The organism is Pseudomonas sp. MWU12-2029 (genome assembly GCF_023242425.1).
Lineage (GTDB): Bacteria > Pseudomonadota > Gammaproteobacteria > Pseudomonadales > Pseudomonadaceae > Aquipseudomonas > Aquipseudomonas kribbensis.
Genome location: NZ_JALJDY010000005.1, coordinates 395,354 through 453,024, shown reverse-complemented (window position 1 = coordinate 453,024; position 57,671 = coordinate 395,354). Strand labels below are relative to the sequence as shown.

The window sequence follows — 57,671 nt, the reverse complement described above, 5'->3', positions numbered from 1 at the left end:
ACGGCTTCGTTGCCGGAGTAATAAAGGTAAAACTGGTCACTCGGGTAGGACGTCTTGTGCGGCGGCACGCTGGATTCGAATGCCACACCCTGGCGTTCGAGCCAGGCCAGTTGCTCGCAACTGCCTTCACAGAAATCGCGCAGGGTCTGTGGGCTCACGGCCTCGCCGACTTCCTGGCGCAGGTAGTTGAACATTGCGTCGTGGCTGTCGTCGTAACCGGCCTGGCGCTGATACGGCGTGCCGCCCCCGACATACACCACACCACCGCTGATGGCCGTAGCGCCGCCGCCGGCGAAGCGATCCAGTGCCAACACCGACAGCCCGCGACTGGCGGCTTCAATCGCCGCGCAGGCACCGGCGCCGCCAAAACCGACCACCAGCAAATCGCAGCGATCGTCCCAGTCCAACTGCTCGGCGCTGTTCACGCGCAATGGCGACAACTGTTGTTGAGCGTCCATGGCCCGGCCTCAGCCCGCAGCAGCAAAGGCAGATGCCGGGTTGGCGGTGGTGGTGTAGCTGCCGTCGAGGTAGACCAGCGGGGTGATGGTGTCGCTGGTGTGAATTTGCAGGATGCGCCCGATGAACACGGTATGGGTGCCATAGCTGAAGTGGCCGTCCTGACGGCAGAGAATCGCCGACTGGGCGTCACTCAGGTACGGAATGCCGCCGGGGCTGGTCAGCCAGTTGCCCTGGTCGAAACGTGCCTCGCCCTTGATCGAACCGCTGCAGCGATGGGCCAGACCTTGCTGTTCGACGCCGAGGATGTTCACGCAGAAGTCCGCGCCGGTGGCCAGCGCCGCGTGGGAAGAGGCGGTCTTGTTCACGCAGATCAGCAGCGACGGCGGCTCGGTGCTGAGGGAATCCACCGCCGTGGCGGCCATGGCGAAACGCTCGGAGCCGTTGCTGGTACTGATGATGGTGACTGACTTGGCCAGACGGCGCATGGCCTGGAGCATGTCGGCTTTCAGATTGTCGTCGTTCATCGCACTCGTCCTGTGGTTGTACTGGAGTGCGATGGATTTTTGCGCTGGCGTGCCTGCGCAGCATCGTCCGAGGGGACTAGGCCTTTGGGTGGGCTGCGTACGTGCTTCGGATCATCGCCGACATGGTCCGTTTGAGGGATGTCCGCCTCTTTTCACATTGTTTGAATGCCGCACAGGAGGCAGACACCGCAAGTGCGGCACGTGCCTCGCTGCACGCGCGCCCCGGCGGACGGGGTGAACAATGGAGAACAATAAAAATGCTCAACCAAGACCTGATTCGCCAGCGTCTGAGCCAGCGTGCCCGCGAGCTGGTACCGATTCTGCGTGAGCGCGCCCTCGACGCCGCGCAAGCCGGCCAGTTGCCGGAACAGACCCTGAAGGATTTTCAGGACGCGGGGTTCTTTCGCATCCTGCAGCCGGCACGCTGGGAAGGCTACGAGCTGGAGCCCAAGGATTTTTTTGAAGTACAGATGACCCTCGCCGAGGGCTGCATGTCTTCGGCCTGGGTGCTTGGCGTCGTGGCAATTCATAACTGGCAGATGGCGTTGTTCGACGACCGTGCGGCGCAGGATGTCTGGGGCGATGATTCCAGCGTGCTGATTTCTTCTTCCTATATGCCGGTGGGCAAGGTCGAACGGGTGGAGGGCGGTTTCAAACTCAGCGGGCGCTGGGGCTTTTCGTCCGGCAGCAAGCATTGCGAGTGGGCGTTTCTCGGGGCACTGGTTCCGGCGGAAGAGGCCGGTGGCGCGCCGGATTACCGGACGTTCCTGGTGCCGCGCAGTGACTACCAGATTCTCGATAACTGGAACGTCATGGGGCTGGAAGCCACCGGTTCTCACGACATCCTGGTCGAGAACGCTTTCGTTCCCGAGTACCGCACTCATCGGGCGTTCGACGGTTTCATGCAGAACAGTCCCGGGAATGCGGTGAACACCGCGCCGCTGTTTCGTCTGCCGTTCGGGCAGATTTTCGTGCGGGCCGTGTCGTCGTCGGCCATCGGCGCGCTGCAAGGCGCGGTGGATCAGTTTGTTGAACACAACCGTGCGCGGATCGGGGTTAACGACGGACGCAAGATGGTCCAGGACCCGGCCGCACAATCGGCGCTGGCCAACGCCATGGTCTGCGTCGACGAATGCAAGACCGTGCTCTATCGCAACTTCGCCTTGATGCTGGAGCGCGCACAAAAAGCCGAGCCGCTGAGCATGCCTGAGCGAGTGAAGATGCGTTACGACTCGGCATTGGTAGCCGACAAATGCGCCAAGGCAGTGGGCGAGCTGATGTTCAACAGCGGTGCCTCGACGATTTTCCGCAGCCATCCGATCAACCGTGCGTTCCGCGACATTCACACCGGTCGCGCCCACGTTGCCAACAGCCCGGCGAAGTATGGCTGGAACCTCGGCGCCGTGAGCATGGGCCAGGACAGCAACGACTTTTTCCTCTGAGCGCAGTGCGCTGAATCGGCTAGTCCGTTTGCAGGATTCCGGCGCCCGGGCTTTCCCTGAGCATGAGCGCCAAGGCGTCGCTCACCCGCGCCGGTTGCGCATCCAACAAGTACAAGGATCAACCATGAAATTTTCCCTGATTTACGAAGCCCAGACGGTGGATTCCAGCCGTGAGGGCGATCGCAAGATTTTCGAAGACACCGTCGAACAGGCCGTGCTGGCCGACAAACTGGGTTTCGATACGTTCTGGTGTGTGGAGCACACAGCGCTCAGCAACTACTCGCACATGTCCGCCCCGGAAACCATGCTGGCGTTCGTCGCCGGTAAAACCGAGCGGATCGGCATCGGCCACGGCGTGGTCTGCCTGCCGCCGGCGATGAACCACCCGGTCAAAGTCGCCGAACGAATCGCCACCCTCGACCTGCTGTCCAAGGGCCGCGTGCATTTCGGCGTCGGCAAGGGCGGCACCCAGCAGGAGGCCGGCACCTTCGGCTATGACCTGACGACGTTGCAGCCGCAGATCGACGAGATGATGTACCTGATCCCGAAAATGTTCGTGTTCGACGAAATCGAGCACCAGGGCGATTTTGTGCAGATCCCGAAACGGCCGATCCATCCCAAGCCTTATCAGGACCCGCATCCGCCGATGTACCTGGCCTGCACCAACACCGACTCGCTGAACAAGGCAGGCAGTCGCGGCATGGGCGCACTGGTGCTGGGTTTTGGCGGCCCGGAAGAAATCGCCAAGAAGGTCGAGGTCTATCACCAGGCCTGGGACAACCGTGACGTGAAACATCAGGTGGGCTTCCGTCCCAACCGCCACATCGCCGCGCTGTGCCCGGCGATCGTGCTGGAAAACAACGAAGAAGCGCGGCGCATCGGCATCCGTGGCCAGCGTTATTTCATGGAGTCGCTGGGTTACTGGTACGGCGGCGGCGAGCGTCCGGACCCGGAAAAGTGGAAGGACGACACCTTTGTCGATGGCAACGGGCAGAGCGTGATCAAGTCGCGGTTTGCCTCGGAAGAGGTCAGCGTCGATTTCTCCGACCCGACCATGGCGATGATGAACCCCAACCATGCTTACGGCACTGTTGAGGATTGCATTGGTTACGTGCAACGGCTGATCGATGCCGGCGCTGACGAAATCCTGTTCATCTGCCAGATGGGTACCGTGCCGCAGTGGGCGCAACTGGAGACGTTGAAGAACATTGGCGAGAAGGTGATTCCGCACTTCCGCAAAAAATAAGCGGACCGATGCCTGCTGTTGATCGCAATTAAGGTCTGGAACGGAATCCAGTCCCCATTTCCAACGGGTCCCCAAGGCCCGTTTTTTTATGCCTGCGTTCCGGGGCTGCGCTAGTCCCATTGGACGATGTTTCCCCCCTGCGAACCCGTTTGAATAGGCCTCGATACAGTCTCCCCGGCATTCGCCGTCGGGCGGCTCGGCCTGAGAACAACGAGGAGTGCATCCATGGATATCCGTGGTCTGGGTTACGTCACCCTGTTATCCAGCGATCTGGCGCAGTGGCGGCAGTACGCAAGTCAGGTGCTCGGCATGATGGTGGCCGGCAGCGATGACGATGAGCGTCTGTACCTGAAAATGGACGAGCGCCACCACCGGATTCTGGTGGAGAAAAGCACCGAGAACGGCTTCGGCGCCTGCGGTTGGGAAGTGTCGGGCAAAGCGGCGCTGGAGCAGGCCGTCAGCGCGCTGGAACGCGCCGATGTGCAAGTCACCCGTGGCACCGAGGCGCAGGCCCGGGACCGCAAAGTCCAGGAACTGGTGCACTTCAGCGATCCCGACGGCAACCGTCACGAACTGTTCTGGGGTCCGTTGCAGGACTTCGCGCGCTTCGTGTCGCCGGTCGGCGTGAAGGGATTTGTGACCAATGAACTGGGCATGGGCCATGTGGTGCTGCCGGCGCCGAGCTTCGATCGTTGCCGGGATTTCTACGAACAGGTGCTCGGTTTCGGCCTGTCGGACCTGATGAAAGTCCGCTTCACACCGGATCCGGCCGAGCCGCAAAAACGCATTCACTTCCTGCATTGCAACAACGGTCGTCACCACTCGCTGGCGATTTTCGAGTGCCCGATGCCCCACGGCTGCGTGCACATGATGGTCGAGGTCAACGCCCTGGATGAAGTGGGTCGGGCCCTCGACCGGGTGCAGGCCAACGGCGTGAAGATGTCCGCCACCCTCGGCCAGCACACCAACGACCAGATGATCTCGTTCTACATCAAGACCCCGTCCGGGTTTGACCTGGAATACGGCTGCGATGGTCTGGTGGTCGATTGGGAACAGCACACGCCGTTCGAAAGCACCGTGGTCAGTCACTGGGGCCATGACTTCAGTGTCGGTCGCCAATGAGGAATACGACGATGGACAAGCGAATGACCACGGCCGAGATGGTCGGCCAACTGCGTGACGGCATGACCATCGGCATCGGTGGCTGGGGCCCGCGGCGCAAACCCATGGCACTGGTGCGCGAGATCCTGCGTTCCGACCTCAAGGACCTGACCGTGGTCGCCTATGGCGGCGCGGATGTCGGCATGCTCTGCGCAGCCGGCAAGGTCCGCAAACTGGTATTTGCCTTCGTGTCGCTGGATTTCATCCCGCTGGAACCGTACTTCCGCAAGGCGCGTCAGGACGCAGCGCTGGAAGTGATGGAAATCGATGAAGGCATGCTCCTGCTTGGCCTGCGTGCCGCTGCGATGAAGGTGCCGTTCATACCGACGGCCGTGGGGTTGGGCACCGATGTGCTGCGGCACAACCCGCAGATCAAGTTGATCGACTCGCCTTATGCCGACAACAAGCAATGGGTCGCCATGCCGGCGCTCAAGCTCGATGCGGTGCTGATTCACGTTGACCGCGCCGATGTGCGCGGTGTGTGCCAGATCAGCGGTCCCGATCACTACATGGACGACTTGCTCGTGCGCGCCGCGACCCACAGTTACGTGACCTGTGACGAACTGGTCGACAGCGACTACTTCCATGCCGATCCGGCCCGGGCGCATCAGGTGTTCTGGGAACGCAACCTGACCACCGCCGTTGCCCACGTGCCGGGCGGTGCGCACCCGTCGTCCTGCGCGCCGCTGTACGGCTTCGATGTCGCGCATTTCAAGGCCTACAACGCGTCTGCCCAGGCGGCCGAGGGTTGGCAGGACTACGTCCGCGACTATGTCGACTGCACCCACGAACAGTATCTGGACAAGGTCGGCGGCCTGAACGCCATCCGCAAGCTTCCTTTGCCGGTCTACTAAGCGAGCCTAGACATGACGACTTCTGCAACGACTTACAGCCTCGCCGAGCTGATGATCTGCGCCGCTTCCGAAGCCTGGCGCGATGACGGCGAGGTGCTCGCCACCGGGATCGGGGTGATTCCGCGACTGGCGGCGTCATTGAGCATGCTGACCAGCAATCCGCAGCTGCTGATGACTGACTCCGAGGCCTACATGGTCGCCGAGCCGGTGCCGTTGGGCGCACGCAACGGCTATGAGCCTAAGCGCGACAGCTGGATGGGCTTTTCGCGGATTTTCGATAACGTCTGGAGCGGCAAGCGCCACGCTCTGGTCGGCCCGACGCAAATCGACCGCTTCGGTCAGGCGAACATTTCCTGCATCGGCGACTACGCCAAACCCAAGGCACAAATGCTCGGCGTGCGGGGCTTTCCCGGCAATTCGATCAGCCATGCCAACTCCTTCTGCGTGCCCAGCCACAACCGTCGGGTGTTCGTCGAAGGCGAGGTCGGTATGGTCGCCTCGGTCGGCTACAACCCGGCGCGCCTGGCCCGGGGCTGGTCGCTGGACGAGATCGATATCCGCCTGATCGTCACCGACCTGTGCGTGCTGGATTTTCTCGGCCCGCAACGACAAGTGCGCATCCGCTCGCTGCACCCCGGTGTGACAGTCGAGCAGGTGCAGGACAACACCGGGTTCGAGCTGCATGTGCCACAGGATTGCCCGACGACAGCGGCACCCACAGCCGAGCAGTTGCAACTGATCGGGCGACTGGACCCGCATAACCTGCGCGCCAGTCAGCTCAAAGACAACCCGCCGGGCCAGCGCTGAGTCGCACCGTTTCGGAGAAAAGTGATGGCTGAACATAACGATAATAACGCCGCCGACGTGGTGCTCTACGAGGTACGCGGGGAGGTGGCGCTGGTCACCATGAATCGCCCCGAGTACCACAATGCCCAGAACTCGCAGATGACCTACGCGCTGGACGCGGCGTTTCGCCGTGCCTGCGATGACGACGAGGTGAAAGTCATCGTGCTGCGCGGGGCCGGCAAGCACTTTTCCGCCGGGCATGACATTGGCACGCCGGGGCGGGACGTTCACAAGACGTTCGACCGCGCGAGTCTCTGGTACGACCACACCAACAAACCCGGCGGTGAGTTTCTTTACGCCCGGGAGCAGGAAGTCTATCTGGGCATGTGCCGGCGCTGGCGCGACATGCCCAAGCCGACCATCGCCATGGTGCAGGGCGCGTGCATTGCCGGCGGGCTGATGCTGGCGTGGGTCTGCGACCTGATTGTGGCCAGCGAGGATGCGTACTTTGCCGATCCGGTGGTGCGCATGGGCATTCCCGGGGTCGAGTATTTTGCCCATGTGCATGAACTGAACCCGCGTATCGCCAAGGAATTTCTGTTCCTCGGCGAACGCATGCCGGCGGCGCGCGCCTATCAGATGGGCATGCTCAATCGGGTGGTGACTCGCGAATCCCTCGAACAGGAAACCCTCGAGATCGCCGGGCGCATCGCCCAGATGCCGCGCCTGGGCCTGCAACTGAGCAAGCAGGCGGTCAACAACGCCGAAGACCTGATGGGCAAGCGCGCGACCATGGACATGGTCTTCGGCCTGCACCATTTCGCCCATGCACACAATGAACTGGTGTCCGGCGACCGGCTCGGCGGCTACGACGCCAGGGCCATGGCCAGTTCGCAACGCTCCACGGGTGGGGCGTGAATATGGCGATCTCTTTGAATACCCGGCTGACCGAGTTGCTCGGCTGCCGTTATCCGATCATCCAGACAGCGATGGGCTGGGTGGCTGACCCGAAACTGGTCGCCGCCACCAGCAATGCCGGCGCCTTCGGTTTTCTCGCCGGCGCGACCATTGAGCCGCAGCACATGGAGGCGGCGATCCTCGAAACCCGTCGCCTGACGGATCAGCCATTCGGGGTCAACTTCCATATGTACCAGCCCAACGCCGACGACATCGTCGAGTTGGTGCTGCGCCACAAGGTACGGGCGGTCAGCTATAGCCGTTCGCCCGGTAAGCAGATGATCCAGCGGCTGAAGAATGCCGGTGTGGTGTGCATTCCCACGGTCGGCGCGCTGAAGCATGCGCAGAAAGCCGTGGAAATGGGCGCCGATGCCGTGACCGTACAGGGCGGCGAGGGCGGGGGGCATACCGGTTCGGTGCCGACGTCGTTGCTGCTCGATCAAGTGGTCAACACGGTGTCGGTGCCGGTGGTGGCGGCCGGTGGCTTCAAGGACGGCAGGGGGCTGGTGTCGGCCCTGGCCTACGGCGCCGAAGGCATCGCCATGGGCACGCGGTTTCTGATGTGCGCCGAAAGCCCGGTGCCGGCGCAGACCCTGGCGCGTTATCTGGCTATCAAAGACCCGGCGGCGATCATCGTCAGCCGTGCCATCGACGGAATGCCGCAACGGATGATCCGCAACGAATTGCTCGACCGACTGGAAACCAGCGGCGTGTTCAAGCGCTGGGTATTGGCGGTGCGCAGCGGTCTGGCTTACCGCCGCCACAGCGGCATGAGTTTGACTCAGTTGCTTTCCAGCGCTCTGAAAATGCGCAGCAGCGGAGACCTGACTGCCGCGCAAAGCATCATGGCCGCCAACGCGCCGATGGTCATTCAGAAAGCCATGGTCGACGGATTGCCCGCCGAAGGTGTTTTGCCTTCGGGGCAGGTCGCGGCCTCCATCGACAGCCTGCCGAGCTGTGCCCAATTGATCGAACAGATCGTTCGTGACGCCGAATTGCGTCTGGACGAACTCTGCCGTCGCGTGTCGTGAAAGGAAAAAACATGCAGCCATTCAGCGTCAGTATCGATAACGGCATTGCCGAACTGGTGTTCAACCAGCCGCCGGTCAACGCCTTCAACTGCCGGACCTGGGCCGATATCGCCCGTGAAATCGAAGGCCTGGGCACCGACAACCGGGTGCGGGTCATCGTAATCCGGGCCGAAGGTCGCGGCTTCTGCGCCGGGGTCGACATCAAGGAACTGGCCGCCGACGGCAACCTGATCGTGGCGGTCAACAAGGGCAACTACGACAGCTTCAAGGCCATTCACCGCAACCCGAAACCGGTGATCGTGGCGGTGCATGGTTTTGTGCTCGGCGGTGGCATCGGTCTGTGCGGCGCTGCCGACATTGTCGTGGCCTCCGAGTGCGCGACTTTTGGCGTTCCGGAAGTTGACCGGGGCGCCATGGGCGGTGGCGCGCATTTGCAGCGGTTGTTCCCGGTGCAGAAGGTCCGGCACATGTACTTCACCGGCGAGCCGATCAACGCGACCGAAGCCTGGCGTCTCGGGGCGGTGGAACGTGTGGTCAAGCACGAAGACTTGCGTGACGCCGCGTTGCAGATCGCCCGCACCATCGCCGCCAAGAGCCCGGCCATGATCAGCCTTGCCAAAGAAGCGCTGAACGGGATTGAGGACGGCAATCTGGAAGACAAGTATCGCTGGGAGCAGGGCTTCACGCTTGAAGCCTATCGCTCACTGGATTCACAGGAAGCACGGGACTCGTTCATCGAGAAACGTGATGCCCGGTTCAACGGCTGAAGGTGCGCACATGGATCTGACTTATACCCCGGCCCAACAGGCCTTCCGTGCCGAAGCGCGCGCGTGGCTGACGGCCAACGTGCCTCGCGAACCGCTGCAATCATTCGACACCGAGCAAGGTTTTGCTCAACACCGAGACTGGGAAAACCGCCTCAATGACGGGCGCTGGGGCATGGTCACCTGGCCGGTGGAGCTGGGCGGGCGCGGTTGCGACTTGATCGAGTGGCTGATTTTCGAGGAAGAGTATTACCGCGCCGAGGCCCCTGCACGGGTCAACCAGAACGGCATTTTCCTGCTCGGCCCGACGTTGATGGAGTACGGCAGCGAAGCCCAGAAAGCGCGCTTTCTGCCGCGCATGGCCACCGGTGAGGATATCTGGGCCCAGGCCTGGTCCGAGCCGGGGGCGGGTTCCGACATGGCGGCGATCCGTTCGCGGGCCGAACGGGTCGGCGACCACTACGTCATCAACGGCCAGAAGACCTGGTCGACCCGCGCCGTATGGGCCGACTGGGTGTTCGGGATCTTCCGCACCGACCCTAACTCCCAGCGTCATCATGGCCTGACGTTCATTCTTCTGCCGCTGGATACGCCGGGGATCACGGTACGGCCGATTCCTCAGCTCAACGGCTTGCCGGGGTTCGCCGAGATCTTCTTCGACGACGTCAAGGTCCCGGTGGAAAACGCACTGGGCGGCGAGGGCATGGGCTGGCATGTGGCGATGTCCACCGCCGGTTTCGAGCGCGGTTTGTTGCTGCGTTCCCCCGCACGCTTTCAGGAAACGGCCCGGCGTCTGGTGCAGCTGTATCAAGCCAATCGCGAGCAGGCCGACCGCGACCCGGCGATTGGCGAGGCGGTAATGCGCGCCTGGCTGGACGCCGAGGCCTACACCCTCAACACCTACCGCACCGCGTCGCAACTGGTGCAGGGCGGCAAGATCGGGCCGGAATCCTCGACCAACAAAATCTTCTGGTCGGAACTCGATCAGCGCATGCACGACACCGCCATGAGCATTCTCGGCCTGCGTGGCGAGCTGCTGCCCGAAGCCCCGGCGGCGGGCGATGTCGGCCACTGGCTGGAAGGTTTTCTGTTTGCCCAGGCCGGGCCGATCTACGCCGGCACCAACGAGATCCAGCGCAACATCATTGCCGAACGCATGCTCGGCATGCCGCGAGCTTGAGGAAGAGACCATGGACTTTAATTTCAGCCGCGACCAACTGCTGTTCCAGGACAACGTCAGGCATTTTCTGATCAACGAGGTGACGCCGGAGCGCATTCGCGAACTCTGGCAGACCGATTGCGGGCGCAGCGATGAGCTGTGGGCGCAATTGGTCGAGCTGGGGCTGACTGCACTCACCGTTCCCGAAGCGTTTGGCGGAATGGGTATGAACGAGCTGGACTTCGTGCTGCTCGCTCAGGAGTGCGGGTATGCCGGGCTGCCCGAGCCGTTGGTGGAGACGATGCTGGTGGGCGTGCCGTTGCTCGCCGGACTTGATGAGCGCCACGCGGCTCTCAAGCAGGACTGGCTCGGGCGCATCGCAGAAGGCACCGCACGACTGGCGGTTGCCGAACCGGGTAATCCGCTGGTCAGCGATGCCCATGTTGCCGAACTGCTGTTGCTTGCCCATGGCGATGAGGTGCATGCGGTCGAACCCGGCGCGGTGCAGTTGACCCGCAATGTGTCGGTCGATCCGGCTCGGCAGTTGTTCCAGGTCTCCTGGACTCCGTCGCCTGCGACCTGCGTGGCCTCCGGCGAACAGGGGCGGCGACTGTGGGCGGAGGCGGTTGATCGTGGCGCGCTGGGCAGTGCCGCGCAGATGTTGGGGCTGGCCAAACGCATGGTCGATCTGGCGGTGGATTACACCTTCGAGCGCAAACAGTTCGGCAAGCCGGTGGGCTCGTTTCAGGCGGTCAAGCATTTGATGGCCAATGTCGCGGTGCAGATCGAGTTCGCCAAAGGGCCGCTGTACCGCGCGGCCTATGCTGTCGCCGAACAGCAGCCGAACCGCTCGGTGCTGGTGTCCCACGCCAAACTGGCGACCTCGGAAGCCGCCCTGCTGGCGGCAAAAAACACCATTCAGGCCCACGGTGCCATGGGCTACACGTGGGAAGTCGATCTGCACCTGTTCATGAAGCGCGCCTGGGCGCTGGACAAGGTCTGGGGCGATCGCGGTGCTCACAAAGAGCGGATTCGCACAGCCTTGTTCGACGGTCGTTGCGCACTGGGTGCCGGCCAGACGTTCTGACGGCACCACTTACCGAGAAAAATCATGCCTGAAGCTTATATTGTCGACGCCCTGCGCACGCCTACCGGGCGGCGCAAGGGTGGTTTGAGCCATATTCACGCGGCCGATCTGGGCGCCCATGTCTTGCGTGCGCTGGTCGAACGCAATGGCATTCCCGACGAGGATTACGACGACGTGATCTTCGGCTGCGTCGATACGATCGGCCCGCTGGCCGGGGACATCGCCCGCACCAGTTGGCTGGCTGCCGGACTGTCGCAATCCGTCCCCGGCACCACGATTGATCGCCAGTGCGGCTCGTCCCAGCAAGCGGTGCACTTTGCTGCGCAAGCGGTGATGAGTGGCACCCAGGATGTGGTCATCGCGGGCGGCGTGCAGACCATGACGCAGATCCCGATTTCGTCCGCCATGATCGCGGCCGAGCCTTTGGGCTTCAGTGATCCGTTCAGCGGCTCCGAAGGTTGGGTACGGCGCTACGGTGCGCAACCGCCGACGCAGTTTCGTTCGGCGCAGATGATTGCCGAGAAGTGGGGGTTGTCTCGCGAGCAACTGGAAGCGTATTCGCTGGAGTCCCATCAACGGGCATTGCGCGCCATCGAGGAGGGACGGTTCCTGCGGGAAATCGTGCCGCTGGCCGACGTGGTTCACGATGAAACGCCGCGTCAGACCAGCCTGGCGAAAATGGCCGAACTGGATTTTCTGTTTGGCTGCGACCGGGTGACGGCGGCGGTGTCCAGTCAGACCTGCGATGCGGCGAGCGCGATGCTGATCGTGTCCGAAGCGGCGCTCAAACGCTACGGACTGACGCCGCGTGCGCGAATCCACCACCTCAGCGTGCGTGCGGAAGACCCGATCTGGATGCTGACGGCGCCGATTCCGGCCACCGCATACGCACTGAAACGAGCGGGCATGAAGCTGGAAGACATTGATCGGGTCGAGATCAACGAAGCCTTTGCCTCCGTCGCCATGGCGTGGCTGAAAGAGACCGGCTATCCCCACGAACAGACCAACGTCAACGGCGGCGCGATTGCCCTCGGCCACCCGTTGGGCGCCACCGGCACGCGCTTGATGTGCAGCCTGCTGCATGAGCTGGAGCGCAGCGGTGGCCGCTTTGGTTTACAGACCATGTGCGAAGGCGGCGGGCAGGCCAACGTGACGATTATCGAACGCTTGTGAATGAAGTTTTGACGGGAGCAGGACCATGCAGATCTGTAACAACCGCGTCGTGATCATCACCGGTGCCGGGGGAGGGCTGGGGAGGGCGTATGCGCTGGCATTCGCCGCCGAGGGCGCGAAAGTGGTGGTCAACGACATCAATCGCGAGGCAGCACTGGCGGTGGTGGATGCCATTGAGTCGCAGGGCGGCAGGGCCGTGGCCAACAGCAACGACATCACCCGCTATGACGATGCGGCGTTGATCGTACGCCAGGCGATCGAGACCTTTGGCGGGCTGGACGTGGTGGTCAACAACGCCGGCATCTGCCGTGACCGCATGTTCACCAGCCTTAGCGAATCCGACTGGGATGCGGTGATGGCGGTGCACCTCAAGGGGCATTTCTGCATTTCCAGCCATGCAGCGCGTTATTGGCGTGAGCAGGTGAAGGCTGGCCAGCCAGTGAGTGCGCGGGTCATCAACACCAGCTCCGGCGCCGGTTTGCAGGGTTCTATCGGCCAATCCAACTACGCCGCAGCCAAGGCCGGCATCGCTGCGCTGACGCTGGTGCAAGCGGCGGAATTGGGGCGCTATGGGATTACCGTCAACGCCCTGGCCCCGGCCGCGCGCACCGGCATGACCGAAGGGGTGTTTGCCGACGTCATGAAAAAACCGGACGAGGGCTTCGACTACTTCGCGCCGGAGAACGTCGCGCCACTCGTGGTGTGGCTGGGTTCGCAGGAGTCAGCAGAGGTGAACGGGCAGATGTTCGAAGTGGAAGGCGGCAAGTTGTCGATTGCCGATGGCTGGCGTCGCGGGCCGGAACTGGACAGGCAAGGCCGCTGGGCCATGGACGAAGTCGGCGGGGCGGTCGCGCAATTGCTGAACCGGGCGGTGCCGGCTGCGAAGGTGTATGGCAGCTGAGATTCAGGCTACTGGCATTCGCCTGCTGTAATGGCGGGCGAGTGCGCTGCCGTTTTCCATGGGTGTTACTCGGCTACCGTTCTGCACCTTTTCCGGGCTCGCAATGAGCCAATAGGTAGCAAATCCCGATCTTCGTGCGTGGTTGTGCACGGCGCATTTTCTCCTTAATTCATTCGAATCAAACGCTTGGCGAGTTGCTGCAGGTTTTGGCATGCATTCTGCTTTTATGTATCCGTGGATAATTGGATACAAAAAGACAGAAGGTGCCGCCATGCAATTCGCTCCCGCCTATGACCAGCGCCAACCGATGACTGCCGAGGAAGAGGCCTACAACTTTCTTCTGGAAGGCATCTGCGGCGGTCGTTATCGCAAAGGTGACCGGCTGATCGCCGAGGACATCGCCGGCGAAATCGGCATGAGCCGGATGCCCGTGCGCGAAGCCTTTCGCCGTCTGGATGCGCAGGGCCTGGTGACGCTGCGGCCCAATCGCGGTGCGATTGTCAGCGGTCTGGATGTCGAGGAAATGCACGAGGTCTTCGAGATGCGCAGCGCGCTGGAGGGGCTGGCGATTCGGGTGGCGGTGCCGAAGATCGGCGAGCGTCAGTTGACGGCCCTGGAACGACTGCTCGATGAAATGGATGACTACCGCGACGAGAGCGCGGAGTGGGTCAGTCGTCACCGCAAGTTCCATGAATACCTGTGCAGCCTCAGCGGAAGACCTCGTCTGGTGAAACAGATCAGCGCGCTTTACTCGCTGATCGAAGCGCCCATGCGCCTTTGGCTACAACACGGTGAAAAGCCGCTGAGTGCACGCGAGGAACACGTGGTGATCCTCGATGCCATACGCGCCGGTGATGCGGTCAAGGCCGAAGCGGTAGTGCGCGAACACATCGAAGGCACGGTCCCCGAGCTGATCAAGTTTCTGCAATCGGAACGATAACCACAGAGCGGGCAACGAACCCGCCGATGTTTTGACTTTGAGTACTGCCCCGTTACTAACCGAACTGGAGTGTCTGGTCATGCATACGTCTCGCCTGTTGTTGGCTGCAATTTCCCTGGGGCTCTGTACGCAGTGGGCGGTTGCCGCACCCACCGTGCCGGAGCGCTTGCTCAAGGTCGACAAACTCACCTATTGCTCGGGCATGGATTCGCCGCCCCTTGTTTCCTTCGATGAGGCGCAAAAGCCAAAAGGCCTGACCGTCGACCTGGGCCTGGAAGTCGCCAAGCGCCTGGGAGACAAAAAGGTCGAGTGGCGGGTGATCCCGTTTTCCGGACTGCTGCCGGCCTTGCTGGCCAAGCAGTGCGACATGATCGTCGACCAGTTGTTCGACAAGCCCGAGCGCCGCGAGGTGATCGACATCGTCAACTACATGTATTCCAGCCAGGCGGTGGTGGTGCCCAAGGGCAATCCGAAGGGGCTCAAGACGCTGCCCGATCTCAGCGGGCACAAGATTGCAGTGCTCAACGGTTCGACCATCAAGACCTTGCTCGACACCGAGAATGAAAACCTGACCAAGGCCGGCAAGCCACCGATGAAGCTGGTGGTCTACAACACCGACACCGATGCATTTCAGGCTCTGCGCATCAGTCAGGTCGACGCTTACGGCACCACGGTGGAAACCGCCGGATATTACGCCGCCATGGCCCCGGATCTGTTCGAGGAAGGTGTGCCTGCCTTCAGCCGGATCCTCACAGGCCTGGGCATTCGCAAGGACGACCCGCAACTGAGTGCCGCCGTGCAGCAGGTGATCACCGACATGCGCAGCGACGGCAGCTACAACCAGCTCCTGAGTAAATGGCACGTCTCCAGCGACACTCTCGATTGAGGTCAGCGTTGATGAACTTCAATTGGGATGTGTTCTGGCAGTACCTGTTGCAGCCCAGCGGGGTCTACCTCACCGGGCTCTGGCTGACGTGCCTGATCAGTGTGCTGGCCATGTTATTGGGTTGTGTTTTGGGGCTGGCCGCTGCGCTGTTGCGGTTATCGAAGAACCCGTTGCTGCATCTGCCGGTGCGCTTTTATGTGTGGCTGATGCGCGGGACGCCGTTGCTGGTGCAGATCGTGTTCCTTTACACGGCGCTGGCGGCGGGCGGGATTTTCCGCTTCGAAGACATCGAGCTGTTCGGGCTGGTGGTCCCCGGCAATATTCAGGCTGCAATCATCGCACTGGGCCTGAACGAAGGCGCGTACATGGCCGAGATCATTCGCGCCGGTATTGGTGCCGTCGACAAGGGGCAATACGAGGCCGGGCGTTCCCTGGGCATGACCTTCGCCAAGCTGATGCGCCGGATCGTTTTGCCGCAGGCGTTTCGGGTCATCGTTCCGCCGCTGGGCAACGAGTTCAACGTGATGCTTAAAAACACCACGCTGGTCAGTGTGATCGGCGTGCAGGAGTTGCTGCTCAGCACGCAAATGGTCACTTCGGCGACTTTCCGGGTGTTCGAGTTGTACCTCGTGGTGGCGATCTATTTCCTGTTGCTCACGACGCTGTGGGGCTTTTTCCAGCGCTGGCTGGAGACGCGCTTCGGCCAGTCGGATCGACCTTCGTCGCCGCCGCCGGCATCCAGCCGGATGTTCGGTCGCAGCACGCTGAAACTGCTGAGGGGACGCTAACCATGGCGCATCAAAGTGACGAACTGATCATCGAAGCGCTGAACATTCACAAGTCGTTCGGCAACCTCGAGATTCTCAAAGGGATTTCCCTGCAAGTCCGGCGCGGTGAAGTGGTGGTGCTGATCGGCGCCTCGGGGTCGGGCAAAACCACGTTTATCCGCTGCATCAATTTGCTGGAAGACATTCAGTCCGGGCAGATCCGGGTCAACGGTCAGTCCATGGGCTATCGCACCAAGGCCGATGGCAGCCTGGTGCGGGATTCGGAACGCAACATTGCCCGTCAGCGGCGGGACATCGGCATGGTGTTCCAGCGCTTCAATCTGTTCCCGCACATGACCGCGCTGGAAAACATCATCGAAGCACCGATTCAGGTGTTGGGTGTGCCGCGCAAAGCGGCGGAGGAACAGGCGCGGTCATTGCTCAAGCGTGTCGGGCTGGCCGAGAAGGCCAACCACTACCCGTCGATGCTTTCCGGTGGCCAACAGCAGCGGGTGGCGATTGCCCGGGCTTTGGCCATGAAGCCCCAGGCGATGCTGTTCGACGAACCCACCAGTGCCCTGGACCCGGAAACCGTCGGTGAGGTCCTTCAGGTGATGAAGGAACTGGCGGAGGAGGGCATGACGATGGTGGTGGTCACCCATGAAATGGGTTTTGCCCGTGAAGTTGCTGACCGTGTGGTGGTGCTCGATCAAGGTGAACTGATCGAGCAGGGCCCACCGGAACAGATTTTCAGTCACCCCACTCATCCCCGTACCCAAGCCTTTCTCAGCCGCGTGCTGTGAGACCCACAAGGATATTGATGATGCGTTTATCGAGCGTGTTTGCGGCCCTGTGCTGCGCTGCCGTGGTGCCCATGATCCAGGCTGCCGACCCGGTGGTGAAGGTCTACAACTGGTCCGATTACATTGGCCCCGACACCCTGAAGAACTTCGAGAAAGACAGCGCCATCAAGGTGCAGTACGACATCTTCGACACCAATGAAATGCTCGAGGCCAAGCTGCTTTCCGGGCACTCGGGGTATGACGTGGTGGTGCCTTCCAGCCAGTTTCTGTCCAAGCAGATCCGCGCAGGCGCCTATCAGCCGCTGCAGCGTGAGTTGCTGGATAACTGGAAGCACCTCGACCCGCGCTTGATGCAGCGTCTGGAGGCGGCCGATCCGGGCAATCGTTATGCCGTGCCTTATATGTGGGGCACCGTGGGCATTGGCTACAACGAGGAGAAAGTGCGAGCGGTGCTGGGCAAGGACGTGCCGCTGGATTCCTGGTCCATGGTGTTCGATCCGCAGAACCTTTCCAGGCTTAAAAGCTGCGGCGTGGCCTTTCTCGATGCGCCGGTAAAGATCATTCCTCAAGCCATGCTTTATCTCGGGCTGGACCCCAACAGTGTCAAGCCGGACGACTACAAGCAGGCGTCGAAACTGCTGATGACCTTGCGGCCGTCGGTGACCTACTTCAACTCATCGAAGTACACCGCAGACCTGGCCAATGGCGATATCTGTGTGGCGATCGGTTACTCCGGCGACGTGATGCAGGCTCAGACCCGAGCTCGTGAGGCCGGGAAAAACATCGATATCCGCTACATGATTCCCAGGGAAGGCGTGAACCTGTGGTTCGACATGCTGGCGATCCCCAAGGATGCCGGCAACGTAGCCAACGCCCACGCGGTGATCAATTACTTGCTGCGACCCGAGGTGATTGCGTCGGTCAGTGACTACGTCGGGTATGCGAACCCGAACAAGGACGCGACGCCGTTGATGGACCCCAAGGTCAGCGGTAACCCGGGGATCTACCCGGGCGACGAAGTGATCAGTCACACCTTTGTCTCCGCCGATCTGCCGGAAAACATCCAGCGCCTGATGACCCGCGAATGGAACCGGATCAAGTCCGGCCAATGAATCCTTGTTTTGAAGAGCCTTTGCCATGCTGAAATTTTCTGCTCATGAGTATCCGTATCCGTCACAACGCCAAAGCGTGTTTGCCCGTCGAGGCATGGTGGCGGCGTCCCAGCCGCTGGCCGCTCAGGCCGGTATCGAGATGATGCAAAAGGGTGGCAATGCGATCGACGCCGCCATCGCCACGGCGGCAGCGCTGACCGTGGTCGAGCCTACGGGTTGCGGTCTTGGTGGTGATGCTTTTGCTCTGGTCTGGTTCAAGGATCAGTTGCATGGACTCAATGCCAACGGCCATGCGCCTGCAGCTTTGAGCATCGAAGCGGTCAAGGCTGCCGGCCATGAACAGATGCCGCTTTATGGTTGGACGCCGGTGACGGTGCCTGGTTGCCCGTCGGCGTGGGCCGAGCTTTCTCAACGCTTTGGGGTATTACCGTTCGCTGACTTGCTGCAGCCCGCGATCAGCCTGGCGTGGGATGGTTTTCCGCTGTCGCCCGTGGTTGCCCATCAGTGGCAGGTTGCTTTGGATGAGTTCGGTCCCCATCGCGACGCAGTGCTGGACGCCTGGTTCGATACGTTCCTGATTGAGGGCAGGGCGCCGAGGGCAGGGGAGCTGTTTCGTAATCCAGCGCAAGCGCGGACGCTTGAAGAGTTGGCACAGAGCCGCTGTGAAAGTTTGTATCGTGGCGCGTTGGCCCAACGGCTGGATGCCCATTCACGGGCGACTGGCGGGTATCTGCGAGCCACGGATCTGGAACATTACCGTGCGCAGTGGGTGGAGCCGATCCACGTCAACTATCGTGGTGTGGATGTCTGGGAAATTCCGCCAAGCGGCCAGGGTCTGGTTGCATTGATGGCATTGAAGATTCTCGAGGGGTTCGACTTTGATCATCGTGACAGCCAGCAGACGTGGCATCGTCAGCTGGAGGCCATGAAACTCGCCTACAGTGATGGTTTGCACTACATCACCGATCCACTGCACATGCGCGTGGCGGTGGCCGATCTGTTGAATGATGACTACAGCGCACGGCGCCGTGGGAAGATCGGCGATAAAGCACAACCACCGAAGCCAGGCGATCCTCATGCCAGCGGTACGGTTTATCTGGCGACGGCCGATGGGCAAGGCAACATGGTGTCGTTCATCCAGAGCAATTACCACGGCTTTGGTTCGGGTGTGGTGCTGCCTGACTGCGGCATTGCACTGCAGAACCGGGGGCAGGAGTTCAGTCTTGATCCGGAACACGCCAACTGCCTGGCGCCGGGCAAGAAGACGTTTCATACGATTATTCCGGGCTTCCTGACCCAGGATGGCCAGGCGCTAGGGCCGTTTGGTGTGATGGGCGGGTACATGCAACCTCAGGGGCATGTGCAGATGGTCATGAACCTGGTGGATTTTGGCCTGAACCCGCAATCAGCGCTGGACGCTCCGCGTTGGCAATGGCTGGGGGGAATGAAGGTTGGGATCGAGCAGGGAGCTTCGAGGGATCTGGCCAATGCCTTGATGCGCCGGGGGCATGAGGTGCAGATCGCCTGTGATCTGACGGATTACGGCCGGGGGCAGATTATTCTTCGTGATCCGGTCAGTGGCGTGCTGTGTGGCGGGACTGAGCCGAGGGCGGATTCGCATATTGCGGCGTGGTAAAGTCAAGGGTAGAAATGCAGCGAACGTCTTCGAATGTGAGGCCATTATAGGTTAACTACACTAAATGACCGTTTAGTCGAGTTATTACAGGCTGTATTGAAAATCGTTGGAGCAGGTCATGAATCCACACTCGATTACTGCGTCAAACCTGATCGCATCACTGGACCTTGAACCTCACGTCGAAGGCGGATTCTTTCGCAGAACCTATCAGGCCGACCACCGGGACATGCTCGAAACAACGGGCGGACCGCGTTATCTGATGACGTCGATTTACTACCTGTTGACCGAAGATTCACCGGTCGGCCAGTTTCATTTCAACCAGTCGGACATCCTGCATTATTTCCATCTGGGCGATGCCATCGAGTACAGCCTTATTCACGCTGACGGTTCGTTGCAGACATTCGTGATGGGCAGCGACATTCTGGCAGGACAACATCTACAGCTGCACGTACCGGGCGGAATCTGGAAAGCCTCCAGACTGCTCGATGGCGAGAACGGATTTGGCTTGATCAGCGAAGCGGTTTCGCCAGGGTTTGATTTTGCGGACATGGAAATGGGGAATCGGCAGAAACTCACAGCGCAGTATCCACAGCATCGAGCGCTGATTGAAAAGCTGACGCGTGATGAGGATTGAGAGCCGTACATTTGAAATGGATCGTGTGATCACCTGGCATCAAGCGCATGGTGCCTTGGAGAGAGATGCTGGAGATTGAAATCGGGTGTGCAACCGGGCTGATCTCGTAACATCTAGTTACGTGTAATGTATATTATGTTAAATTATGTGTCAGAGCGGAACTTTACGAAACCTGCTTTATGGCCTGTCACTCCGATTCGCCACTCAACTCAACCTGGATCTTTCGCACCACACTGTGCATCGCTGGCAGGTAACGCCGAGCCGCTTCATCCACCGACATTGCCTTGGCGATGTACACCAGGTTCAGACAACCCATTAGCCGCGCCTCATGGGTGATCGGAATGGCGATGGCGGCGATCTTGCGCTCCTGGCCCCAGTGGGAATTATTTTCTCCATATCCCTTGCTTACCGTATGCTCAACCAATCGCTCAACAAACCGCCGGTCCGCTGCCAGCGCGGATTGCTCGTCTTCGCGGCTGATCATCAACTCAATCAGTTCTTCACGTTCGGCCGGCGGGCAAAAGGCGAAGTAGGCACGCCCCGTGGCGGTCATCAGCAACGGCAGACGCCGCCCGACCATGGAACGGTGGAACGAAAGGCGACTGAAGCGATGGGTAGTCTCGCGAATCACCATGGCGTCGCCGTCCAGGGTGCACAGATCGGTGGGCCAGACTACCTCTTGCAGTAGCTCGCCCAGCAGCGGTGCCGCAATGGAGGAAATCCACTGCTCATCGCGAAAACCCTCACTCAATTCCCGCACTTTCAAGGTCAGCCGATAGCTGTCGTCGGACTCGCTGCGCCGCACGTAACCCTCGGCCTGCAAGGTCTCCAGCAAGCGCCTGACGGTGGTGCGGTGCAGCCCACTTTGCTCGGCCAGTTGAGCCGTGCTGGCGCCGCCGTCGAAGCGATTCAGGCCGTTGATCAGGGCCAGGCCGCGCATCAACCCACGTACGGCCTTGTATTCGGTCTCGCTCATCGAATCGCTCCGTTCTGCTTGTAAATCAACGTTGTGCACCTGGTGCACACTAACAAGGGTTGTCGTTGTCGACCAGCCCGACCATTTCCATACTGCGCCCAACAAGAAATCCAAAAGCGCTGTAGGGAGATATCCATGAGTTCTGCACCCACGCCTACCCCATTGGAGCTGAGCACCGACGTCGCCATCGTCGGCGCCGGTCCCGTCGGCTTGATGATCGCCAATTACCTTGGCCAGTGTGGCGTGAAAGTCACTCTGGTGGAAAAACTCGACAGCCTGATCGACTACCCCCGCGCCATTGGCCTGGACGATGAGAGCTTGCGTACCTTCCAGGCGGTGGGCCTTGCCGACGCCGTGCTGCCCCACACCACCCCTTGGCACGCGATGCGCTTCCTTACTCCCAAAGGTCGCTGCTTCGCCGATATCCAGCCCAAGACCGATGAATTCGGCTGGCCACGACGCAACGCCTTCATCCAGCCCCTGGCCGACCGCGTGCTGTTCGACGGCCTGCAACGCTTCGATAACGTCAAAGTGCTTTTCAGTCGCGAACTGGAGAGCTTCGAACAAAGCGACAGCGCTGTTGTGCTCAACCTCAAAGATCAAAACGGTCGCGGCGAGCGCCTGAATGCCCGCTACCTGATCGGTTGCGACGGCGGCAACAGCCTCGTGCGGCGCAGCCTGGATATCAGCTTCGAAGGCAAGACCGCGCCGAACCAGTGGATCGTGGTCGATATCGCCAACGATCCGCTGGGCACTCCTCACGTTTACCTTTGCTGCGACCCGGTGCGCCCTTACGTTTCTGCTGCCCTGCCCCATGGCGTTCGGCGTTTCGAGTTCATGGTCATGCCCGGAGAGACGGAAGCCGAGCTGAGCAAACCGGAAAACATGCGCAAGCTGCTCGGCAAAGTCTTGCCCAACCCGGACCACATCGAGCTGATCCGCAGCCGCGTCTACACCCACAACGCCCGTCTGGCTGGACGTTTCCGTCAGGGTCGGGTGCTGCTGGCCGGCGATGCCGCGCACATCATGCCGGTCTGGCAAGGCCAGGGTTACAACAGCGGAATGCGCGACGCCTCCAATCTGGCGTGGAAACTGGCGATGGTGATCCAAGGCCTGGCCGCCGACAGCCTGCTCGACAGCTACGAACAGGAACGTCGCGACCACGCCAAGGCAATGATTGATTTGTCAGTGCTCGCCGGTCACGTACTGGCGCCGCCCAAGCGCTGGCAAGGTACCTTGCGCGATGGTGTGTCCTGGTTGCTGAACTATCTGCCGCCGGTCAAACGCTTCTTCCTCGAAATGCGCTTCAAGCCGATGCCGCAATACACCAAGGGCGCGCTGATCGCCGCGCAAGACAGCGCCTCGCCGGTGGGCAAAATGTTCATCCAGCCGCAGGTGCTCACCGAAGCCGGCGAACGGGTGCTGCTCGACGAAGTGATCGGCAAGCATTTCGCAATCATTGCCTGGGGCAGCGATCCGACCTGGGGCCTTTCGGCTGCGCAAATCGAACAGTGGCAGGCGCTGGGTACGCGCTTCATTCAGGTGCTGCCGGACGTCCAGCTCAAGGCCGCCAGCGATGCCGGCAAACACGTGATTCGCGTCGGTGACAGCACCGGCCGGATCCGCGAGTGGTTCGCCCAGGGGGCCTCGTCCATCGCCCTGGTTCGCCCGGATCGTTTTGTTGCCGGTTTGGCCATTCCGCAAACCGTGGGTCAGGCCTGCGATCAGTTGATCCTTGCGCTCAAGGCTCTGCCGCAACCGGCCGCGACTTTCGTCGCCAGCAAGGTGGCCTGAGATGAGCGCTTATCTGCACTGCATGTCCCACACGCCGCTGGTGGGGTTCGTCGACCCCGAACCGCAGGTGCTGGCCGAAATTGACGGCATGACCGCCGCGGCCCGTGAGCGTATTGCCCGCTTCGCCCCGGAGTTGATCGTGCTGTTCGGCCCGGACCACTACAACGGCTTTTTCTACGACGTGATGCCGGCGTTCTGCATCGGTATGGCTGCCCATGCAATCGGCGATTTCGGTACGGCTGCCGGTGAACTCGACGTGCCTAGGGCGCTGGCTGAATCGTGCGCCCAGGCGGTGCTCAATGCCGGGGTCGACACCGCCGTGTCGTATTGCATGCAGGTCGACCATGCTTTCGCTCAGCCACTGGAATTGTTGCTCGGCGGTTTGCAAGGCTGTCCGGTAATCCCGGTGTTCATCAATTCGGTGGCGGTCCCCCTGCCCGGTTTCAAGCGTGCCCGCTTGCTCGGCGAGGCCATCGGTCGATGGGCCAAAACATTGAACAAACGTGTGCTGTTTCTGGCCTCCGGCGGCTTGTCGCATCAGCCACCGGTGCCGGAGCTGGCCAAGGTCGATGCGCGCATGGCGGACCGACTGATGGGGAGCGGCCGTGATCTGCCTGCCGATGAGCGCCTGGCCCGCCAGAACCGGGTCATCCAGGCCGCAAGGGATTTCGTTCAGGACCAGCACTGCCTGCATCCGCTCAACCCGACCTGGGACCAGGGCTTTCTCGACAGTCTCGAACAGGGTCGCCTGAGCGACTTCGATGGGCTGGGCAATGACGAACTGTCGGCACTGGCCGGCAAGTCCACCCACGAAGTGAAAACCTGGGTCGCGGCGTTCGCCGCCCTCTCCTCCTTCGGCCCGTACCAGACCGAAGACCGCTACTACCGACCGATCCCTGAATGGATCGCCGGCTTCGCCAGCCTCGGCGCACGACCACAGCACAACCATCACTGAATTTCGAGGAACTGCCATGACTGCCACTGGATTCACCGAAGCTTCCACCAGCCGCTTTGCCCGCATCAAGGAAGGCGACCTGGACCTGCAACTGCATTACAACGATGTCAGTCCAATCCCTGAAAATCCGGGCGCCGAAACCGTGGTCATGCTCCACGGCTCGGGTCCCGGTGCCAGCGGCTGGGCCAACTTTCACTGCAACATCGAGCCCTTGGTCAACGCCGGCTACCGGGTGATCCTGATGGACTGTCCTGGCTGGAGCAAAAGCGATCCGGTGGTCTGCGATGGCTCGCGCTCGGACCTCAATGCCCGCGCCCTGAAAGGCCTGATCGACGTGCTGGACCTGGACCGCGTGCACATCATCGGCAACTCCATGGGTGGCCACAGCACCGTGGCGTTCGCCCTCGCCTACCCGCAACGCATCGGCAAACTGATCCTGATGGGCGGCGGCACCGGCGGCCCGAGCGCCTTCGTCCCGCAACCCACCGAGGGCATCAAGCTGATCGGCGCACTGTACCGCGAGCCGACCATCGACAACCTGAAGAAGATGATGAACGTCTTCGTCTTCGACGCCAGCAGCATCACCGACGCGATGTTCCAGACTCGCCTGGACAACATCCTGGCGCGCCGCGACCACCTGGAAAACTTCGTCAAGAGCAGCACCCTGAACCCCAAGCAGTTCCCGGACTTCAGCCATCGCCTGCACGAGATCAAGGCCCGCACCCTGATTGTCTGGGGCCGCGAGGACCGCTTCGTGTCGATGGACACCGGCCTGCGCCTGCTGGCCGGCCTGCCCGACGCGCAACTGCACGTGTTCAACCGTTGCGGCCATTGGGCCCAGTGGGAACACGCCGACACCTACAACCGCCTGGTGCTGGATTTCCTGACCCATTGATGACCGAGGCCACCATGACCCTGAATCAAGCCACACTGGAGCAACTGGCAAGCGACCTGCGCCAGGCCCAGGCCCACGGCGAAGCCATCGCGCCTTTGCGCGAACTGATCGGCGAAGACAATGCAGACGCCGCCTACGCCATTCAGCGCCTGAACATTGCTCACGCGGTGGGCAATGGCAACCCCGTAATCGGTCGGAAGATCGGCCTGACCAATCCCAAGGTCCAGCAGCAACTGGGTGTGGATCAGCCTGACTTCGGCACCCTGCTCGCCGACATGCGCTATGACCACAACGACTGTGTACCGATCGGTCGCGTGTTGCAGCCGAAGATCGAGGCGGAAATCGCCCTGATCCTCGAGCGTGACCTGCCGAGCACCGAGACCACTTTCGCCGATGTACTGGCCGCCACCGGTTGGGTCGCTGCGGCGCTGGAAATCGTCGGCAGCCGGATCCAGAACTGGAACATCCGCTTCGTCGACACCGTGGCCGACAACGCCTCCAGTGGCTGTTTCGTCCTCGGCGAAAGCACCCGCCAGATCGACGGCCTCGACCTGCAGGCAGCCACCATGCGCATGACCCGCAACGGCGAGGAAGTATCCAGCGGCAGCGGCGCCGAATGCCTGGGACATCCACTCAACGCTGCGGTCTGGCTGGCTTGCACCATGGCCCGCCTGGGCGATCCGCTGCGCGCCGGCGACATCATTCTGACCGGCGCACTCGGGCCGATGGTCGCGGTCGCTGCCGGTGACCGTTTTGAAGCCGAGATCGACGGTATCGGTCGTGTCGCGGTCGACTTTGCATAAGGGGCAACAACCATGAACAAACTCAAAGTCGCGATCATCGGCTCGGGCAACATCGGCACCGATTTGATGATCAAGATCCTGCGTAACGCCAAGCATCTGGAAATGGCGGTGATGGTCGGCATCGACCCTGCCTCCGACGGCCTCGCCCGCGCCCAGCGTATGGGTGTCGCAGTGACCCACGAAGGTGTAGAAGGCCTGATGCGCATGGACGAGTTCAAGAACATCGATTTTGTTTTCGACGCTACCTCGGCTGGCGCCCACGTGAAGAACGATGCGTTCCTGCGCTCGGTCAAACCCGGCATCCGCCTGATAGATTTGACCCCGGCAGCCATCGGCCCGTATTGCGTGCCGGTGGTCAACCTGGAACAGAATCTGGCTCAGACAAACGTCAACATGGTGACCTGTGGTGGTCAGGCGACTATCCCGATGGTCGCGGCGGTGTCGCGGGTGGCCAGGGTGCATTACGCCGAGATCGTCGCCTCGATCGCCAGTAAATCCGCCGGCCCCGGCACCCGTGCCAACATCGACGAGTTCACAGAAACCACTTCCAGGGCCATCGAAGTGATCGGCGGTGCAGCCAAGGGCAAGGCAATCATCGTGATGAACCCGGCCGAGCCGCCGCTGATGATGCGCGACACCGTGTTTGTGCTGTCCGAAGCCGCCGATCAGGCGCAGATCGAGGCTTCCGTCGAGGAGATGGCGGCGGCAGTGCAAGCCTATGTGCCGGGCTATCGCCTCAAGCAAAAAGTGCAGTTCGACGTGATTCCCGAACACGCGCCGCTGAACATTCCGGGCCTCGGACAATTTTCCGGGCTCAAGACTTCGGTGTTCCTCGAAGTCGAAGGCGCTGCCCATTACCTGCCCGCCTACGCCGGCAACCTCGACATCATGACCTCCGCTGCCTTGGCCACCGCCGAGCGCATGGCGCAGTCGATGCAAAAGGCTTGAGGAGAATTTCATGAACGGCAAAAAACTCTACATCTCCGACGTGACCCTGCGCGACGGCAGCCATGCCATCCGACATCAGTACTCGCTGCAAAATGTTCAGGACATCGCGCGCGCACTGGACAAGGCCAGGGTCGATTCGATCGAAATCGCCCACGGCGACGGCCTGCAGGGTTCGAGCTTCAACTATGGCTTTGCTGCCCATACCGATCTGGAATGGATCGAAGCAGCGGCCGATGTCATTGAGCACGCCAAAATCACCACCCTGCTGCTGCCGGGGATCGGCACGGTGCACGACCTCAAGGCCGCCTATGACGCCGGTGCACGGGTGGTGCGCATCGCCACCCATTGCACCGAAGCGGATGTCTCGAAACAGCACATCGAGTACGCCCGCGAGCTGGGCATGGACACCGTCGGTTTTTTGATGATGAGCCACATGATCCCGGCCGAGCAGCTCGCCGCGCAGGCCAGGCTGATGGAAAGCTACGGCGCGACCTGCGTGTACATGGCCGACTCCGGTGGTGCGATGAACATGCAGGACGTTCGCGAGCGCTTCCGGGCTTTCAAAGCCGTTCTGAAACCGGAAACGGAGACGGGGATGCATGCCCACCACAACTTGTCGCTCGGCGTGGCCAACTCGATCACCGCTGTCGAGGAAGGCTGCGACCGCATTGACGCCAGTCTCGCCGGTATGGGTGCCGGCGCCGGCAATGCGCCGCTGGAAGTGTTCATCGCCGCCGCCGAGCGCCTGGGCTGGAACCACGGCACCGACCTCTACACCCTGATGGACGCCGCCGACGACATCGTGCGTCCGTTGCAGGACCGCCCGGTGCGGGTCGATCGCGAAACCTTGGCCCTCGGTTACGCCGGGGTCTACTCCAGTTTCCTGCGCCACGCCGAAATTGCCGCCGCCAAATACGGCCTCAAGACCCTCGACATTCTTGTCGAGCTGGGCAAGCGGCGCATGGTCGGCGGCCAGGAAGACATGATCGTCGACGTCGCGCTGGACCTGCTCAAACGCTGACCCCTGTACCACCCCGGCCGACCGTCCACGCAGCGGTCGGTCGGTTCTGCTTTGCCCATTACAACAATAAAACGGGTACTTCCCATGACATCGCTGAACGTGACAACCACCACGCTGTACATGGCACGGACCATCAGTCTTTGCTTCCTCGTCGCCCTCATGGAAGGCCTCGACCTGCAAGCCTCGGGGATCGCCGCCCAAGGCATGGCGGCAGCCTTCCAGCTGGACAAACTGCACATGGGCTGGGTCTTCAGCGCCGGGATTTTTGGTCTGTTGCCCGGTGCATTCCTCGGTGGCCTGCTGGCCGATCGCATCGGCCGCAAACGGGTACTGATGGCCTCGGTGGCACTGTTCGGGCTGTTCTCCCTGATCACGGCCATGGCCTGGGACTTCAACAGTTTGATGATTGCCCGTTGCCTCACCGGCGTGGGGCTCGGTGCCGCCCTGCCCAACCTGATCGCCCTGACCAGTGAAGTGGCCGGCCCGCGTCTGCGTGGCACTGCCGTCAGCCTGATGTACTGCGGCGTGCCGCTGGGTGCGGCACTGGCAGCCAGCATCGGCATCGCTGACCTCGCCGGCGGCTGGCAGGTAGTGTTCTACGTCGGTGGCGTGGTGCCGCTGTTGATCGTGCCGCTGTTGGGGCTGTATCTGCCGGAGTCGGCGCAGTTTCGCAACGCCCGTGAATCTGCTCCGACCGGAGTGGTCCGGGGTCTATTCCGAGAAGGAGCGGCGCTGCCGACGCTAATGATCTGGGTCAGTTACTTCTTCACCCTGATGGTGGTGTACATCCTGATCAACTGGCTGCCCAGCCTGTTGGTCGGCCAGGGCTTCAGCGGCCGCCAGGCCAGTTGGGTCATGCTGGCACTGCAGTTTGGCGCGGCCTTCGGCACCTTGTTGCTGGGTTGGGTGATGGACCGGTTGCCGGCCTGGGCCCTGTCCGCGCTGATCTACGTCGGCATTCTCGGTTCATTGATGGCTCTGGGTCTGGCCAGTCGGTGGGAAAGCATGCTGGCAGCCGGTTTCGTCGCCGGTTTCTTTGCCACCGGCGGTCAATGCGTGCTGTATGCCCTGGCACCGCACTTCTATCGTCCGACGATTCGCGCCACAGGCGTCGGCAGCGCCGTCGCCATCGGCCGCCTGGGTGCCATGAGCGGCCCCTTGGTCGCCGGCAAAATGCTCGCACTCGGCACCGGCACCACCGGGGTGATGATGGCTTCGGCACCCGGCATCGTCATCGCCGCCCTGGCGATGTTCTACCTGTCGGTACGGCGCAACGGCGCTCAAATCGACTGAAACCCCTTTCTCGAACCCCGTGCTAGAACAGTACGGGGCTGCTCCATAACCCTGAATTGAACACCGCCCTGTTCAAATTCGTCGCTGACAAGGAAACCGCCATGAAACGCAGAGACTTCCTGAACGCTACAGGCGTAGCCATTTCCGCAGGTGCTGTCATGTCCGTAATGCCTGCCGTCGCTTCTACCGCTTCACCTTTTTCGGATGGAATGATCAACACGAATGCCCGGCGCATTGACGTACACCATCACTTCGTTCCGGACTTCTGGGCAGCCGACCTGGCCAAAAATGGCGGCGATCCGTCAGGCTGGAAAATGCCAGCCTGGAACCCCGTCTCGGACATCGAGTTCATGGACAGCCTGGGCATCGACATGGCCATGCTCTCGCTCACTGCGCCGGGTGTCGCAGGCTGGAAGGGGCAAGCGGCCCTGGACATGGCACGTCGCGTCAATGAATACGCCGCGCAACTTGCCAGTGATCATAAAGGGCGCTTTGGCAGCTTTGTGACCCTGCCGATGCAAGACATCGAAGGTGCCTTGAAGGAGCTGGAACACGCCATGACAGTGTTGAAAGCCGAAGGCGTGATTCTGCTTTCAAATTACGACGGTCTCTACCTGGGCGACGCCCACTTCGATCCGGTCTGGCAGGCTTTGGAAGCCTACAAGGCTGTGGTGCTCATCCACCCAACTCAACCCAGGCTGGAACTTATCCCTGGCATTCCTGGCCCCACGGCGGATTATCCTTTTGATACGACCCGCGCGGCACTGAGCCTGCTGGCGAATCGAGTACCTGCCAAATACCCTGATGTCAAAATCATTCTGTCCCACGCTGGCGGTTTCATTCCCTACGGGGCTGACCGATTTGCGCAAAGCCTGGGCAATCTTGGCCTAGGGTTTACCCCTCAAGAACTGATCAGTCAGATGCAGAACTTCTATTTCGATACTGCACTGTCCGCCAGTGCAACCGTGCTGCCGAGCCTGATGGCGTTCGCGCGCCCCGGCCATGTGCTTTTTGGCAGTGACATACCCTATGCAATCAACGACAAGGTGAAATGGTTCACACGTAACCTGGACACTTACCAGGGTTTCTCCAAAGGTCAGTTAAGTGCCATCAATCGTCAATCCGGCCTGACGTTATTTCCCCATCTAAAAAACTGAACACGCAATAAATCCACCTCGCCGACCTCGTTTGTCGGCGAGGCGGATTCGTTCGCCTTTCATTCAGTACACGCCTATCAATAACAACAAAATGAAGGCCAAAATGAACAAATATTTTGTACTGACGACCCTCGTCGCCATGAGTTCATCCTTGCAGGCAAATGACTTCATCAGCGATAGCTCCGCAAAACTGACGTTACGCAACTTCTATTACGATAGGGATTATCGCGATGGCAGTGGCCAGTCCCAGGCACAAGAGTGGGCACAGGGTTTCATATTCAACTATGCCTCGGGCTATACCGAAGGCACGATCGGTTTGGGTTTGAATGCCGTTGGAATGCTCGGCGTGAAGCTTGATTCAGGCCCTGGTAGAACCGGCACCGGCATACTGGCGTATAACGCCTCGACTCACGAAGTTGCAGATGATTATTCCAAATTCGGCCTGGCTGCCAAGGCGCGCTACTCAAAGACAGAGGTGCAACTGGGCACACTGCAACCCTTGATGCCTGTGTTGCTGGCTAACACCATGCGGTTGTTCCCGCCTTTACTGCGGGGGGGCTACCTGACGTCCAAAGAAATGGATGGGTTAACCTTGCATGTTGCGCATCTGGATCGCATCAAATATCGCGACTCCACTGATTTTGAACCCATGGCAATCGCCAATCCCAACCGCCGATTCAAGGCCGGGGCGACCTCAAACGATTTGAATATTGTCGGGGCTGACTACAACTGGTCGAAAACCCTTACTACCCGCTATTACCACGCCACGCTTAACGATCTGTATGAGCAGGACTATATCGACCTGGTGCATTTCCTGGACCTTGGGCACAGCCGTTTAAAGACTGATTTACGTTATTTCAACAGTCGTGAAAACGGCAATGAAAAAGCGGGAGCCGTCGATAACCAAACGTTGAGCAGTATGTTTACCTGGCTGGCGGGTGCTCATTCCCTGGGCGTGGGTTACATGCAACTCACTGGCGATACGGCCCTGCCCTACGTTTCAGGTACGAGTGTCAACGTCAACACCGAAGGCGCATTGGTCTCCGAGTTCGTTAATCCCAACGAGCGTGTGATGCAAATTCGGTACGACTACGACTTTGCGGCTTTAGGCATTCCCGGGCTGCGCGGTATGTGGCGCTACATCAAGGGCGATCACATTGAACTGCCAGGCGATGCCATCGGCAGCAAAGAACGCGAACGTGGAATAGAGCTCTCTTACGTGATTCAAAGCGGCACGTTCAAGGATGTGGCATTCAGGATTCGTCAGGCCGACTACAACAGTGACTTTGCGCGTAACGTCGGCGAGTTGAGAGTCAATGTGGATTACTCTGTCCAATTGTGGTGAGTATGAGACGGGAGCTTTCGGGCAAAAGCAGACAGTCAATGCTTGCGGGTCTGATTTCTTGAGATCAGTAGAGACCTTCACAAAATCGATCTCGGCCTGGTCCGGAAAATTTATGTTTTCCGGAATTCACCAAGGCGACACATTTGACTCAAATTGAACGACCGTGTTCAACTTGCGCTACGCCATACTCTTGCGCCTAGAGGCTCCCATAGTGAAGCTCAATCCCGCACAGCCAGCACGCCACGACGCTCCCACCGTACGCGCCCGTGCACTGACTCATCTGATTTTCGAACGGCCGGATCTGGAACGGACCGAGCGCTTTCTTAAGGACTTCGGGCTGCTGACGGTTCTGCGCAATGCGGATCTGCTGCTTTTACGTGGCACCGGACCGACGCCCTATTGCTATCGCGTACATCGCGGCAAGAAGCCACGTTTTATTGGTTTCGGTCTGAGTGTCGGTTCGCGCGCAGACCTGGAGCGTCTGAGCTTGCTACCACAAGCCTCACCCATCATGCCGTGCGATCACCCCGGCGGTGGCGAACAAGTCATCTTGCGCGACCCGTCCGGTTTTCTCGTCGAGGCCCTTCATGGTCAGTCAGTGGTTGGCGCCCGGCCCCATCGCCCGGCCTTGCCGCTCAACCTCGGGGATAGCGTGGTACGCATCAATGCAACCCAGCGTCCACCAATGGTTCCCCCGGAGATCATTCGCCTTGGCCATCTCGTGCTGGAAGTGGCGGATTTCCAGCGTACCTGCGCCTGGTACACACAACACTTCGGATTCATTCCCAGCGACGTGCAGTTGCTGCCTGACGGTTCGCCGGCGGTGGCCTTCCTGCGTCTGAATCTGGGCGACACGCCAGCCGACCATCACACGCTGGCCCTGGCCCAGGGATTCATGCCGGCCTACAGCCATAGCGCTTATGAGGTGGTCGATCTGGACGCCGTCGGCATGGGCCAGAAGGTTCTTCGGGACCAGGGTTGGCGCCATGCCTGGGGTATTGGCCGGCACATTCTTGGAAGCCAGATCTTCGATTACTGGCAGGACCCGTTCGGCGACAAGCACGAGCACTATTGTGATGGTGACCGGTTCACTGCCGACCAGCCCACAGGTCTGCACAGTGTCAGCGCAGCGGCGATGTCCCAGTGGGGCGAATCCATGCCCAGAAGTTTTACCAAACCGAAACTGACACCGGCGAATGTTCTTTCCTTGTTCCGCCATCTTCGCCGCAGTCCGGATCTGAGCGTGCGCAAGCTGATCACACTGGCACGTCTGTTCGCCTGATTTTGCAGCGTCGCAAACCACACGAGGTTGGCGCTGGCCCCCTCCTCACCCCTCAGGAGTCGTTGTCATGGCTGTGCAGGTTGTCCGTTTCGAATATCAGAACACCGTCCAATGGGGACGTATTCACAATCAGCGCATCACGCCCGTTTCTGGGCAATACGCGACAACCGGCGAGTTCATCCGGCAAGTCAGCATCGAGCAGTTGCGCGACCTGAAGAGCCCGACACTCGACCTCAATCAAGTGCGACTGCTCTCCCCGGTCACCCGCAACCAGCAGTTTGTCTGTCAGGGTGCCAACTACCGTCAGCACATGATCGAGTCCGGGATGGATCCGGACGCCAAGTCGTACAACATGATGTTTACCAAGGCAGCCAGTTGCATTTGCCCGGCCGACAGCGACCTGATCAAGCCACGCCATGTCCGCTTTCTCGACTACGAGATCGAGTTGGGCCTGGTCATGCGCAGCGACATCAACGGCCCGGTCCAGATTGACGACAGCAACCTGCACCAGTTCGTGGCCGGACTGGTCATCGTCAATGACTATTCGGCGAGGGACATCCAGATTCCGCAGATGCAGTTCTATAAAGGCAAAAGTTTCCGCACCTTCGGCCCGGTCGGGCCTTATTTGTGTCTGTTGGAAGCCAACCAGATGCACTACCTCAAGGCCTTGCAGCTGCGCCTGACCGTCAACGACCAACTGCGCCAAGACGACAATACCGCGAACATGGTTTACCCCCCTGCGCAGACCCTGACAGAACTGTCTGCCGTGCAAGATCTCGCGGCCGGAGACCTGATTGCCACAGGCACTCCGGCCGGCTGTGCGCTGGCCATTCCATCACCCGCCACCCAGCGCATTGCCGCCCTGCTGCCCGAGGCCCTCAAGTGGAAACTGTTTCTGAAGGCCCAGGCCCGTCGCGAGCGCTACCTCAAGCCGGGCGACAGGGTCGAGGCGAGAATCCGTAGCGCGGACGGCATTGTCGATCTGGGTGTCCAGCGCAATCTTGTCGTCGAGCAAGACTGATCAGAAGCTGTGATTCAACTGCAGCCCAAGGCCATTGACCGTGTTCTGGTAGGTGGCGCTGTAACCCGGACGCAGCCCGCCCTGGGACGTGTCCTGTGAAACCTTCACCGGATCTTCGTGGATGTAGCCGTATCCCAGATCCAGAGAGGTCTGATCGGTCATCTGCCAGTTCAGGCCAACCGTGAAAATCTTCCGGTCTCCCGTTGGTGCACGGGTGGACGTGTACTGATTGGGCATCGGCGTCGGCTCATAGGCGATCCCGCCACGAACCTTCCATTGCTTGTTCAGGCGATAGGCTATGCCGGTGGAGAACGACCAGGTGTCACGCCACTTCAGGGTTTCGAGGATCGTATCGAAAGGGCCATAGGCCTGTGGCACGCCGGAGTTCAGCACCCTCAATTCCTGCACGCGGCTCCAGCGACTCCACAACGCGCCGGCGGAGACATCCAGTCGTTCATTGATGCGCCAGGTCGCCGAGGCATCGACCGTTTCCGGTGAAGTGAAATCCAGGCTCGCGTCATATTTACCGTTGAGTCCCGGCAGCCCCAGCACCGGGATCGGTGCCAGCAATCCATTGGCACCGGAGACCTTGGTCTTTCCGCTCAGGTTGTAATCGACTCTGGAGTGATAGGTGAGCCCCAGGGTCAGGTCGTCGAGCGGGTCGAACAGGATGCCCAGACTGAAGCCCATTGCCGTGTCGTCGCCGGTGACTTTGACGGTCCCGTCGCCCTGCCCGCCCACCGCGCTGTTGGCGATCTTGCTTTCGAGCAGCCCGTCGATGCGGTTGATCGTCGGCCCAAACCCCACAGACAGTCGATCATTGATCCGGTAACTGACCGTCGGCTGCAAGGTGACGACCTTCACCTGAGTCTGCGAGCTGCGGTAGCGTCCCTGGAAGTTGCTCTCGTAGTCCGTGCTCCCGCCAAAAGGGGCGTAAACCCCGAACCCAATGTGCCAGTCCTCGTTGAGTTGCAGCGTGTAGAAGCCCGATGGCACGACGATCGGATCAGGCACCATATCGCCGTGTGAAGTGCCCGACACCGTGGTATTGACCTGGCTGATGCGCGAACTGACATCGATGAAACTGAGACTGCCACTGACGTGTTCACCCGCCAGGCGGGACATGCCGGCGGGGTTGCCGTAAACGATCGAGGCGTCCTGAACATCAGAAGCCCGGCCGGAATAAGCCTTGCCTCCCGAGCTGATGCTCTGTTCGTTGATTTGCAGGCCGTTGGCCAGGAGTTGAGTGGAGGTGAGGCAAAGCCCCAGCACGCAAAGCTGATTTCTTATTGTCATGATTTGGCTCTTGTTATTTTTTTGGCGGGCGCGAACACCCAAGGCACGCGGATGGATCGTTGGATTCAATGATGTGTTAGGTCGCCGGCCATCCATGGCGACGGGTTTGGTTCAGCGTTTGCGCATCCGCTCGGCCAGCGCACCGATCGGTCGGGTCATGCTGCGTCGCAAGCGTTGAGAGAAGGATTCGCCCTCATAGACCGGTGCCGGGGTGACCACTTCATTGGGCTGGCTGTACTGCGGAAACAGACTGAGTGCATGGGCACGGTTGATGCCATGCATGATCGCCGGCGACCACATCTCCAGGCTTTCCAGCGTCCGGCACTGCAGCGCCGTGGCGGGAGCCGGGGCGAAGGGAAAGTCACTGCCGAAAAGAATGTGTGACGGTTCCACCAGCTCCTTGAGCGCCGCCATGGAATAAGGTGATGGTGACAACGCCGTGTCGAAGTAAAAACGACGGATATAGGTCATGACGCCTTGCGGCGCGTGTTGCTGAAATTCCGGCAACATGTTGGCCAGCGAGACACGCCAGGCCACAAACGGCAGGAAGCCGCCGGAGTGGGACAGAATCCAGCGAATGCCGGGATAGCGCTCCATGGTCCCGCTGAGGATCAGATTGACCGCCGCGCGCGTGGTATCGCAGAGAAACTCAATGAGAAATCCCGGGGTCTGCAGACCAATGCTTTCGCTGGTCTGGTGCATGTTGGGATGGATGAATACCACGGCTTTTCGGCGATCGAGTTCGGCCATCAGTTCGTCGAAGCGTGGATCGCCCAGGAATACCCCGTCGGTGCTGCCCAGCAAAACAATGCCCTCGGCCTTGAGTACGTCCAGCGCATGAACGGCTTCACGGCAGGCGGCCTCGGTGAACGGCATCGGCAGCACCGCGAAGTTGCCGAAGCGGCTCGGGTAGCGTGTACGCATCTGTGCGGCGAACTCGTTGCAGCGTCGCGCCAGCTCGCTGGCTTGTTGGACCCCGTCACCGAAGTGGACGCCGGGCGCAGACAGCGAGGTGATCGCCCGTTCGATGCCGTTCGCATCCATCACCTCAATGGATTTTTCCGGGGTCCAGTCTGGCAGCGGCGCACCCGCAACGGAGTGCAGCCCTCTGGTATTCATCGCATCGACGAATGCGGGGGGAATGATGTGATGGTGGACATCGATACGGCCTTGCTTGATTGACATGCTGACTCTCTTGTTTGGGCTTCGACCGAGCACCTGCGGCCATTGGGTAAAGAACCGTGCTCGGTGGGCGTACAACTTTCGAGATCAATATTGAACATTTGTGTTCAATTATGTCAATGATCGGCAAACGCTGATTTGCTTTATTTTGAACGCGCTTGTTCAATGTCCGGAATCTCTCCGTTGGAGCTCATTGCTTTGAAACTCAGTCCCGTGCAGAAGCGCATCCATGAGGCTGCGATCCGGCTGTTTGTCGAGAAACGTGTCGAAGAAGTCAATGTCAGCGAACTGGCACAGATCGCCGGGGTAGCGCGCGGCACGATCTACAACAACCTCAACTCGGTGGAGACGCTGTTCGAAGATGTCGCCAGCCAGCTCAGTGCCGAGATGAACGACAGGGCCGCGCGCAGTACGGATCCCCATGCATCCCCCGCCGTCCGCTTGGCCACCGGTATCCGCCTGTATATCCGCCGCGCCCATGAAGAGCCGCACTGGGGAGCCTTTATCGTGCGCTACGGGGCCAGCAATGAGACGCTGCAACAGATGTGGAGCGGCCCACCCATGCACGATGTGCTCAGCGGCCTGAGCAGTGAGCAATACAGCTTTCGACAGGAGCAACTGCCTTCGGTGATGGCGATGATCGGTGGCGGCGTGCTGGGGGCCACGATGCTGGTACTTCAGGGGCACAAGACCTGGCGCGACGCGGGTTCCGATATGGCCGAATTCGTTCTCAGGGCGCTCGGCGTGCCAGCCGATGAAGCGCGCGGCATTGCTACACAGGATCTACCCCTTCTCGCAGCCTGATGTCCTCCTCTGATTTTTCTAGAGCCAGATCCCTTGGGGAATCTGGCTTTTTTATTGCCCGCAAAAAGACAATTGAACACTGTTGTTCAATTCTAATCTTGAGTGTTAGAGTCTGTCGCAAGCACTGACCCACCGCCCGGGTCGTAGTGCCTTACGCCAGGAACTGACAATGAACAATAAAGAACCTCTTCCTGCCCTGACCTCGCGAACGGTACAAGTGGGTCGACGGCAGATTTTCATCAGCGAAACGGGCGTCGGCCATCCCCTGCTGATGCTTCACGGTGGCGGAGCGGGAGCCTCGGGACTCTCCAACTACTCGCGCAATATCGAATCGCTTGCCCGGCAGTTCCGGGTCATTGTGGTCGACATGCCCGGTTACGGCCGATCCACCAAAGGTGTGGATCGCAAGGACCCCTTCGGCGATCTGGCGGGGGCGATGCTCGGCCTGCTCGACACCCTGAACATCAGCAGCGCTCACGTGGTGGGCAACTCGTTGGGTGGTGCCTGTGCCTTGCGCATGGCGCTGGATGCACCCGGCCGTGTCTCGGCTCTGGTGCTGATGGGCCCCGGTGGCGTCAATACCACTCGCAGTCTGCCGACACCGGGTCTCAAGCTGTTGCTCGACTACTACAACGGTGAAGGCCCGACGCTGGCCAAGATCACGCGTTTTATCCGCGACTACCTGGTGTATGACGGCAGCCAGGTCAGTGACGAGATGATCCGCGAGCGTTTCGAGGCGAGTATCGACCCGCAGGTCGTTGCAGCCCCTCCCCTGCGCCGGCCAACGGGCATTCCCCGCTTCTCGCGCTGGGACTTCACCCGCGATTCACGCCTCAAGCATTGCCAGGTTCCGACCCTGGTGCTCTGGGGGGCGGACGACAAGGTCAATCGTCCCAGCGGCGGCGAGGCGCTGCGCAGTCGCATGCCGGATTGCAACCTCTACCTGTTCAGCCGGACCGGTCATTGGGTGCAGTGGGAACGTGCGGACGAATTCAACTCCGTGACCCTGGCGTTCCTCGCCAGTCGCACAAAGCGCTGAGTTGTCGTCATGAATAATCAAGCAACGATCAGTCGAACAACGCCGGACATCTTCGGCGCCAGCAGCATGGGCTATGCGTTGATCGAGTCCCGCCACCTGGCGCGTTGGCGTGAGTTGCTCCAGCACGGCATCGGCCTGCATCTGGCCAGCTCGGACGAACAAACCCTGGCTTTTCGTATGGATCAGCACCAGCGGCGGATCATCATCCAGCGCGGTCCGCAGGAAGATTTTCTTGCCGTCGGCTGGCAATTACGCGACCAGTCCACCCTCGACGAAGTGCTCAAGCGCCTGCAACGCCTCGGTATCGAAGCGCAACCCAGCCAGCCGGAAGAAGCCGCACAACGTGGGGTGAAAAGGTTCTGGCGGGTGCTCGGCCCCAAACGCATGGCCGTCGAGCTGTTCTGGGAGCCGCTGCTGAGCGACAAGCCACTGAACATGCTCAGTGCAGGGTTCATCACCGGTTCCGCCGGGATGGGCCACCTGGCGATCACCTCGCGCAAGCCACAGCAGATGCAGCGTTTCTGGCAGGAAATATTTGATGCCAGAGCCAGCGACCACATCGTCGAGCGGATTGCCGGAGTGACCCTGGACATTGATTTCTTCCGGGTCAACGAACGTCACCACTCGATTGCCATCGCCCGTTTGCGTGGCCTGCCGATGGATCCGATTCGTACCCGTGTGCAGCACATGAACCTGCTGACCACCTCGGTCAGCGAACTGACCAATGCCTATTTGCGCTGCCGGACCCTCGGTTTCGAAATGGCCCACGAAATCGGAGAGCACCCCAACGACCGTGAGCAATCGTTCTACGTGATGACCCCCAGCGGTTTCGAGCTGGAACTGGGTTGCAACGCCAGGGTGGTCGATGAGGCTCTTTGGCGCACAACCTCCTATCAAGGCATCAGCCTTTGGGGGCATCGCCCGGAGAAAAGCGGTGCCTGGCACACGTTGACCACCAACCTGGGCAACTTCGCCCGTGGCACACGTTCGTTGCTCAAGCCCGAATATTCACCGCTGTAAGAGAGATATCGTCATGAATAACAAAAACGAGTCTGTAACGAGCGTCGACGTGATTATTTCCGGGCTTGGCCCGACGGGCGCCACGCTGGCGCATCTGCTCGGCAAGCGTGGTCTGTCGGTGCTTGTGCTGGAACGCGAGCCGATGTTTTACGGCAACGCCCGGGCGGTCTATACGGACGACGAATGCATGCGCGTCATGCAGGCGGCCGGTGTTGCCGCCGAGCTTTCAGCCAACATGCAAGTCGATACGCCCGCTCAGTGGGTGCTGGCCAATGGCAAGATCCTCGGCCAGTACTGGCGCCTCGATCGCCCCTACGGCTGGCCGATCATCAACTTCCTTTACCAGCCCTGGCTGGAAACCACGCTGAGCGACCTGCTCGAGCGTTACCCCGATGTGCGGGTTGCCCGTGGTCGTGAACTCACGCAGTTCACACAGGATGAACATGGGGTGACCGTGACCCATCAGGCCACCAGCACCTTCCGCTTCAGTGATGCGACGGATGCCCGTCAGGCCTGCGAAATCGATCCGGACCCGCAAACCATTCGCGGGCGCTATCTGGTGGGGGCTGACGGCGGCCGCAGTACGGTCCGAGAGGCTTTGGGCATCGGCATGAGCGGCAAGAACTTTCCCGAACCCTGGCTGGTGGTCGACCTGGAGATGAAGGAAGGCGAGGATGCCTTGCGTCATCTGCCCTACTTCAGCTTTATCTGCGACCCTGATTGCCCGACGGTCTGCTGTCCTCAGCCCGGTCGTTTCCATCGCTTCGAATTCATGCTGATGCCTGGCCAGACTCGCGAACAGATGGAAGACCCGACTGTGGTGCGCAACCTTATCAGCCGTTACGTTGACCCGGACAAGTTCGAGGTCAAACGCAAGCTGGTCTACACCTTCAACGCCCTGGTCGCGAAGGATTGGCGCAAGGGTCGGGTTTTGATTGCCGGCGATGCTGCCCACATGACGCCGCAGTTCATGGGTCAGGGCATGAGTTCCGGTGTGCGTGACGCCTACAACCTCGCCTGGAAAATCGACGCCGTGATCAAGGGGCAAGCCGGTGAGCGGCTGCTCGACACCTATGGCAGCGAACGCTTCCACCATGCCAAGGCGATGATTGATATTTCGGTGCAGATGAAGGACTTCGTCTCGATGTCCAGTCCGGTTTCCAGCCTGATGCGCAACCTGCTGGTCAAGACCGTCCTGGCGACGCCGTTTCTCGGCCGCTATGTTCGCGAAGGCCGTTTCAAACCGGCCCCGACCTATGTCCCTGACAGCTATCTGGGCATGCCACGCCGCCACCGGCGCTCGCCTGAAGGCCGGATGATTCCGCAACCCGAAGTCCGCACCTTCAAGGGCCAGCGCGTATTGCTCGATGACCTGTTGGGCGACGGTTTTGCCTTGATAGGGCTTGAGGTCGATCCACGCGTCCATCTGAGTCAGGCGTCCCGGAAACTGCTGGATATCCAGCACACGCGTTTCGCCACCCTCTTCCCGTTCGGCACCCGTCCGCAGGGCGCCGATACCGATCGTTCCAATACTCAAGAGTTGGTCGAACTGGAGGACGTGCAGGGCGAGATGGTCGCCTGGTTCAAGCGCTCGGGGTTCTCCAGTGGAGCCGTCGCCGTGGTGCGCCCGGACAAATTCACCTTCGCCATGGTCGAGGCTGCGGATCTGGATCGGGCCATCAACGAACTCAAGTTCCAGCTGCAATGGAGCCCCGGCGCTGAAGTCGTAGCAGACGAGCCTCGACTGCTGAGGAAAATCGCATGAGCCAGTTCCCATTGAAGATTCTGCAAGACGCCGCAGCGGCCCTGGCCAGAGCACGGGAGCAACGCGAACCCTGTGCGCGGATCTCGTCCACTTTCGGTATCGATTCGTTGACCGGCGCCTATGCCGTGCAGGAGATCAACACCCAACGGGCCCTCGCCCAGGGACGGCGTCTGGTCGGTCGTAAAATCGGACTGACCTCGGCTGCCGTGCAACAGCAACTGGGCGTCGATCAACCGGATTTCGGCATGCTGTTCGCCGATATGGAAATCGCCGATGGCGGAGAAATCCAGATCAGTCAGTTGATCCAGCCCAAGGCCGAAGGCGAGATTGCGTTCGTTCTGGGCCGCGATCTTCCATATGAAGATACGACCCTCGCGGAACTGCTGCGGGCAGTGGAGTACGTGGTGCCTGCGCTGGAAATCGTCGATTCGGCCATTGAGAACTGGAACATATCGCTGGTGGACACGGTGGCGGACAACGCGTCATCCGGGCTGTATGTGCTGGGTAAACAGCCGACTCCACTCGCCTCGCTGGACCTTCGGCTGGAAGGCATGCTGCTGGAAAAAAATGCCGCCACGGCTTCGATCGGAGTCGGTGCCGCATGCCTCGGCAATCCGGTGGACGCCTGTCTGTGGCTGGCTCGCACCATGGCCCGGATGGGCCGGCCCTTGCAGGCCGGCGACGTGCTGCTCTCCGGTGCTCTGGGGCCGATGACGCCTGTCGTGGCCGGGGACAGCCTGCACTTGCACCTGACCCGACTTGGCCAGATCCGTTGCCGCTTCATCTGACCTGCCCGTCCTTCTGCGCCAGGCTGTCGTGGCCTGGCCAATTTGAGAGATTGCTCCCATGAGTCAAACCAAACTCAAGGTCGCCATCATCGGCTCCGGCAACATCGGCACCGACCTGATGATCAAGATTCTGCGCAACGCCAGACACCTGGAAATGGCGGTGATGGTCGGGATCGACCCCACATCCGACGGTCTCGCCCGCGCAGAACGCATGGGCGTCGCGACCACCCACGAGGGGGTTGAAGGCCTGACCCGCATGGACGCGTTCAAGGACATCGACTTCGTCTTCGATGCCACCTCGGCGGGCGCCCATATCGAGAACGAAAAACGCCTGCGCTCGATCAAGCCGGGGATCCGCCTGATCGACCTCACTCCGGCAGCTATCGGCCCTTACTGCATTCCAGTGGTCAATCTGGAGCAAAATCTGGATCGACTCAACGTCAACATGGTCACCTGCGGCGGTCAGGCGACCATTCCAGTGGTCGCCGCCGTATCCCGTGTTGCCCGGGTTCACTACGCCGAAATCGTCGCTTCGATCGCCAGCAAATCGGCCGGCCCCGGCACCCGCGCCAACATTGACGAGTTCACGGAAACCACCTCCAGGGCCATCGAAATGGTGGGTGGGGCGTCCAAAGGCAAGGCGATCATCATCATGAACCCCGCCGAACCGCCACTGATGATGCGTGACACGGTGTTCGTGCTGTCCGAAACCGCCGATCAGGCGCAGATCGAGGCTTCCGTCGAGGAGATGGTGGCGGCCGTCCAGGCCTATGTGCCGGGCTATCGCCTGAAACAGAAGGTTCAGTTCGACGTCATTGCCGAATCGGCCCCCCTGAACATTCCGGGACTGGGACGCTTCAGCGGCCTCAAGACCTCGGTATTCCTTGAGGTCGAAGGCGCCGCCCATTACCTGCCAGCCTACGCCGGCAATCTCGATATCATGACCTCCGCTGCCTTGGCCACCGCCGAGCGCATGGCGCAGTCGATGCTCAACGCCTGAGGGGCCCGACATGACATTCAATCCCGGCAAGAAAATCTACATCTCCGACGTGACCCTGCGCGACGGCAGCCATGCCATCCGACATCAGTACTCGCTGCAGAATGTTCAGGACATTGCGCGCGCACTGGACAAGGCCAGGGTCGATTCGATCGAAATCGCCCACGGCGACGGCCTGCAGGGCTCGAGCTTCAACTATGGTTTCGCCGCCCATACCGACCTGGAGTGGATCGAAGCGGCGGCCGATGTCATCGAGCACGCCAAAATCACCACCCTGCTGCTGCCGGGGATCGGCACGGTGCACGACCTCAAGGCCGCCTATGACGCCGGCGCACGCGTGGTGCGCATCGCCACGCACTGTACGGAAGCCGACGTTTCGAAACAGCACATTGAATATGCTCGCGAACTGGGCATGGACACCGTCGGTTTCCTGATGATGAGCCACATGATCGCCCCTGAGCACCTGGCGGCCCAGGCCCGGCTGATGGAAAGCTATGGCGCGACCTGCGTGTACATGGCCGACTCCGGTGGCGCGATGAACATGCAGGATGTTCGCGAGCGCTTCCGGGCTTTCAAAGCCGTTCTGAAACCGGAAACCGAAACCGGCATGCACGCCCACCACAACCTGTCGCTGGGCGTCGCCAACTCGATCACCGCTGTCGAGGAAGGCTGCGACCGGATCGATGCAAGTCTCGCCGGTATGGGGGCCGGCGCCGGCAACGCGCCGCTGGAAGTGTTCATCGCCGCCGCCGAACGTCTCGGCTGGAACCACGGCACCGACCTCTACACGCTGCTCGATGCCGCCGACGACATCGTGCGTCCGTTGCAGGACCGCCCGGTACGGGTCGACCGTGAAACCCTGGCACTGGGTTATGCCGGCGTCTATTCAAGCTTCCTGCGCCACGCCGAAATTGCCGCTGCCAGATACGGCCTCAAGACTCTGGACATACTGGTCGAACTGGGCAGGCGTCGCATGGTTGGCGGGCAGGAAGACATGATCGTCGACGTCGCGCTGGACCTGCTCAAGCGTTGAACCACGCAACATTGCCGGCCTGCCGCCCACGCAGCGGTGGGCCGGTCCTGGATAAGTGCATGTGCCGAGCGCTGTCAGGTCAGCCCTGGTGCGCACCGTCTGACCCGCCAGCTGCTGAGCGCCGCACAGACTTACTCGCAAACGCCGGTAGCAGGTCGTGTGCCATCGAAGGTGCGTATCCAGGACAACAACTTTATTCTTCAGCATGACCGGAACGGCGGTGAAGCGTATGTGCTTATGCGGAACAAGTAATCAGCACTTTTACTTCGCGTACGAAAAAAACCCGCAGGTTGCAACCGCACTTCCGAACTGCGTAAATTCTTGGTGCTGCAGCACCGATGTTAAAGGACGAATTATCGATGGGTACATGGTCAATTCATGCATTTGGGAACGACGAAGCAGCTGATTTTGCTATTGAACTGAGCGAGTCCAGCGATCTCGACCTGATCCAGTCAGCGCTGGAGGATGTAATTGCAGCGGATGAGTATCTGGAGGCTCCAGAGGCGGACCGTGGGATAGCTGCTGCAGCGGTTTTGGCTTTGCTCAACGGCCAGGAAATCCCTGGAGCCCTTGATGAGGCGCTATCTACTTGGGTGAAGAGTCAAACGACTAAACCAGGTTCGGCTCTGCTCACCAAAGCACAAGTGGTCATTGAGCGTGTGTTATCCGAAAACTCAGAGCTCGCGGAGCTTTGGATCGAGAGTGACGAATACGAGTCTTGGCAAGACGGACTGCGCCTTATAAAAGCATCGCTAGGTCGATAGTATCGAAAAGAGGACTGACTTAACTTCTCAGCAAATAAATCAGTCCCCTTTTCTACTCTTTTCTACTTCTACTCAGGGATTCGGCAGTTCTCGTACGCCTCAAGCGGCAGCCCCGACCTGGAGCCAACAACAACACCGGTCAACCCGCAATGAGGGCAACAGGCGTGCCTTTCGTTGTACCACTTTGTGATTTGGGCGGGTTCTGACCATTGGCCGCAGGCGCTGCAAATGCATTTTTCACTCGCGTTAATTTCCTCACGATTGTTCCAACCATGATCGCTGGCCGACTCGTCCAGCCACTGTAGGCGCGCCTTTGTTGCATCATCCATCGAACAGACCTGATCGCTCATTCACATGACGCGATTCTAACGCAGCGCCGCTCAGTGGGTATCGGCCTGAGACGTGCCCGCAGGCATCACGATACAGCCAGAGGTGCGCAAACGTGAAGCGCAACGGCCAAGTGTGCGCAGGCTTGGTCCCCTTATTGTTCTTCCTGTTTTCACAGCAGCGTGAAAAACTGCACGCTCTCGTAACTCTTTTTTTGTCTGTTTTGATGGAACTGCCGATGGACATCATGGATACCCAGCAAGAAAACACCCTCGAGAAGTCACTCAGGCTGGCGGCGGACGAACCGGCCCACCGACCCGACTTTTTCAAGACACTGTTGAATTCCACTATCTACATCCTTGGCACAACCGGTACTGGCGAAGGTCTGTCCAGCCTTGAAGCGGGCAGCAACATCAGCATCGCGCATTGGCAAAAGCCCGACGGCTCCGCTGTCATACCGTTTTTTTCTTCGTTGCAAACGCTACAAAAATCCATCAACAGTGAAGAATCCTACATCGAGATCCCGGCCAGATCGCTGTTTGAAATCACACTGGGCACCCCGCTACTCCTCAATCCGAAGTCTCCCTACGGGAAAGAATTTTTCCCGGAGGAAGTGCGCCATCTGCTCTCCGATGAGATCGGTCAAAAGCCGGTGCAGCGCACCGTCGCAAAGGACACCCGAGTGCTCCTCGGGCAGCCGTCGCAATATCCGTCGAAAATGGTCAACTCGCTCAGTCAGTTACTCGCAAAACATCGCAACGTAAAGCGCGCGTTTCTGGCGTTGATGCATGACGCATCGTCTGACCAAAAGCCTCATCTGGTCGTTGGTATCGAAGCGGACGGCGATTTTGAACGGGTCATGCTCGAAGCCGGTAACGTTGCCGGAGACACCGCTCCGGATGGCGAACCCGTGGACCTGTACCGCGTTCAGGAAGGTGATCCGGGCCTTGGCGATTACTTCCTCAAGCAAACCATCCCCTTCTATGAAAGGAAGCCGGCAGGCTGGTTGCGTTCATTGTTTGGCTTTGGCAAGGCGTGACAAATAACAAAGCCGCGCTAACGGTGCAGAGGGTTGTGCCGAGAAGACTGTGACCAGCGAAGACAAGTAATCCCATCGATCGAAATTTAACCTGCTCCGTCATGGTAAATCTCTCACCTCGAAGCCCATTGCTGAGGAAACCTCATTGCAAGATTCAAAATATCTGGAAAACCTCCGCTCCCGCTTCAACTCTGGAGAGGCGCTTGAATTCATGTTTTTCTGGGGACACCAGCGCAGCAAGCACGGCGTCACTGCTTCGTGCTTCAGTCAGTGGTTTGAAGCCGAATTCGTTGTCGACGGGCAACGCTACGCGACTGCCGAACATTTCATGATGGCCGAGAAGGCCGCCTTGTTCGGTGATCAGGACATTCGTGCTCAAGTGCTCCAGGCGCCCACACCCAACGCAGCCAAGGCGCTTGGCCGAAAGGTGCGCGGCTTCAACGAACACGAATGGCTGGAACATCGATACGAGATCGTCGTCCGGGCCAACCGGGCCAAGTTCTCGCAAAACCCGGAACTGAATGCGTTCCTCAAGGAAACCGGCTCCAGCATCATCGTCGAGGCAAGTCCGGTCGACAGCATCTGGGGCATCGGGCTCGCCCAGGACCACAAAAACGCGAGCAATCCCGACCTGTGGCAAGGCCTGAACCTGCTGGGGTTCGCGCTGATGCAGATCCGCGACGAAAAATGATTCGCCCAGGTCGCGGCGATTTGACACCGCGACCGGCGCACAGAAGTGAAATCGGAAACCTTACGCGGCCGCCCTCTCATGCTCGCTTTCATGGACGTAAATCCACGAAATACCCGATGGGGAGTTCTCATCAAGACGCATGAGCGCCGAGTCGACTTTTTTCTTGGTGATCCCGTCCTTGACCAGGTCGAACACCGTCAGAAAAAAGCCACCGGGTAACGGCGTGATCGATAGATTGGTGATATGCGATTCGGGGCTTCCGGCACGCTTGCCATGCAGACCCCAGAGTCGTTCCCAATAGTCGGCCCGTTCCATGATCTGGCCATCCGTGAGCACCACGCGAAAATCGTCCGCCAGCGCATCGTACAAAGGCTTAATGGCGCCTTCCGATTGCGAAGACATGCCGCGTGACCACGGGAAAAACAGGTTGTACCAGCGATACACCTCGGCTTCGACGAGCGCTGTTTTGTCTGAGGTTTCGAGTACTCGATTGCTTGCCATCTGCGTTCTCCTTAACAAGTGAAAAGGCGCGGGTGCTCCGTTACGCATCGAACGAACGATGCTCCGCGCCTTTCAAGATCCATCCTGAAAGATGCGTCACCGGGCTCAGCTAAAGTGATCGTTTCCCAAGGGCTACTGTCACTTCGCTGACCCGGATAAAAAATTAGTCTTTACCCTGTTGGATAGTATTGAGAACTGACCAATGGTCAAAGATCGCCGAGCGATCGCTGTCCTCCTATCCGGGGCCAGCGGCGAAGATGGCATACTCCCCTGAACCTGATCATTTCGGAGACCCTTATGCTTCGCGTGTTTGAACGCAGGCTCGATCCTTTCCCGCCCGACGAGGCGCCGCCACCGCCCGTTGGCCTGATGCGTTTTCTGTGGGCCTGCACCCGGGGTGCCCGTGGCTACGTGCTTGCGCTGGCGCTGCTCAGTGCCAGCGTGTCGATCTATGAAGCCTGGCTGTTTTCGTTTCTCGGGCAAGTAGTGGACCTGCTCTCGACCTGGCAGGCCGGCGGCGCCGCGAGCGGTCAGGAAAGCCGTGTGCTGTGGGGCATCGCCATCGTCTTGCTCACCAGCATTGGTCTCGTGGCGTTGCGCACGATGGTCCAGCACCAGATTCTGGCGATCAACCTGCCGCTGCGCCTGCGCTGGGACTTCCATCGCCTGATGCTGCGGCAAAGCCTTTCGTTCTTTTCCGACGAATTCTCCGGCCGCGTCACGACCAAAGTGATGCAGACCGCGCTGGCCGTACGCGAAGTGCTGTTCACGATCATCGAAATCGCCCCCGGTATCGGCGTTTATTTCATTGCGATCATCGCTTTGGCCGGTGGATTTGCCCTGAAACTGATGCTGCCGTTCATTGCCTGGGTCGCCCTGTTCGGGCTGGCGATGCTGTATTTCGTGCCGCGCCTGGGACAGGTCGGGCAGGAACAGGCCCATGCGCGCTCGTCGATGACGGGGCGTATTTCCGACGCCTACACCAACATCACCACCGTCAAACTGTTCTCGCACTCCAACCGTGAAGCGCACTTCGCGCGGGCGGCGATGGAAGACTTCAAGCTCACCGGTTTTCGCCAGATGCGTCTGGTCAGTCAGTTCGAAATCGTCAATCAGGCCCTGGTGGTCGGTTTGATCCTTGGCGCCGGCGGCTATGCCCTGTGGCTCTGGCATCAGGGTCAGGTCGGTGCGGGCGCGGTGGCCGCGATCACCGCCATGGCGTTGCGGATCAACGGCATGTCCCACTGGATCATGTGGCAGATGACCTCGCTGTTCGAAAACATCGGCACCGTGCAGGACGGCATGGCCACCCTCACCCGCGGCCCCAAGGTGCAAGACGCGCCCGACGCCGGCGTGCTGGTGCCTTCCGGCGGCGCCGTGACCTTCGACAACGTGCACTTCAACTACAACGGTGAGCGCCAGGTGCTCGACGGCTTGAGCCTGCACATCCGCGCCGGGGAAAAAATCGGTCTGGTGGGCCGCTCCGGGGCCGGCAAGTCGACACTGATCAATCTGCTGCTGCGCTTCTATGACGTCGACAGCGGTACGATTCGCATCGACGGGCAAAACATCGCACAAGTGACGCAGGACAGTCTGCGCAGCGCCATCGGCATGGTCACTCAGGATACGTCGCTGCTGCACCGCTCGATCCGCGACAACATTGCTTACGGGCGCCCGGACGCCACCGATGCGCAGGTTCACCGTGCTGCGGTCAACGCCCAGGCCGACGGCTTCATCAGCCAACTGAGCGACCGCCAGGGTCACACCGGTTACGACACGCTGGTGGGCGAACGCGGCATCAAGCTGTCCGGTGGCCAGCGCCAACGTATCGCGATCGCCCGGGTGATGCTCAAGAACGCGCCGATCCTGCTGCTCGACGAGGCCACCAGTGCACTGGATTCCGAAGTCGAAGTCGCCATCCAGGAAAGCCTCGATGAAATGATGCAGGGCAAGACCGTCATCGCCATCGCGCATCGGTTGTCGACGATTGCCGCCATGGACCGGCTGATTGTCATGGACGAGGGTCGCATCATCGAACAAGGCACCCACGCCGAACTGCTGGAACGAAACGGCACCTACGCGCGGCTCTGGCAGCATCAGAGCGGCGGTTTTCTCGGTGAGGATCAAGGGCTGGATGAGGCGATGGACCGGGCATGAACCGTTCCTGCCGAACATTGAAATTTTGAGGTTTTGAATGGTATTTGCAAAAACCTGGCGAGCGCTTGCCGTCCTGACGGTCTGCCTGTCCGGCGCCCAATATGCCGAGGCCGACGCGCCGCTGCTGTACACCCTGAACGCCGCCAAGGCATTGCCCGGTGACGGTCACAGTTGGGGCTTCGCCGCCCTGCAACCACAGAGCGCGCAACTGTTCGTGGCCCGCCGCGAAAACGGCCTGTCGGTGTTCGACGTTGATAAGCAGAAACTGCTGAAGACCCTCGACAACTCCGCCGGCGCCAACGCCGTTGCTTTCGTGCCGGAACGCAACCGCGCCTATATCGCCAACATGGATGGAACGCTGGGCATCGTGGCGCTGGATCGGCTGCAAGTGCTGCAGCGGCTCAAGCTCGATTCGGGCAATCTCAACAATCTGGCTTACGACGCCAGCCGCGACCGGCTGATCGTCACCAGCGGCCGGCGCGGCGATCATTCGACGCTGTATCTGATCGATGCCAAGACCGATCGCCTGACCGATGCGGTGGACATTCCTGCGCAAAAACTCGATGGCCCGGTGATCCTTGAAAACGGCCACTTCATCGTCCCCATGCGCGACGAAGATAAAGTCGCCGTGCTTTCAGGGGCGAAGCTTGAACAGCAGCAATTCTGGACATTCAAGGGTTGCAGCAAACCCAGCGCACTGGCCGTGGACGAATCGCGTCAACGCCTGTTCGTGGCCTGCCGTGGCGCTGACCCGACTCTGGTAGTCGCCGACCTGAAAACGGGCAAGACCTTGAGCACCCTGCCCATCGGCCGCGCCGTGAACGCGCTGGCTTACGATCGGGAGAAAGACCAGTTGCTGGTGCCCAGCGGCGCCGACGCCAGCCTTGCGATTGTCCAGCGCGACGATCAAGGACAATACCAGTTGCGCGGCACCGTCGGGACCCGGCCATGGGCGCACAACATGGTGCTCGACGCCCAACGCAGTCAGGCCTATCTCTTCACCGCCGACTTCACCCAGCCGGCGCCGAGCCGGGAGCAACCCAAACCCGACCCGGAATTTCACCCCGACACCTTCACCGTCCTGACCTACAAGGCGCAGTAGTCGTCAGGAAGCCTCGATGACCTCGGCGGCGTGTGCCTTGCGCCGCCGACGCTCGAACCACAGGTAAACCACCGGCGTGGTGTAGAGCGTCAGGATCTGCGAAACCGCCAGGCCACCGACAATCGCAATGCCCAGCGGCTGACGCAATTCCGAACCGGCACCGTGCCCGAACGCCAGCGGCACGGCCCCCAGCAATGCCGCCAGCGAAGTCATCAGGATCGGCCGCAAGCGCAACAGGCACCCTTCCCTCACCGCATCCCGAGGCGATAATCCACGCTGCTGCGCCTGCAAGGTGAAGTCGACAATCATGATCGCGTTCTTCTTGACGATGCCGATCAGCAGAATGATCCCGATCATCCCCAGCACCGACAGATCCTGCCCGCACAGCATCAGGGCCAGCAGCGCGCCGAAACCGGCGGATGGCAAGGTCGAGATGATCGTCAGCGGGTGGATCGCGTTTTCATACAACACCCCTAGCACGATGTAGACCGTCAGGATCGCCGCCAGAATCAGCCACGGTTGCGACTTCAGCGAATCCTGAAATGCCTGGGCGGTGCCTTGGAAACTGCCCGCCACGGTGTCAGGCATGGCGACCGCCAACGACGCCTGATTGATCGCGCTGACCGCCTCGCTCAGGGCATGCCCCGGCGCAAGGTCGAACGACAGGGTAATGGCCGGGAACACGCCCTGATGGTTGATGATGATCGGCACCTGTTCGGTCTTGAGGCTGGCCAACAGGTTCAGCGGCACCAGCGCCCCGGAGCTTGCGCGAACAAATAGATGCTCAAGGGTGGCGGTGGACGTTTGCCAGCTCGGGTCCAGCTCCAGAATCACATGGTTCTGATCCAGCTGTGTGAACATGGTCGCGATCTGCCGCTGGCCGAATGCGTCGTACAGCACGTCATCAATCGCCTGCACGGTCACGCCCAGACGCGCAGCGGTCGGACGGTCGATCACCAGCGTCGATTGCGGGATGGCCTGCTGCTGGTCGGAGGTGACGTGCTGCAATTGCGGCAAGGTCTTGAGTTTGGCCAGCAGCACCCCGCTCCAGTGATCCAGCTCGACGCTGTCCGGGTCTTGCAAGGTGTACTGATACTGGGTCTTGCTGGCGCGGCCGCCGATCTGGATGTCCTGGTTGGCCTGCATGAACACCTTGACCCCGGATAACCCGTCCAGCGCCGGTTGCAGGCGCTGGATCACCTGCGCGGCGCTGGCCGTGCGCTCACTGAACGGCTTGAGGTTGATCATCACCTTGCCCTGGCTGACCGTCGGGTTCGGGCCGATCCAGAAATACACCCGCGCCACCGCCGGGTCCTGCCCGATGATCTCCGCCGCACGGTTGACCTGCGCGCGCATGGCCGTCGGCGAAATGTCCGCCGCCGCTTCCGCCACGCCTTGAATCAGACCGTTGTCCTGCTGCGGGAAGAAACCCTTGGGAATTCCGACATACAGCACCGCCGTAGCCGCCAGCGTGGCGATGGCCACGGCCATGGTGATGCGCTGATGATCGAGCACCCAGTCCAGGCTGCGGCGATAGCCGTTGTGCAACCGCTCGAAGACGCGCTCGCAGGCCTGGGCAAAACGCCCCTCTTCCTGATCGGCATGGGGTTTGAGCAGCCAGGCGCAGAGCATCGGGGTGATGGTCAGCGAGACGATGCCGGACATGATGATCGCCACACTGACGGTCACCGCAAACTCGCGCATCAAGCGCCCGACGATGCCGGACATCAACAGGATCGGCAGAAACACCGCAATCAACGACACCGTCATCGAGACGATGGTGAAGCCCACCTCACGCAAACCATCGACCGCCGATTGCAGGCGCGATTTGCCCATCTCCAGGTGTCGGACGATGTTTTCCATCACCACGATGGCGTCGTCCACCACGAACCCGACGGCAATCGCCAGGCCCATGATCGACAGGTTGTCGAGGCTGTAGCCGAGCAAATACATGACACCGAACGTGGCCACCAGCGACAGTGGAATCGTCAGGCTGGGAATCAGCGTGGCAGTGGCCTTGCGCAGGAACACGAAGATCACCACGACCACCAGCGCAATCGACAGCAGCAAGGTGAACTGCATGTCGTTGACCGACGCTTCGATGGTCTGGGTGCGGTCGCCCACCACTTGCACCTGCACGTCGCGGGGCAAGGACGCGGTCAGCTCGGGCAACTTGGCCTTGATCGCGGCAATAGTCGACAGCAGGTTGAAACCCGGTTGCTTGTGGATGTCGACGATGACCGTCGGTTCGCCGCCCAGTTGCGCGGCTTGCTGAGTGTCCTCGGCCCCGGCGATCACCCGGCCCAGATCGCCGAGTTTGATCGGCATGCCGTTTTTATAGGCGACGACCTGATCGCGATAATGCTGGGGATCGAGCAACTGGTCAGTCGCACCCAGGGTGATCGAGCGGCTCTGACCGTCGAGCGTGCCCTTGGGCTGATCCAGAGTGCTGACGCCAATCACGCTGCGCACATCTTCCAGCGTCAGACCGCGAGCGGCCAGCGCATCGGGATCGATCTGCACGCGCACCGCCGGTTTCTGCTCCCCATGAAAATCCACCAGCCCGACACCGGGCATTTGCGACAGGCGCTGGGCGATGTAGTTGTCGGCGTAGCGATCCAGTTCCGGCAGCGTGCGGGTCGGCGACGTCACCGCCAGCGACAGCACGGTGCCTTCGGCGGGGTTGACCTTGTTGAAAGTCGGCGCGCTGGACATGGTCTTGGGCAGGTTCGGCGTGGCGGTGTTGATCGCCGTCTGTACGTCCTGCGCGGCACCGTCGGTGTCCCGCGACAGGTCGAATTGCAGCACCACCTGGGTCTTGCCGGCGGCGCTGGACGAGGTCATCGATGTGACTTGCGGCACGGCGGCGAAGGCCCGTTCCAGTGGCGTCGCCACCGAAGAGGCCATGGTTTCCGCGCTCGCCCCGGAGAGTTTCGCGGTGACCTGAATGGTCGGGAAATCCACCGTCGGCAGCGGCGCCACCGGCAACTGGAAGTACGCGAAAGCCCCGAGCAGCATGACGCCGAGCGCCAGCAGGCTCAGCCCCACACGCCGTTGAATCAGTCCGGCCAGCGCATTCATCGGGCGGCCTCCGCCAGGTCGGCGCTGGTGTCAGTCTTTACCGGCATCACCTTCAACCCCGGTGCGACCCGCGACTGGCCCTGCACCACAACGGTTTCGCCGGCGTTCAGGCCTTGGCGAATCCACTGCTTGCCATCCACCACATTGGCGGCGTCCACCAGACGCGGTTGCACCCGCTGATCGGCATCGACCACATAGACGAAATTGCCCTGACGCCCCAGTTGCACCGCATCGGCGGGGACAACGGCCACGTCGCGATGGGTCTGCACCAGCAGGCGCGCACTCACCAACTCACCCGGCCAAAGCTTGGCATCAGCGTTGTCGAACTGCGCCTTGAGCTGGATCTGCCCGCTGGCCGCTGTCACCTGGCTGTCGATAAAGCTCAGATGACCTTTGGCGATTTCCTGCTGGCCATCGCGGGTCATGGCGACAACTTGCAAGGCACCTTTGGCGTTCTCTTCGAGGATTTCCGCCAGATCATCCTGGGAGACAGCGAACGCGACGGAGATCGGATTCATCTGGGTAATCGTCACCAGCCCCGTCGCCTCGGCACCGTGGGCAATCGCGCCAACATCCAGCAGACGCTGGCCAGTGCGACCGGTCAGCGGCGCCTTGACCTGCGTGAACTCCAGTTGCAGCCGCGCTGCATCCAGCGCCGCTTGGTCAGCCTGCACCGTCGCCTGTTGCGCGGCCAGTTGGGCGCGGAAAGTGTCGACGTCCTGGGTCGGGCCGGCCTTGGCAGCAGCGAGTTTGCTGGCCCGATCGAGATTGACCCTGAGGTTCGCCAGTTGCGCCTGATCCTTGGCCAGCAGGGCCTGAGCCTGGGCGACCTGGGCCTGATAGACCCGTGGATCGATCACGGCCAACAGGCTGCCGGCGGTGACGGTCTGCCCCTCGTTGAACAGGACTTTCTGCAACTCGCCGTCCACCCTCACCCGCACATTGACGCTGTTGAGCGCCTGCACGTTGCCGATGGCACTGATCCATACCGGCAGATCCTGACGGCTGACCTGGGTCATCTGTACCGGGATCGCGCCGGCATCAGTTTTTACCGGCGCAGCGTGAGCCTGTTTGATCCATTGAAACCCGCCGACGGCCACCGCCAGCGAAAGAGCCGCGACGCCCAGGAAAACGGCGCGACGACGTGGGTGCAGGACAGTCATGGATGAGTCACCTGAACAGAAGAATTGAGTGCCAGAGCGTCAGCGGAAAAGTCCCCGCCCAAGGCCCGGAACAGGCCGACCGCCGCTTGAAGGTGTTGCAGACGGACCTGCAACAGCGTGTCTTCGGCCTGATATTGCGTGCGCTCGACGATCAGCAGCGTCTGGAAGTCGGTGGAGCCGAGGCGGTAGCGAACCTGCGCCAGACGCGCCGCTTCCCGCGCCGAATCCACTGCCGAGGCGTTCAACGCGTAACTCTTGTCGAGTTCACGGGCAGCGCTGATCTGGGTCTCGACGTCTTGCAGGGCTTCGACGATGGACTCGCGATAACTGGCGGTCAGTTCCTGAACGTGGGCCTGATCGAAATGCAACTGACCTTTGAGTTGGCCGCCGGCAAACACCGGTTGCCCGAGGGTGCCGATGACACTCCAGATCTGCCCGCCGGCGAGGGTGTCGATACCGCCCAGCAGGTCCAGCGACAGGTTGGGCAGGAAAGCCGCACGGGCCACGCCGACGTCGAAGTTGGCGGATTTCAGCCGCGCTTCGGCAGCCTGAATGTCTGGCCGCTGACGCAGCAGGCCGATGGGCAGACCGGTCGCCGGTTGCGGCACCTGCACGGCACCGAGGCTGTCACCCTGCAAATGGAAGCCCTCGGGCGGCGCGCCGACCAGCACCGCCAGTTGATACAGCGCCTGATCCCGCTGCTGACGCAGCGGCGGCATTGCCGCTTCAAAGGTCTGCATGGCGTTGCGCTGCTGGGCGACTTCGAGATTGGAAACGGCGCCCTGACTGGCCTGGATTTCCACCAGATCCAGCACCTGACGGGCATCGTCAGCGATGGACTGGGCCAGACGCAGGCGCTCTTCCAGCGACAGCACCTGAAAGTAACTGTCGGCGATGCTTGCGCTCAGGCTCATGCGAAGGGTCTGGGCGTCGAACGCGGTGGCGTTGGCCAGGGCATCGGCTGAGTCGGCGGCCGCGCGCTGCTTGCCCCAGAAATCCACTTCATAGGTGGCTTCGGCAAACACACTGCGCTTTTGTGTGGTGCCGTAGTTGTTCTGGCGCTGATAGTTGCCGCCCAGATTCAGCGCCGGATATTGCCCGGCGCCGGTGACCTGCGCGGAGGCCCGCGCCTCGTCGATACGGCTGATCGCGGCTTTGAGGGTAAAGTTGGAGGCCAGCCCACGGTCGATCAACTGATCCAGCTCGGCACTGTGAAACTCGCGCCACCATTGCCCGCCCGCAGCGGATTGCCCGCCAGAAGCCGCGTTCCACTGTTGGGCCAGCGGCAACTCGGGCTGCCGATACTCGGGCACCATCGAGCAGCCACCGAGGGTCAATACGCCCAGCAGAATCAGCGTCGCCGATGATTGAAATGCAACGCGCCGTCTGCGCGCCTTGGTCTTTGGAACCGACATGAGCAAGCTGTCTCCCCGCTTGAGCCTTTGTGGAGCGATCCACGAATGCGGCGAAGATAGCGAGGGGCGCCTGCCAGAGCGTTCCCCGGCAGATAAACTTTTGTTTAGCCTTGCTCGGGCGTTGTCTGGAAGCTGTAGCCAGCGCCGGGGATGGTCCGGATCAGCGAGTAGTCAAAACCGTCATCGAGTTTGCGCCGCAAGCGATGAATGTGTTTGTCGATGACGTTGTTGTTGGGGTCGAAATCGTAGTCCCAGGCACTGTCGAGCAGCATGTCGCGGGTGACGATCTGGCCGCTGTGGCGCATGAGTTTTTCCAGCAACAGGGCTTCGCGATGTTGCAAGGCAATCACCTTGCCCCGCCGCACCGCTGTGCGCGTGGCGCAGTCCAGCTGTAGCTCGCCAACCACCAGTTGCCGCGCCGGCCCCGCGACCTGATCGCGCCCGCGCAGCAAGGCTTCGAGCCGCGCCAGCACTTCGGCGAAGGCATAAGGCTTGGCCAGATAATCATCACAACCGGCCTGCAAACCTTCGACCTTCTGCTCGGTCGAGGCCTGGGCGCTGAGCATCAGGATCGGCACCCGCACCTGCCGTGCGCGCAAGGCCTTGATCAGGCCAATGCCGTCCAGGCCGGGCAAGCGCCGGTCGACGATCAGCACGTCGTGAATGCCTTCCAGCGCCATGTCCAGACCGCTGTTGCCATCGCCGGCAACATCGACCACATGCCCGCTTTCGCTCAAACCGCGCAGCAGGTAAGCGGCGGTCTGGGCGTCGTCTTCAACCACGAGAATGCGCAAGGCACCTACTCCATCAAGCCAACCTGAACTTTTATTTATCCGGCGGGAACGTGGCGCAACCGCAGGCTTTGCCACACTATGCCATCTCTGCCTGATGATGTGAGTGGTTCAAAAGCCATGACCCATGTTCTGGTCGTCGAGGACGACTTGCCCACCCGCCGCGAAATCGAAGCGGCCCTCACCGACCACGGTTTCACCGTGAGCAGCGTCGACAATGGCCGTGAAGGCTTGCTCAAAGCCCTCGGCGAGCCATTCGACCTGATCGTGCTCGACCGCATGCTGCCCGGCGGCCTCGATGGTCTGGGCGTACTCACAGCATTGCGCGCCGCCAGCGTGAACACCCCGGTGCTGATCCTCAGCGCCCTGAGTGCGCTGGATGAGCGGGTACGCGGTTTGCGCGCCGGGGGCGATGACTACCTGACCAAACCTTTCGAATTCATCGAGCTGACCGCCCGCCTGGACGCCTTGAACCGGCGTCGGGCCGAACCGGTGGCCGTGGCTCAGGAAACCCGCCTGAAGGTCGGTAACCTGGACGTCGATCTGCTGAGCCGCACCGTACGCCGTGGCGAGCGCACCATCGATCTGGTGCCCCGGGAATACGCGCTGCTCGAACATCTGGTGCGCCACGCCGATCAGGTGGTGACCCGCACCATGCTCTTCGAAGCGGTATGGAATTACAGCTATGACGAACGCACCAACGTGATCGAAGTGCACATGAGCCGACTGCGCCGCAAGGTCGATGGCGAAGGCGAGCCGCCGATGATCCATACCATTCGTGGAGCCGGGTATGTCCTCCGTTCACCTGAGTGAAATCCCGCGCACCATCAGTTTTCGCACGGCGTTGCTGTTTCTCGGGCTGTTCGGCTGCTCGTTTCTGGCGTTGTTCGGTTACGTCTACTGG

At 60.8% G+C, this 57,671-nt stretch carries 54 protein-coding genes (2 of these 54 running past the window's edge); 44 read left to right on the top strand and 10 right to left on the bottom strand.

Features of this window, described 5'->3' with window-relative positions; all coding sequences use genetic code 11:
- Positions 1-458, bottom strand: partial view of an FAD-binding protein gene (locus tag M5B44_RS15360; protein ID WP_248739739.1) — the 5' end (the start) only. 1,222 nt of this gene lie to the left of the window's left edge; only the first 458 of its 1,680 coding nucleotides appear in the window; its start codon is at positions 456-458; its stop codon lies off the left edge, out of view.
- A 9-nt stretch (positions 459-467) separates the two neighbouring features.
- Entirely contained in the window at positions 468-983 is a 516-nt protein-coding gene (locus M5B44_RS15355; protein WP_248739738.1) for a flavin reductase family protein, read from the bottom strand.
- A gap of 257 nt (positions 984-1,240) precedes the next feature.
- Between M5B44_RS15355 and M5B44_RS15350 the strand changes: the two genes are divergently transcribed.
- From M5B44_RS15350 to M5B44_RS15260, 19 genes are all read left to right on the top strand, one after another.
- Entirely contained in the window at positions 1,241-2,425 is a 1,185-nt protein-coding gene (locus M5B44_RS15350; RefSeq protein ID WP_248739737.1) for a flavin-dependent monooxygenase, read from the top strand.
- A gap of 124 nt (positions 2,426-2,549) precedes the next feature.
- Positions 2,550-3,671: an LLM class flavin-dependent oxidoreductase gene (locus tag M5B44_RS15345; protein ID WP_248739736.1), complete on the top strand. Its 1,122-nt coding sequence runs from the start codon at positions 2,550-2,552 to the stop codon at positions 3,669-3,671.
- 225 nt (positions 3,672-3,896) lie between these two features.
- Positions 3,897-4,793, top strand: a complete 897-nt coding sequence (locus M5B44_RS15340) for a VOC family protein (protein WP_248739735.1) — start codon at positions 3,897-3,899, stop codon at positions 4,791-4,793.
- An 11-nt stretch (positions 4,794-4,804) separates the two neighbouring features.
- Positions 4,805-5,686 (top strand): CoA transferase subunit A, encoded by an 882-nt coding sequence (locus tag M5B44_RS15335; RefSeq protein ID WP_248739734.1) that lies wholly within the window; start codon positions 4,805-4,807, stop codon positions 5,684-5,686.
- 12 nt (positions 5,687-5,698) lie between these two features.
- A complete protein-coding gene (locus M5B44_RS15330; protein WP_248739733.1) occupies positions 5,699-6,493 on the top strand; it encodes a CoA-transferase subunit beta in 795 nt (264 codons plus the stop codon).
- Between the two features lie 24 nt (positions 6,494-6,517).
- On the top strand, positions 6,518-7,390 hold the full coding sequence (locus M5B44_RS15325; protein ID WP_248739732.1) for an enoyl-CoA hydratase: 873 nt from the start codon (positions 6,518-6,520) through the stop codon (positions 7,388-7,390).
- 2 nt (positions 7,391-7,392) lie between these two features.
- Positions 7,393-8,460 carry an NAD(P)H-dependent flavin oxidoreductase gene (locus tag M5B44_RS15320; protein WP_248739731.1) on the top strand — a complete coding sequence of 356 codons (1,068 nt, stop codon included), beginning with the start codon at positions 7,393-7,395 and terminating at the stop codon, positions 8,458-8,460.
- Positions 8,461-8,471: 11 nt separating this feature from the next.
- Complete coding sequence (locus M5B44_RS15315; protein WP_248739730.1) at positions 8,472-9,227, top strand: enoyl-CoA hydratase family protein; 756 nt, start codon at positions 8,472-8,474, stop codon at positions 9,225-9,227.
- A gap of 10 nt (positions 9,228-9,237) precedes the next feature.
- Positions 9,238-10,404, top strand: a complete 1,167-nt coding sequence (locus tag M5B44_RS15310; RefSeq protein WP_248739729.1) for an acyl-CoA dehydrogenase family protein — start codon at positions 9,238-9,240, stop codon at positions 10,402-10,404.
- A 10-nt stretch (positions 10,405-10,414) separates the two neighbouring features.
- On the top strand, positions 10,415-11,470 hold the full coding sequence (locus M5B44_RS15305; RefSeq protein WP_248739728.1) for an acyl-CoA dehydrogenase family protein: 1,056 nt from the start codon (positions 10,415-10,417) through the stop codon (positions 11,468-11,470).
- Between the two features lie 24 nt (positions 11,471-11,494).
- The gene (locus M5B44_RS15300; RefSeq protein WP_248739727.1) at positions 11,495-12,643 is read left to right on the top strand and encodes an acetyl-CoA C-acetyltransferase; all 1,149 of its coding nucleotides are present in this window, start codon (positions 11,495-11,497) and stop codon (positions 12,641-12,643) included.
- A 25-nt stretch (positions 12,644-12,668) separates the two neighbouring features.
- Entirely contained in the window at positions 12,669-13,544 is an 876-nt protein-coding gene (locus M5B44_RS15295; protein WP_248739726.1) for an SDR family oxidoreductase, read from the top strand.
- A 271-nt stretch (positions 13,545-13,815) separates the two neighbouring features.
- Positions 13,816-14,484 carry a GntR family transcriptional regulator gene (locus tag M5B44_RS15290; protein WP_192551754.1) on the top strand — a complete coding sequence of 223 codons (669 nt, stop codon included), beginning with the start codon at positions 13,816-13,818 and terminating at the stop codon, positions 14,482-14,484.
- A gap of 79 nt (positions 14,485-14,563) precedes the next feature.
- Entirely contained in the window at positions 14,564-15,370 is an 807-nt protein-coding gene (locus M5B44_RS15285) for an ABC transporter substrate-binding protein (RefSeq protein WP_134826953.1), read from the top strand.
- Positions 15,371-15,381: 11 nt separating this feature from the next.
- Complete coding sequence (locus M5B44_RS15280; RefSeq protein WP_085709894.1) at positions 15,382-16,158, top strand: amino acid ABC transporter permease; 777 nt, start codon at positions 15,382-15,384, stop codon at positions 16,156-16,158.
- 2 nt (positions 16,159-16,160) lie between these two features.
- Positions 16,161-16,940, top strand: a complete 780-nt coding sequence (locus M5B44_RS15275) for an amino acid ABC transporter ATP-binding protein (protein ID WP_248739725.1) — start codon at positions 16,161-16,163, stop codon at positions 16,938-16,940.
- Between the two features lie 20 nt (positions 16,941-16,960).
- Positions 16,961-18,052: a polyamine ABC transporter substrate-binding protein gene (locus tag M5B44_RS15270; RefSeq protein ID WP_318653939.1), complete on the top strand. Its 1,092-nt coding sequence runs from the start codon at positions 16,961-16,963 to the stop codon at positions 18,050-18,052.
- 25 nt (positions 18,053-18,077) lie between these two features.
- Positions 18,078-19,688, top strand: a complete 1,611-nt coding sequence (locus M5B44_RS15265) for a gamma-glutamyltransferase family protein (RefSeq protein WP_248739724.1) — start codon at positions 18,078-18,080, stop codon at positions 19,686-19,688.
- 118 nt (positions 19,689-19,806) lie between these two features.
- The gene (locus M5B44_RS15260) at positions 19,807-20,322 is read left to right on the top strand and encodes a cupin domain-containing protein (RefSeq protein WP_248739723.1); all 516 of its coding nucleotides are present in this window, start codon (positions 19,807-19,809) and stop codon (positions 20,320-20,322) included.
- Between the two features lie 187 nt (positions 20,323-20,509).
- On the opposite strand, the gene M5B44_RS15255 is transcribed toward M5B44_RS15260, so the two are convergent.
- Entirely contained in the window at positions 20,510-21,298 is a 789-nt protein-coding gene (locus M5B44_RS15255) for a DNA-binding transcriptional regulator (protein WP_248739722.1), read from the bottom strand.
- A 135-nt stretch (positions 21,299-21,433) separates the two neighbouring features.
- On the opposite strand from M5B44_RS15255, the gene M5B44_RS15250 reads away from it, so the two are divergent.
- The 11 genes from M5B44_RS15250 to M5B44_RS15200 all read left to right on the top strand — a co-directional run bounded on the left by M5B44_RS15250 (position 21,434) and on the right by M5B44_RS15200 (position 33,812).
- Positions 21,434-23,092, top strand: coding sequence for a bifunctional 3-(3-hydroxy-phenyl)propionate/3-hydroxycinnamic acid hydroxylase (locus tag M5B44_RS15250; RefSeq protein ID WP_248739721.1), 1,659 nt, complete (start codon positions 21,434-21,436; stop codon positions 23,090-23,092).
- A gap of 1 nt (position 23,093) precedes the next feature.
- Positions 23,094-24,047: a 3-carboxyethylcatechol 2,3-dioxygenase gene (mhpB, locus tag M5B44_RS15245; RefSeq protein WP_248739720.1), complete on the top strand. Its 954-nt coding sequence runs from the start codon at positions 23,094-23,096 to the stop codon at positions 24,045-24,047.
- A gap of 16 nt (positions 24,048-24,063) precedes the next feature.
- Positions 24,064-24,942: an alpha/beta fold hydrolase gene (locus M5B44_RS15240; RefSeq protein WP_248739719.1), complete on the top strand. Its 879-nt coding sequence runs from the start codon at positions 24,064-24,066 to the stop codon at positions 24,940-24,942.
- A 14-nt stretch (positions 24,943-24,956) separates the two neighbouring features.
- Positions 24,957-25,745, top strand: a complete 789-nt coding sequence (gene mhpD, locus M5B44_RS15235) for a 2-keto-4-pentenoate hydratase (RefSeq protein WP_248739718.1) — start codon at positions 24,957-24,959, stop codon at positions 25,743-25,745.
- 12 nt (positions 25,746-25,757) lie between these two features.
- Positions 25,758-26,693 carry an acetaldehyde dehydrogenase (acetylating) gene (locus M5B44_RS15230; protein ID WP_248739717.1) on the top strand — a complete coding sequence of 312 codons (936 nt, stop codon included), beginning with the start codon at positions 25,758-25,760 and terminating at the stop codon, positions 26,691-26,693.
- Between the two features lie 10 nt (positions 26,694-26,703).
- Positions 26,704-27,714 (top strand): 4-hydroxy-2-oxovalerate aldolase, encoded by a 1,011-nt coding sequence (gene dmpG, locus M5B44_RS15225; RefSeq protein ID WP_248739716.1) that lies wholly within the window; start codon positions 26,704-26,706, stop codon positions 27,712-27,714.
- Positions 27,715-27,798: 84 nt separating this feature from the next.
- The gene (gene mhpT, locus M5B44_RS15220; protein WP_248739715.1) at positions 27,799-29,007 is read left to right on the top strand and encodes a 3-(3-hydroxy-phenyl)propionate transporter MhpT; all 1,209 of its coding nucleotides are present in this window, start codon (positions 27,799-27,801) and stop codon (positions 29,005-29,007) included.
- Positions 29,008-29,108: 101 nt separating this feature from the next.
- Positions 29,109-30,164 carry an amidohydrolase family protein gene (locus tag M5B44_RS15215; RefSeq protein WP_248739714.1) on the top strand — a complete coding sequence of 352 codons (1,056 nt, stop codon included), beginning with the start codon at positions 29,109-29,111 and terminating at the stop codon, positions 30,162-30,164.
- A 103-nt stretch (positions 30,165-30,267) separates the two neighbouring features.
- The gene (locus M5B44_RS15210) at positions 30,268-31,509 is read left to right on the top strand and encodes an OprD family porin (protein ID WP_248739713.1); all 1,242 of its coding nucleotides are present in this window, start codon (positions 30,268-30,270) and stop codon (positions 31,507-31,509) included.
- A 211-nt stretch (positions 31,510-31,720) separates the two neighbouring features.
- Positions 31,721-32,791, top strand: coding sequence for a VOC family protein (locus M5B44_RS15205; protein WP_248739712.1), 1,071 nt, complete (start codon positions 31,721-31,723; stop codon positions 32,789-32,791).
- Between the two features lie 67 nt (positions 32,792-32,858).
- The gene (locus M5B44_RS15200) at positions 32,859-33,812 is read left to right on the top strand and encodes a fumarylacetoacetate hydrolase family protein (RefSeq protein WP_248739711.1); all 954 of its coding nucleotides are present in this window, start codon (positions 32,859-32,861) and stop codon (positions 33,810-33,812) included.
- On the opposite strand, the gene M5B44_RS15195 is transcribed toward M5B44_RS15200, so the two are convergent.
- Entirely contained in the window at positions 33,813-35,108 is a 1,296-nt protein-coding gene (locus M5B44_RS15195; RefSeq protein ID WP_248739710.1) for an OmpP1/FadL family transporter, read from the bottom strand. It lies immediately after the preceding gene.
- A gap of 111 nt (positions 35,109-35,219) precedes the next feature.
- The gene (locus M5B44_RS15190; RefSeq protein ID WP_248739709.1) at positions 35,220-36,293 is read right to left on the bottom strand and encodes an amidohydrolase family protein; all 1,074 of its coding nucleotides are present in this window, start codon (positions 36,291-36,293) and stop codon (positions 35,220-35,222) included.
- A gap of 162 nt (positions 36,294-36,455) precedes the next feature.
- On the opposite strand from M5B44_RS15190, the gene M5B44_RS15185 reads away from it, so the two are divergent.
- From M5B44_RS15185 to M5B44_RS15140, 10 genes are all read left to right on the top strand, one after another.
- A complete protein-coding gene (locus M5B44_RS15185) occupies positions 36,456-37,094 on the top strand; it encodes a TetR/AcrR family transcriptional regulator (protein WP_167748762.1) in 639 nt (212 codons plus the stop codon).
- Positions 37,095-37,263: 169 nt separating this feature from the next.
- Positions 37,264-38,133 carry an alpha/beta hydrolase family protein gene (locus M5B44_RS15180; protein ID WP_248739708.1) on the top strand — a complete coding sequence of 290 codons (870 nt, stop codon included), beginning with the start codon at positions 37,264-37,266 and terminating at the stop codon, positions 38,131-38,133.
- A 9-nt stretch (positions 38,134-38,142) separates the two neighbouring features.
- The gene (locus M5B44_RS15175; protein ID WP_248739707.1) at positions 38,143-39,153 is read left to right on the top strand and encodes a VOC family protein; all 1,011 of its coding nucleotides are present in this window, start codon (positions 38,143-38,145) and stop codon (positions 39,151-39,153) included.
- Positions 39,154-39,166: 13 nt separating this feature from the next.
- Positions 39,167-40,918, top strand: coding sequence for a bifunctional 3-(3-hydroxy-phenyl)propionate/3-hydroxycinnamic acid hydroxylase (locus M5B44_RS15170; RefSeq protein WP_248739706.1), 1,752 nt, complete (start codon positions 39,167-39,169; stop codon positions 40,916-40,918).
- Positions 40,915-41,706, top strand: coding sequence for a 2-keto-4-pentenoate hydratase (locus tag M5B44_RS15165; RefSeq protein WP_248739705.1), 792 nt, complete (start codon positions 40,915-40,917; stop codon positions 41,704-41,706). The genes M5B44_RS15170 and M5B44_RS15165 overlap by 4 nt, the downstream gene beginning before the upstream one ends.
- 58 nt (positions 41,707-41,764) lie before the next feature.
- Positions 41,765-42,706 carry an acetaldehyde dehydrogenase (acetylating) gene (locus tag M5B44_RS15160; RefSeq protein WP_248739704.1) on the top strand — a complete coding sequence of 314 codons (942 nt, stop codon included), beginning with the start codon at positions 41,765-41,767 and terminating at the stop codon, positions 42,704-42,706.
- A 10-nt stretch (positions 42,707-42,716) separates the two neighbouring features.
- Positions 42,717-43,736, top strand: coding sequence for a 4-hydroxy-2-oxovalerate aldolase (gene dmpG / locus M5B44_RS15155; protein WP_119426306.1), 1,020 nt, complete (start codon positions 42,717-42,719; stop codon positions 43,734-43,736).
- A 359-nt stretch (positions 43,737-44,095) separates the two neighbouring features.
- Positions 44,096-44,500 (top strand): DUF4259 domain-containing protein, encoded by a 405-nt coding sequence (locus M5B44_RS15150; protein WP_248739703.1) that lies wholly within the window; start codon positions 44,096-44,098, stop codon positions 44,498-44,500.
- 442 nt (positions 44,501-44,942) lie between these two features.
- Positions 44,943-45,866 carry an enhanced serine sensitivity protein SseB gene (gene sseB, locus M5B44_RS15145; RefSeq protein WP_248739702.1) on the top strand — a complete coding sequence of 308 codons (924 nt, stop codon included), beginning with the start codon at positions 44,943-44,945 and terminating at the stop codon, positions 45,864-45,866.
- 211 nt (positions 45,867-46,077) lie between these two features.
- Positions 46,078-46,557 carry an NADAR family protein gene (locus tag M5B44_RS15140; RefSeq protein WP_412546972.1) on the top strand — a complete coding sequence of 160 codons (480 nt, stop codon included), beginning with the start codon at positions 46,078-46,080 and terminating at the stop codon, positions 46,555-46,557.
- A gap of 60 nt (positions 46,558-46,617) precedes the next feature.
- Here the strand turns inward: M5B44_RS15140 and M5B44_RS15135 are convergent, their stop codons facing one another.
- Positions 46,618-47,058, bottom strand: coding sequence for a hypothetical protein (locus M5B44_RS15135; RefSeq protein WP_085709877.1), 441 nt, complete (start codon positions 47,056-47,058; stop codon positions 46,618-46,620).
- Positions 47,059-47,355: 297 nt separating this feature from the next.
- Here M5B44_RS15135 and M5B44_RS15130 point away from each other — a divergent pair, with 297 nt between their 5' ends.
- Both M5B44_RS15130 and M5B44_RS15125 read left to right on the top strand, forming a co-directional pair.
- On the top strand, positions 47,356-49,215 hold the full coding sequence (locus tag M5B44_RS15130; RefSeq protein WP_134826850.1) for an ABC transporter ATP-binding protein: 1,860 nt from the start codon (positions 47,356-47,358) through the stop codon (positions 49,213-49,215).
- Positions 49,216-49,252: 37 nt separating this feature from the next.
- The gene (locus M5B44_RS15125; protein WP_248739700.1) at positions 49,253-50,317 is read left to right on the top strand and encodes a YncE family protein; all 1,065 of its coding nucleotides are present in this window, start codon (positions 49,253-49,255) and stop codon (positions 50,315-50,317) included.
- A gap of 3 nt (positions 50,318-50,320) precedes the next feature.
- Here M5B44_RS15125 and M5B44_RS15120 read toward each other — a convergent pair whose 3' ends face one another.
- The 4 genes from M5B44_RS15120 to M5B44_RS15105 all read right to left on the bottom strand — a co-directional run bounded on the left by M5B44_RS15120 (position 50,321) and on the right by M5B44_RS15105 (position 56,770).
- Entirely contained in the window at positions 50,321-53,398 is a 3,078-nt protein-coding gene (locus M5B44_RS15120; RefSeq protein ID WP_248739699.1) for an efflux RND transporter permease subunit, read from the bottom strand.
- Positions 53,395-54,561: an efflux RND transporter periplasmic adaptor subunit gene (locus M5B44_RS15115; protein WP_248739698.1), complete on the bottom strand. Its 1,167-nt coding sequence runs from the start codon at positions 54,559-54,561 to the stop codon at positions 53,395-53,397. The genes M5B44_RS15120 and M5B44_RS15115 overlap by 4 nt, the downstream gene beginning before the upstream one ends.
- Complete coding sequence (locus M5B44_RS15110) at positions 54,558-55,976, bottom strand: efflux transporter outer membrane subunit (protein WP_248739697.1); 1,419 nt, start codon at positions 55,974-55,976, stop codon at positions 54,558-54,560. The genes M5B44_RS15115 and M5B44_RS15110 overlap by 4 nt, the downstream gene beginning before the upstream one ends.
- A gap of 104 nt (positions 55,977-56,080) precedes the next feature.
- Positions 56,081-56,770 (bottom strand): response regulator transcription factor, encoded by a 690-nt coding sequence (locus M5B44_RS15105; RefSeq protein ID WP_114882989.1) that lies wholly within the window; start codon positions 56,768-56,770, stop codon positions 56,081-56,083.
- 117 nt (positions 56,771-56,887) lie between these two features.
- Here M5B44_RS15105 and M5B44_RS15100 point away from each other — a divergent pair, with 117 nt between their 5' ends.
- The gene (locus M5B44_RS15100; RefSeq protein WP_248739696.1) at positions 56,888-57,580 is read left to right on the top strand and encodes a response regulator transcription factor; all 693 of its coding nucleotides are present in this window, start codon (positions 56,888-56,890) and stop codon (positions 57,578-57,580) included.
- Positions 57,558-57,671, top strand: the 5' end (the start) of a protein-coding gene (locus M5B44_RS15095) for a sensor histidine kinase (protein ID WP_248739695.1). Its footprint extends 1,260 nt past the window's final position; the window shows 114 of its 1,374 coding nt (coding positions 1-114); the start codon lies at positions 57,558-57,560; the stop codon falls past the right edge of the window. The genes M5B44_RS15100 and M5B44_RS15095 overlap by 23 nt, the downstream gene beginning before the upstream one ends.

Coding starts and splice junctions, on each gene's coding strand:
- M5B44_RS15355 (WP_248739738.1), bottom strand. CDS start 983: ATGAACGACGACAATCTGAAAGCCGACATGCTCCAGGCCATGCGCCGT.
- M5B44_RS15350 (WP_248739737.1), top strand. CDS start 1,241: ATGCTCAACCAAGACCTGATTCGCCAGCGTCTGAGCCAGCGTGCCCGC.
- M5B44_RS15345 (WP_248739736.1), top strand. CDS start 2,550: ATGAAATTTTCCCTGATTTACGAAGCCCAGACGGTGGATTCCAGCCGT.
- M5B44_RS15340 (WP_248739735.1), top strand. CDS start 3,897: ATGGATATCCGTGGTCTGGGTTACGTCACCCTGTTATCCAGCGATCTG.
- M5B44_RS15335 (WP_248739734.1), top strand. CDS start 4,805: ATGGACAAGCGAATGACCACGGCCGAGATGGTCGGCCAACTGCGTGAC.
- M5B44_RS15330 (WP_248739733.1), top strand. CDS start 5,699: ATGACGACTTCTGCAACGACTTACAGCCTCGCCGAGCTGATGATCTGC.
- M5B44_RS15325 (WP_248739732.1), top strand. CDS start 6,518: ATGGCTGAACATAACGATAATAACGCCGCCGACGTGGTGCTCTACGAG.
- M5B44_RS15320 (WP_248739731.1), top strand. CDS start 7,393: ATGGCGATCTCTTTGAATACCCGGCTGACCGAGTTGCTCGGCTGCCGT.
- M5B44_RS15315 (WP_248739730.1), top strand. CDS start 8,472: ATGCAGCCATTCAGCGTCAGTATCGATAACGGCATTGCCGAACTGGTG.
- M5B44_RS15310 (WP_248739729.1), top strand. CDS start 9,238: ATGGATCTGACTTATACCCCGGCCCAACAGGCCTTCCGTGCCGAAGCG.
- M5B44_RS15305 (WP_248739728.1), top strand. CDS start 10,415: ATGGACTTTAATTTCAGCCGCGACCAACTGCTGTTCCAGGACAACGTC.
- M5B44_RS15300 (WP_248739727.1), top strand. CDS start 11,495: ATGCCTGAAGCTTATATTGTCGACGCCCTGCGCACGCCTACCGGGCGG.
- M5B44_RS15295 (WP_248739726.1), top strand. CDS start 12,669: ATGCAGATCTGTAACAACCGCGTCGTGATCATCACCGGTGCCGGGGGA.
- M5B44_RS15290 (WP_192551754.1), top strand. CDS start 13,816: ATGCAATTCGCTCCCGCCTATGACCAGCGCCAACCGATGACTGCCGAG.
- M5B44_RS15285 (WP_134826953.1), top strand. CDS start 14,564: ATGCATACGTCTCGCCTGTTGTTGGCTGCAATTTCCCTGGGGCTCTGT.
- M5B44_RS15280 (WP_085709894.1), top strand. CDS start 15,382: ATGAACTTCAATTGGGATGTGTTCTGGCAGTACCTGTTGCAGCCCAGC.
- M5B44_RS15275 (WP_248739725.1), top strand. CDS start 16,161: ATGGCGCATCAAAGTGACGAACTGATCATCGAAGCGCTGAACATTCAC.
- M5B44_RS15270 (WP_318653939.1), top strand. CDS start 16,961: ATGCGTTTATCGAGCGTGTTTGCGGCCCTGTGCTGCGCTGCCGTGGTG.
- M5B44_RS15265 (WP_248739724.1), top strand. CDS start 18,078: ATGCTGAAATTTTCTGCTCATGAGTATCCGTATCCGTCACAACGCCAA.
- M5B44_RS15260 (WP_248739723.1), top strand. CDS start 19,807: ATGAATCCACACTCGATTACTGCGTCAAACCTGATCGCATCACTGGAC.
- M5B44_RS15255 (WP_248739722.1), bottom strand. CDS start 21,298: ATGAGCGAGACCGAATACAAGGCCGTACGTGGGTTGATGCGCGGCCTG.
- M5B44_RS15250 (WP_248739721.1), top strand. CDS start 21,434: ATGAGTTCTGCACCCACGCCTACCCCATTGGAGCTGAGCACCGACGTC.
- mhpB (WP_248739720.1), top strand. CDS start 23,094: ATGAGCGCTTATCTGCACTGCATGTCCCACACGCCGCTGGTGGGGTTC.
- M5B44_RS15240 (WP_248739719.1), top strand. CDS start 24,064: ATGACTGCCACTGGATTCACCGAAGCTTCCACCAGCCGCTTTGCCCGC.
- mhpD (WP_248739718.1), top strand. CDS start 24,957: ATGACCCTGAATCAAGCCACACTGGAGCAACTGGCAAGCGACCTGCGC.
- M5B44_RS15230 (WP_248739717.1), top strand. CDS start 25,758: ATGAACAAACTCAAAGTCGCGATCATCGGCTCGGGCAACATCGGCACC.
- dmpG (WP_248739716.1), top strand. CDS start 26,704: ATGAACGGCAAAAAACTCTACATCTCCGACGTGACCCTGCGCGACGGC.
- mhpT (WP_248739715.1), top strand. CDS start 27,799: ATGACATCGCTGAACGTGACAACCACCACGCTGTACATGGCACGGACC.
- M5B44_RS15215 (WP_248739714.1), top strand. CDS start 29,109: ATGAAACGCAGAGACTTCCTGAACGCTACAGGCGTAGCCATTTCCGCA.
- M5B44_RS15210 (WP_248739713.1), top strand. CDS start 30,268: ATGAACAAATATTTTGTACTGACGACCCTCGTCGCCATGAGTTCATCC.
- M5B44_RS15200 (WP_248739711.1), top strand. CDS start 32,859: ATGGCTGTGCAGGTTGTCCGTTTCGAATATCAGAACACCGTCCAATGG.
- M5B44_RS15195 (WP_248739710.1), bottom strand. CDS start 35,108: ATGACAATAAGAAATCAGCTTTGCGTGCTGGGGCTTTGCCTCACCTCC.
- M5B44_RS15190 (WP_248739709.1), bottom strand. CDS start 36,293: ATGTCAATCAAGCAAGGCCGTATCGATGTCCACCATCACATCATTCCC.
- M5B44_RS15185 (WP_167748762.1), top strand. CDS start 36,456: ATGTCCGGAATCTCTCCGTTGGAGCTCATTGCTTTGAAACTCAGTCCC.
- M5B44_RS15180 (WP_248739708.1), top strand. CDS start 37,264: ATGAACAATAAAGAACCTCTTCCTGCCCTGACCTCGCGAACGGTACAA.
- M5B44_RS15175 (WP_248739707.1), top strand. CDS start 38,143: ATGAATAATCAAGCAACGATCAGTCGAACAACGCCGGACATCTTCGGC.
- M5B44_RS15170 (WP_248739706.1), top strand. CDS start 39,167: ATGAATAACAAAAACGAGTCTGTAACGAGCGTCGACGTGATTATTTCC.
- M5B44_RS15165 (WP_248739705.1), top strand. CDS start 40,915: ATGAGCCAGTTCCCATTGAAGATTCTGCAAGACGCCGCAGCGGCCCTG.
- M5B44_RS15160 (WP_248739704.1), top strand. CDS start 41,765: ATGAGTCAAACCAAACTCAAGGTCGCCATCATCGGCTCCGGCAACATC.
- dmpG (WP_119426306.1), top strand. CDS start 42,717: ATGACATTCAATCCCGGCAAGAAAATCTACATCTCCGACGTGACCCTG.
- M5B44_RS15150 (WP_248739703.1), top strand. CDS start 44,096: ATGGGTACATGGTCAATTCATGCATTTGGGAACGACGAAGCAGCTGAT.
- M5B44_RS15140 (WP_412546972.1), top strand. CDS start 46,078: ATGTTTTTCTGGGGACACCAGCGCAGCAAGCACGGCGTCACTGCTTCG.
- M5B44_RS15135 (WP_085709877.1), bottom strand. CDS start 47,058: ATGGCAAGCAATCGAGTACTCGAAACCTCAGACAAAACAGCGCTCGTC.
- M5B44_RS15130 (WP_134826850.1), top strand. CDS start 47,356: ATGCTTCGCGTGTTTGAACGCAGGCTCGATCCTTTCCCGCCCGACGAG.
- M5B44_RS15125 (WP_248739700.1), top strand. CDS start 49,253: ATGGTATTTGCAAAAACCTGGCGAGCGCTTGCCGTCCTGACGGTCTGC.
- M5B44_RS15120 (WP_248739699.1), bottom strand. CDS start 53,398: ATGAATGCGCTGGCCGGACTGATTCAACGGCGTGTGGGGCTGAGCCTG.
- M5B44_RS15115 (WP_248739698.1), bottom strand. CDS start 54,561: ATGACTGTCCTGCACCCACGTCGTCGCGCCGTTTTCCTGGGCGTCGCG.
- M5B44_RS15110 (WP_248739697.1), bottom strand. CDS start 55,976: ATGTCGGTTCCAAAGACCAAGGCGCGCAGACGGCGCGTTGCATTTCAA.
- M5B44_RS15100 (WP_248739696.1), top strand. CDS start 56,888: ATGACCCATGTTCTGGTCGTCGAGGACGACTTGCCCACCCGCCGCGAA.